At 66.5% G+C, this 57,671-nt stretch carries 47 protein-coding genes (2 of these 47 cut by a window edge); 23 read left to right on the forward strand and 24 right to left on the reverse strand.

The features are described 5' to 3' along the window. The 3 genes in view from AC1VV3_RS18390 to AC1VV3_RS18400 are tightly spaced (each overlapping or abutting the next) and all read right to left on the reverse strand, a layout consistent with a single transcriptional unit that may run on beyond the window. Nucleotides 1-320: the 5' portion of a DNA-3-methyladenine glycosylase I gene (locus AC1VV3_RS18390; RefSeq protein ID WP_132265861.1), read on the reverse strand. It extends 274 nt beyond the left edge of the window; 320 of the gene's 594 nt are visible here — the first part of the coding sequence; the start codon lies at nt 318-320; its stop codon lies beyond the left edge, outside the window. Further along, a complete protein-coding gene (gene alkB / locus AC1VV3_RS18395) occupies nt 302-958 on the reverse strand; it encodes a DNA oxidative demethylase AlkB (protein ID WP_482963140.1) in 657 nt (218 codons plus the stop codon). The genes AC1VV3_RS18390 and alkB overlap by 19 nt, the downstream gene beginning before the upstream one ends. Continuing rightward, nucleotides 948-1,661, reverse strand: coding sequence for a 2OG-Fe(II) oxygenase (locus tag AC1VV3_RS18400; RefSeq protein ID WP_431567651.1), 714 nt, complete (start codon nt 1,659-1,661; stop codon nt 948-950). The genes alkB and AC1VV3_RS18400 overlap by 11 nt, the downstream gene beginning before the upstream one ends. Before the next feature lie 186 nt (nt 1,662-1,847). On the opposite strand from AC1VV3_RS18400, the gene AC1VV3_RS18405 reads away from it, so the two are divergent. Both AC1VV3_RS18405 and AC1VV3_RS18410 read left to right on the forward strand, forming a co-directional pair. Beyond that, entirely contained in the window at nt 1,848-2,672 is an 825-nt protein-coding gene (locus tag AC1VV3_RS18405; RefSeq protein ID WP_431567652.1) for a DUF4198 domain-containing protein, read from the forward strand. Nucleotides 2,673-2,683: 11 nt separating this feature from the next. Then, nucleotides 2,684-3,145, forward strand: coding sequence for an EF-hand domain-containing protein (locus tag AC1VV3_RS18410; RefSeq protein WP_132265869.1), 462 nt, complete (start codon nt 2,684-2,686; stop codon nt 3,143-3,145). A gap of 137 nt (nt 3,146-3,282) precedes the next feature. On the opposite strand, the gene AC1VV3_RS18415 is transcribed toward AC1VV3_RS18410, so the two are convergent. Further along, nucleotides 3,283-5,556: a S9 family peptidase gene (locus AC1VV3_RS18415; RefSeq protein WP_482963141.1), complete on the reverse strand. Its 2,274-nt coding sequence runs from the start codon at nt 5,554-5,556 to the stop codon at nt 3,283-3,285. 285 nt (nt 5,557-5,841) lie between these two features. On the opposite strand from AC1VV3_RS18415, the gene fumC reads away from it, so the two are divergent. After that, complete coding sequence (gene fumC / locus AC1VV3_RS18420) at nt 5,842-7,221, forward strand: class II fumarate hydratase (RefSeq protein ID WP_431567654.1); 1,380 nt, start codon at nt 5,842-5,844, stop codon at nt 7,219-7,221. Nucleotides 7,222-7,278: 57 nt separating this feature from the next. Here fumC and AC1VV3_RS18425 read toward each other — a convergent pair whose 3' ends face one another. The 3 genes from AC1VV3_RS18425 to AC1VV3_RS18435 all read right to left on the reverse strand — a co-directional run bounded on the left by AC1VV3_RS18425 (nt 7,279) and on the right by AC1VV3_RS18435 (nt 12,658). Then, nucleotides 7,279-8,730: a PAS domain-containing protein gene (locus AC1VV3_RS18425; protein ID WP_243841176.1), complete on the reverse strand. Its 1,452-nt coding sequence runs from the start codon at nt 8,728-8,730 to the stop codon at nt 7,279-7,281. Between the two features lie 196 nt (nt 8,731-8,926). After that, nucleotides 8,927-11,182, reverse strand: a complete 2,256-nt coding sequence (locus tag AC1VV3_RS18430; RefSeq protein WP_465127055.1) for a TonB-dependent receptor — start codon at nt 11,180-11,182, stop codon at nt 8,927-8,929. Between the two features lie 363 nt (nt 11,183-11,545). Beyond that, nucleotides 11,546-12,658 carry an ROK family transcriptional regulator gene (locus AC1VV3_RS18435; protein ID WP_134095609.1) on the reverse strand — a complete coding sequence of 371 codons (1,113 nt, stop codon included), beginning with the start codon at nt 12,656-12,658 and terminating at the stop codon, nt 11,546-11,548. Between the two features lie 148 nt (nt 12,659-12,806). Here AC1VV3_RS18435 and AC1VV3_RS18440 point away from each other — a divergent pair, with 148 nt between their 5' ends. The 3 genes from AC1VV3_RS18440 to AC1VV3_RS18450 all read left to right on the forward strand — a co-directional run bounded on the left by AC1VV3_RS18440 (nt 12,807) and on the right by AC1VV3_RS18450 (nt 17,573). Then, the gene (locus AC1VV3_RS18440) at nt 12,807-15,299 is read left to right on the forward strand and encodes a TonB-dependent receptor (RefSeq protein WP_431567707.1); all 2,493 of its coding nucleotides are present in this window, start codon (nt 12,807-12,809) and stop codon (nt 15,297-15,299) included. Continuing rightward, nucleotides 15,299-16,477: a YdcF family protein gene (locus AC1VV3_RS18445; RefSeq protein WP_431567656.1), complete on the forward strand. Its 1,179-nt coding sequence runs from the start codon at nt 15,299-15,301 to the stop codon at nt 16,475-16,477. Before AC1VV3_RS18440 ends, AC1VV3_RS18445 begins: the two co-directional genes overlap by 1 nt. 88 nt (nt 16,478-16,565) lie before the next feature. Next, a complete protein-coding gene (locus AC1VV3_RS18450; protein ID WP_431567657.1) occupies nt 16,566-17,573 on the forward strand; it encodes a phospholipase C/P1 nuclease family protein in 1,008 nt (335 codons plus the stop codon). On the opposite strand, the gene AC1VV3_RS18455 is transcribed toward AC1VV3_RS18450, so the two are convergent. The 12 genes from AC1VV3_RS18455 to AC1VV3_RS18510 all read right to left on the reverse strand — a co-directional run bounded on the left by AC1VV3_RS18455 (nt 17,494) and on the right by AC1VV3_RS18510 (nt 30,884). Then, the gene (locus AC1VV3_RS18455) at nt 17,494-19,026 is read right to left on the reverse strand and encodes an MFS transporter (RefSeq protein WP_465127056.1); all 1,533 of its coding nucleotides are present in this window, start codon (nt 19,024-19,026) and stop codon (nt 17,494-17,496) included. The genes AC1VV3_RS18450 and AC1VV3_RS18455 overlap by 80 nt on opposite strands. 148 nt (nt 19,027-19,174) lie before the next feature. After that, nucleotides 19,175-20,965: an ABC transporter ATP-binding protein gene (locus AC1VV3_RS18460; protein ID WP_134095611.1), complete on the reverse strand. Its 1,791-nt coding sequence runs from the start codon at nt 20,963-20,965 to the stop codon at nt 19,175-19,177. A 268-nt stretch (nt 20,966-21,233) separates the two neighbouring features. Then, nucleotides 21,234-21,614 (reverse strand): hypothetical protein, encoded by a 381-nt coding sequence (locus AC1VV3_RS18465; RefSeq protein WP_431567659.1) that lies wholly within the window; start codon nt 21,612-21,614, stop codon nt 21,234-21,236. A gap of 142 nt (nt 21,615-21,756) precedes the next feature. Further along, the gene (locus AC1VV3_RS18470; RefSeq protein WP_431567660.1) at nt 21,757-22,824 is read right to left on the reverse strand and encodes a phosphotransferase; all 1,068 of its coding nucleotides are present in this window, start codon (nt 22,822-22,824) and stop codon (nt 21,757-21,759) included. Between the two features lie 2 nt (nt 22,825-22,826). After that, the gene (locus AC1VV3_RS18475) at nt 22,827-24,041 is read right to left on the reverse strand and encodes an acyl-CoA dehydrogenase family protein (RefSeq protein ID WP_431567661.1); all 1,215 of its coding nucleotides are present in this window, start codon (nt 24,039-24,041) and stop codon (nt 22,827-22,829) included. Then, entirely contained in the window at nt 24,038-24,583 is a 546-nt protein-coding gene (locus AC1VV3_RS18480) for a VOC family protein (protein WP_431567662.1), read from the reverse strand. Before AC1VV3_RS18480 ends, AC1VV3_RS18475 begins: the two co-directional genes overlap by 4 nt. Before the next feature lie 14 nt (nt 24,584-24,597). Then, nucleotides 24,598-26,034 carry a 2-oxo acid dehydrogenase subunit E2 gene (locus tag AC1VV3_RS18485; protein ID WP_431567663.1) on the reverse strand — a complete coding sequence of 479 codons (1,437 nt, stop codon included), beginning with the start codon at nt 26,032-26,034 and terminating at the stop codon, nt 24,598-24,600. A gap of 13 nt (nt 26,035-26,047) precedes the next feature. After that, a complete protein-coding gene (locus AC1VV3_RS18490; RefSeq protein WP_465127057.1) occupies nt 26,048-27,061 on the reverse strand; it encodes an alpha-ketoacid dehydrogenase subunit beta in 1,014 nt (337 codons plus the stop codon). Between the two features lie 16 nt (nt 27,062-27,077). Continuing rightward, entirely contained in the window at nt 27,078-28,067 is a 990-nt protein-coding gene (locus AC1VV3_RS18495) for a thiamine pyrophosphate-dependent dehydrogenase E1 component subunit alpha (RefSeq protein WP_431567665.1), read from the reverse strand. 47 nt (nt 28,068-28,114) lie between these two features. Then, on the reverse strand, nt 28,115-29,323 hold the full coding sequence (locus AC1VV3_RS18500; RefSeq protein WP_431567666.1) for an acyl-CoA dehydrogenase family protein: 1,209 nt from the start codon (nt 29,321-29,323) through the stop codon (nt 28,115-28,117). Between the two features lie 5 nt (nt 29,324-29,328). After that, nucleotides 29,329-30,489, reverse strand: coding sequence for a thiolase family protein (locus tag AC1VV3_RS18505; RefSeq protein WP_431567667.1), 1,161 nt, complete (start codon nt 30,487-30,489; stop codon nt 29,329-29,331). Further along, the gene (locus AC1VV3_RS18510; RefSeq protein ID WP_431567668.1) at nt 30,486-30,884 is read right to left on the reverse strand and encodes a Zn-ribbon domain-containing OB-fold protein; all 399 of its coding nucleotides are present in this window, start codon (nt 30,882-30,884) and stop codon (nt 30,486-30,488) included. Before AC1VV3_RS18510 ends, AC1VV3_RS18505 begins: the two co-directional genes overlap by 4 nt. A 139-nt stretch (nt 30,885-31,023) precedes the next feature. Between AC1VV3_RS18510 and AC1VV3_RS18515 the strand changes: the two genes are divergently transcribed. Beyond that, nucleotides 31,024-32,658: a GMC family oxidoreductase gene (locus AC1VV3_RS18515; protein WP_431567669.1), complete on the forward strand. Its 1,635-nt coding sequence runs from the start codon at nt 31,024-31,026 to the stop codon at nt 32,656-32,658. Between the two features lie 36 nt (nt 32,659-32,694). Here the strand turns inward: AC1VV3_RS18515 and AC1VV3_RS18520 are convergent, their stop codons facing one another. Next, on the reverse strand, nt 32,695-33,468 hold the full coding sequence (locus tag AC1VV3_RS18520; RefSeq protein WP_132265900.1) for a helix-turn-helix transcriptional regulator: 774 nt from the start codon (nt 33,466-33,468) through the stop codon (nt 32,695-32,697). A gap of 167 nt (nt 33,469-33,635) precedes the next feature. On the opposite strand from AC1VV3_RS18520, the gene AC1VV3_RS18525 reads away from it, so the two are divergent. From AC1VV3_RS18525 to AC1VV3_RS18540, 4 genes are all read left to right on the forward strand, one after another. Further along, nucleotides 33,636-34,751: an acyl-CoA dehydrogenase family protein gene (locus AC1VV3_RS18525; protein ID WP_431567670.1), complete on the forward strand. Its 1,116-nt coding sequence runs from the start codon at nt 33,636-33,638 to the stop codon at nt 34,749-34,751. A 169-nt stretch (nt 34,752-34,920) separates the two neighbouring features. Beyond that, nucleotides 34,921-36,171, forward strand: coding sequence for a putative DNA modification/repair radical SAM protein (locus tag AC1VV3_RS18530; RefSeq protein WP_465127059.1), 1,251 nt, complete (start codon nt 34,921-34,923; stop codon nt 36,169-36,171). 2 nt (nt 36,172-36,173) lie between these two features. Further along, nucleotides 36,174-37,613, forward strand: a complete 1,440-nt coding sequence (locus AC1VV3_RS18535) for a UdgX family uracil-DNA binding protein (RefSeq protein WP_482962102.1) — start codon at nt 36,174-36,176, stop codon at nt 37,611-37,613. Between the two features lie 150 nt (nt 37,614-37,763). Then, nucleotides 37,764-37,967: a hypothetical protein gene (locus AC1VV3_RS18540; RefSeq protein WP_132265906.1), complete on the forward strand. Its 204-nt coding sequence runs from the start codon at nt 37,764-37,766 to the stop codon at nt 37,965-37,967. Between the two features lie 56 nt (nt 37,968-38,023). On the opposite strand, the gene AC1VV3_RS18545 is transcribed toward AC1VV3_RS18540, so the two are convergent. Further along, a complete protein-coding gene (locus AC1VV3_RS18545) occupies nt 38,024-39,739 on the reverse strand; it encodes a methyl-accepting chemotaxis protein (RefSeq protein ID WP_431567673.1) in 1,716 nt (571 codons plus the stop codon). Between the two features lie 215 nt (nt 39,740-39,954). On the opposite strand from AC1VV3_RS18545, the gene AC1VV3_RS18550 reads away from it, so the two are divergent. The 7 genes from AC1VV3_RS18550 (at nt 39,955) to AC1VV3_RS18580 (ending at nt 46,952) form a co-directional block, all read left to right on the forward strand. Continuing rightward, on the forward strand, nt 39,955-40,506 hold the full coding sequence (locus AC1VV3_RS18550; protein WP_431567674.1) for a hypothetical protein: 552 nt from the start codon (nt 39,955-39,957) through the stop codon (nt 40,504-40,506). A gap of 432 nt (nt 40,507-40,938) precedes the next feature. Then, the gene (locus AC1VV3_RS18555; protein WP_165921394.1) at nt 40,939-41,481 is read left to right on the forward strand and encodes a Csu type fimbrial protein; all 543 of its coding nucleotides are present in this window, start codon (nt 40,939-40,941) and stop codon (nt 41,479-41,481) included. Nucleotides 41,482-41,501: 20 nt separating this feature from the next. Beyond that, the gene (locus AC1VV3_RS18560; RefSeq protein ID WP_431567675.1) at nt 41,502-42,092 is read left to right on the forward strand and encodes a Csu type fimbrial protein; all 591 of its coding nucleotides are present in this window, start codon (nt 41,502-41,504) and stop codon (nt 42,090-42,092) included. Between the two features lie 42 nt (nt 42,093-42,134). After that, on the forward strand, nt 42,135-42,902 hold the full coding sequence (locus tag AC1VV3_RS18565) for a fimbrial biogenesis chaperone (RefSeq protein ID WP_431567676.1): 768 nt from the start codon (nt 42,135-42,137) through the stop codon (nt 42,900-42,902). A 73-nt stretch (nt 42,903-42,975) separates the two neighbouring features. Continuing rightward, nucleotides 42,976-45,366 (forward strand): fimbria/pilus outer membrane usher protein, encoded by a 2,391-nt coding sequence (locus tag AC1VV3_RS18570; protein ID WP_482962103.1) that lies wholly within the window; start codon nt 42,976-42,978, stop codon nt 45,364-45,366. Beyond that, complete coding sequence (locus AC1VV3_RS18575) at nt 45,354-46,397, forward strand: Csu type fimbrial protein (RefSeq protein WP_431567678.1); 1,044 nt, start codon at nt 45,354-45,356, stop codon at nt 46,395-46,397. Before AC1VV3_RS18570 ends, AC1VV3_RS18575 begins: the two co-directional genes overlap by 13 nt. Before the next feature lie 78 nt (nt 46,398-46,475). Continuing rightward, nucleotides 46,476-46,952: a hypothetical protein gene (locus AC1VV3_RS18580; RefSeq protein ID WP_465127061.1), complete on the forward strand. Its 477-nt coding sequence runs from the start codon at nt 46,476-46,478 to the stop codon at nt 46,950-46,952. On the opposite strand, the gene AC1VV3_RS18585 is transcribed toward AC1VV3_RS18580, so the two are convergent. Further along, the gene (locus AC1VV3_RS18585; protein ID WP_465127062.1) at nt 46,878-47,993 is read right to left on the reverse strand and encodes an acyltransferase family protein; all 1,116 of its coding nucleotides are present in this window, start codon (nt 47,991-47,993) and stop codon (nt 46,878-46,880) included. The genes AC1VV3_RS18580 and AC1VV3_RS18585 overlap by 75 nt on opposite strands. Before the next feature lie 4 nt (nt 47,994-47,997). Then, complete coding sequence (locus AC1VV3_RS18590; protein WP_431567681.1) at nt 47,998-49,479, reverse strand: hypothetical protein; 1,482 nt, start codon at nt 49,477-49,479, stop codon at nt 47,998-48,000. A 169-nt stretch (nt 49,480-49,648) separates the two neighbouring features. Between AC1VV3_RS18590 and AC1VV3_RS18595 the strand changes: the two genes are divergently transcribed. From AC1VV3_RS18595 to AC1VV3_RS18610, 4 genes are all read left to right on the forward strand, one after another. Continuing rightward, nucleotides 49,649-50,614, forward strand: a complete 966-nt coding sequence (locus AC1VV3_RS18595) for a DUF4424 domain-containing protein (protein ID WP_431567682.1) — start codon at nt 49,649-49,651, stop codon at nt 50,612-50,614. 186 nt (nt 50,615-50,800) lie between these two features. Further along, nucleotides 50,801-54,547: a PAS domain S-box protein gene (locus AC1VV3_RS18600; RefSeq protein ID WP_431567683.1), complete on the forward strand. Its 3,747-nt coding sequence runs from the start codon at nt 50,801-50,803 to the stop codon at nt 54,545-54,547. A gap of 5 nt (nt 54,548-54,552) precedes the next feature. Further along, entirely contained in the window at nt 54,553-54,927 is a 375-nt protein-coding gene (locus tag AC1VV3_RS18605) for a response regulator (RefSeq protein ID WP_431567684.1), read from the forward strand. Between the two features lie 127 nt (nt 54,928-55,054). Continuing rightward, nucleotides 55,055-56,356, forward strand: coding sequence for an MFS transporter (locus AC1VV3_RS18610; RefSeq protein ID WP_431567685.1), 1,302 nt, complete (start codon nt 55,055-55,057; stop codon nt 56,354-56,356). 114 nt (nt 56,357-56,470) lie between these two features. Here the strand turns inward: AC1VV3_RS18610 and AC1VV3_RS18615 are convergent, their stop codons facing one another. Then, nucleotides 56,471-57,319 carry a LysR family transcriptional regulator gene (locus AC1VV3_RS18615; RefSeq protein WP_465127063.1) on the reverse strand — a complete coding sequence of 283 codons (849 nt, stop codon included), beginning with the start codon at nt 57,317-57,319 and terminating at the stop codon, nt 56,471-56,473. Nucleotides 57,320-57,401: 82 nt separating this feature from the next. On the opposite strand from AC1VV3_RS18615, the gene AC1VV3_RS18620 reads away from it, so the two are divergent. Then, nucleotides 57,402-57,671, forward strand: partial view of an amidohydrolase family protein gene (locus tag AC1VV3_RS18620; RefSeq protein WP_431567686.1) — the start only. It continues 1,206 nt past the right edge of the window; the window shows 270 of its 1,476 coding nt (coding positions 1-270); the start codon lies at nt 57,402-57,404; its stop codon lies off the right edge, out of view.

The raw sequence follows: 57,671 nt of genomic DNA on the forward strand, positions 1-57,671 counted from the left end.
TTGCGGATAGTCGCCTCGATCTTGGCGCGCGAGCGGACGATACCGGCATCGCCCATCAGCCGCTCGATCTCGGCAGGCCCATAGGCGGCGATGCGAAGGGGATCGAAGCCCTCGAAAGCGGCGCGGAAGGCATCGCGCTTGTGAAGGATCGTTCGCCACGACAGCCCCGCCTGAAACGTGTCCAGCACCAGTTTTTCCCAAAGCGCACGGGAATCACGGATGGGCACGCCCCACTCTTCGTCATGATAGGCCCGCATGCGGTCATCGCCCTCGGCCCAGCGGCAGCGGTGGATCGTTTCGGTCACGAGGTCTCTCGGCATCGGGCTTTCCGGAATGTTAGGTTGTAGCGCCAGGGTCCGGTCTCAGGATGGGGCCCCCGCTCCACGCTGTCCAGTCCGTGGAAAACCAGTCGCGAGGGCCCGCCCCAGACCACCACGTCACCATGGTGCACGCGGTGCCGCCGCACTTTGTCACCGCGCGCGAGGCCTCCCCAGAGAAAGCTGGCCGAAAGCCCCAGCGACACCGAAACGATCGGCGCCTCCCGGTCGCGCTCGTCCATGTCCTGGTGCAGCGAGAGGCGCGTCTCCGCATCGTACCGGTTGACGAGGCAGGCATCGGGCAGGAAGCCATCATATCCCGCCCTGGCTGCGGCACGCCCGGCCAGCGACAGGAAGGCCGGCGGCAAGGGCGGCCAGTTCAACCTCGTTTCCGGATCGAGCGGCTGATAGCGGTAGCCCTTGCGATCGCTGACCCACCCGGTCTCGCCGCAATTGAACATCCCGACCGACAGACGCCCGCCGCTGCGGGTCGTCATGTGCCGGAACGGTGAAATAGCCGCGAGGCGGGGAATCTCGGCAAGCAGCAGGGAAGCCTCGGCCAGTCCGAAACCGCCCAGCAGCACGGCGCCGGGGCCGAGCGGGATGGCTTCGCGGCTTTCGGCGAACAGGTCAGGCTGCATCGTGGAAGATGATCCCCAGAGTATGCCGCTTGCCGGAATGCAGCTTGGAAACGCCGTGCCGCATGGTCACGCGGTAGTCCCCGCGCGATCCGCGCTGCGGCCGATTGTTGACGGCGAAGACCACCGCATCGCCCTGAGCCAGCGGCACCACGATCGGCCGCGACTGCATACGCGGTCGCTGCTCGGTCAGGACGAATTCTCCGCCAGTGAAATCCCGGCCGGGCGCGGACAGCAGGACCGCTACCTGCAGCGGAAAGACATGTTCGCCGTAAAGGTCCTGGTGGAGGCAATTATAGTCGCCCGGCCCGTATTGCAGCAGCAGCGGCGTGGGACGGCGCTGGCCGGCCTCATGGCAGCGGGCGATGAAGCTCTCGTGGTCCGGCGGGAAGCAGGTGGTCAGGCCCATGCGCTCGTTCCAGCGGTTCGCAAGCGGCGCCAGGCGGGCGTAGAGCGCCTGGCGCAAGGCTTGCACCGGATCCGGCAAGGGATAAGCGAAATAGCGATATTCCCCCAGCCCGAAGCCATGCCGCGCCATGTGAATGTGGCTGCGAAACGGGCCGGAAACATCGTAAAGCGCCGCGATCCGCGCACATTCGGTTGGATCCAGGAGGCTAGGGAGCAAAGCCCATCCTTCGCTGTCGAGCTGGGTCTCGGCATTCGCCCAGGCGGCGGCGTCCTCGGAAAAGTACGTGCTTTCGATCATCGGGCAGCGCCTAAGCTCATAGCCCGGCGATAGCGATCCGATCCTTGCGGTCAAACTTCATTGCAGATGGCCGGGCGGGTGAGTTGCCTGCCGCTGCCGGGGATGCCGCAACCGCACGGCGATATTGCTCTCCGGATACAATTATCGCTATTGATTCGCATTAGATTATATGGCCAAGAGTTCGCCATGCCTATCATCGAGAAAGACCCGATGCCCTTCTCTCACCGCTTCAGCACGATCGCCCCTATCCTCGGCAGTCTCGCCGCCGTCACTCTTGTGGCTTCGCCGGCCCTTGCCCATTCGCCTTACCTGCTGCCCAACGGCTTCGCGCTCGACAAGGAGGATCACGTCACCGTGGAAGCCTCTTTCAGCGAGCACGTCTTCGTGCCGACCGTCGCCATGCAGTCCGATGACTTTCACCTGGTAGGACCGGACGGAAAGGCCGTGCCGCTGAAACCCGTGGCCCTGCGCGATCTCGTGATCCTGGAAGCCCCGCTGCCCGCTGACGGCACTTACCGCCTGACCAGCGGAGAGCGGCAGGGCCGCGTCGCCAAGGCCGCGCTGATCGACGGCACATGGGAATTCGTGGCGCCGAACCGGCCGCTTCCTGCCGGCGTCGTCCCGGTCGACATGCAGAGCGTGACCAAGGCCGAAGCCTATGTGACGCGCGGCAAGCCCGGAGATGCCGCACTCGCGCCTTCCGGCAAGGGCATCGAATATCGCGCGCTGACCCACCCGTCGCTCATTCGCGCGGGACAGCCCGCCGAATTCGAGCTGTTGTTCGACGGCAAGCCGCTCGCCAATGCCGATGTCGAAGTGGAAGAAGCCCGCGCCGGGCAGGTCGAGAACCGAAGGCTGCCGATCATCACCAGCGACGCCCGCGGACGCTTCACCATTACCGCGCCGGAACCTGGTCTCTACTTTGCGATGACCCGCCACCGCGTCGGGGTGATGGGCGCGCAGCCCGCGCGAAGCTACACTTACGCCCTGACTTATTCGGTTACCAACTGAGGATGAATACCATGAAGACGGCCATCTGCGCGGCCTCCCTGATCGCCGCGACCCTCGCCGGCAGCACGGCGGCCCATGCTGCCTCCCACGATCTCGCCACCTTCATCAAGGAGCAGGATCTCGACGGCGACGGCAAGGTCAGCAAGGAAGAGTTCCAGCGCGGCCGCGACGCCGAATTCGCCCGGATGGATCGCAACCGCGACGGCGTGCTCTCGCATGACGAATATGTCGGCGACTACCGGGAGCGCCTGGAGCGCGAACTGGCGCAGCGCCCCGAAAAGGACCGCGCCGAAGAGCGTACCCGCCAGCTCCGTCAGGCCGAAGTGCGCTTCGGCGTGCTCGACAGCGACAAGAGCGGCAGCATCTCCCCGGCGGAATTCGCCGCCACCGGCTGGGGCATGTTCCTGCGCCACGACACGAACCACGACGGCTTCGTCTCGGCCGACGACACGCCTGCCAAGGACGCCGACTGATCTGGCCGGCGAGGGGGCGCGATAGGGCGGCGTGGTGACCGCCCTATCGCCGCTCCGCTGAGGTACCGCGCCGAGCCTGAGGCGGTGTCCAGTCCGGGTCCATCATTCCGAGCGGAACGAAGCCAGCCAGTGCAGCTTCACTGCAGGCTGCGGATGAAGAACTCGGACAGGCGGCGCGTCACATAATCGATCGGGCCGGTCGACCGCCCGACGCTGTGCTCGCCGCCCGGCACCACCAGCAGGTCGAAGTCCTTGTCCGCCTTGATGAGGGCATCGGCGACCTGCATGGTCGAGGCGGGATCGACATTGCTGTCCTGCTCGCCCACGATCATGAACAGTTTGCCCTGGAGCCGAGCGGCATTGTCGACGCCGGAGGCATCCGCATAGCTCTTGTCCACCGGCCAGCCCAGCCACTGTTCGTTCCAACTGATCTTGTCCATGCGGTTGTCGTAGCAGCCCGCCATGGCGACGCCGGCCTTGTAGAAATCGCCATGGAACAGCAGCGCGTTGAGCGTGCTCTGCCCGCCCGCCGAAGCGCCGTAGATGCCGACGCGGCCGATGTCGTAGGCCGGGTCTTTCGCCGCGAGAGCCTTGTGCCAGAGGATGCGGTCGGGAAAGCCCGAATCCTGGAGGTTCTTCCATGCCACGTCCTGGAAAGCCTTGGACCGGTTGGCAGTGCCCATGCCGTCGATCTGCACGACGATGAAGCCCAGGTCGGCCAACGCCTGCATGCCGATCACCTTGTCGCCGCCGGAATGGTAACCGAAGGGCCAGAAGCTCTTGGGCACGAAGCTGTCGTGCGGGCCGGCGTAGATGTTCTCGATCACCGGATATTTCTTCGCCGGATCGTAATCGCGCGGCCGGACGACGAGCCCCCAGATGTCGGTCTTGCCGTCACGGCCCTTGGCGGTGAACACTTCGGGCGCGTGGAAGCCGGCGGCGGCGAGGCGGCTGATATCGCCCTTGGCCACTTCCATGATCGGCGCGCCGTCGCTCGTACGGTGAAGCACGCTGACATTGGGCAGGTCCGCCCGCGAGTAAGTATCGACGTAGAACTGCATGTCGGGAGAGAAGCTGACGGTGTGATCGGCGCGCTCGGGCGTGAGCGGGGTGAGGTTCCGGCCGTCGAAATCGATGCGATAATAGTGGCGGAAATAGGGGTCCTCGCCAGCGGTCATGCCGCTGGCGGCGAACCAGATCTGCCGCTTTTCGTCGTCCACCTTCACCACGTCGCGCACCACCCACTGGCCGGTGGTGATGCGGTTCTTCACTTTGCCGGTGCGGCCGTCGATCAGGTAGAGGTGGTTCCAGCCATCGCGCTCCGAAGCCCAGACGATCTCGGCGCCCAGCCCCTTCACGTCGTGCGAGAAACGGCGGTCGGCATAGACGAACGTCTTCGCATCCTCGGTGACGGCGGCATGGGCCGCGCCGCTGGCAGCGTCGACCGCGATGATCCGTGCCTGCCCGAAACCGCGGCGGACATAGTCGAATTCGGCGCTCTTGCCGTCGGCGCGCCAGCGCACCCCGGAAAGCTCGTAGGCATTGGGGAACAACGCCGGGTCGACCACGGTCTGCCGCTTCTCAGCAATGTCGAAAAGCACCGGCTGCTCCTCGTCGATGGCATCGCCGGGCTTGGGATAGAGCTGCGTCTGGAGGCCCGGCTGCGCCTTGTCCTTCGGTGCCGCTTCCACGCGCAGGACATGGCGCGCGAAACCGGGACGCACGCGATAAGCGATCAGGTGCCGGCTGTCGGGCGACCAGGCAATCGTCTCGGGATCATAGAAATTGCCGGACGAACCATCGCTGCTGAGGCGAACGACCTCCAATGTCCCCGCAGCGCGGACCACCAGGTTGTCATCCTGGACAAAGGCTTCCCACTTGCCGTCCGGCGAAAGGCGCGGATGATTGTCCGCCGGTACCGAGAGATCGCGCACCACGCCGAAACCCCGCGGACGGCGCGGGTCTTCCTGCTTTTGGCAGGTGTAGTCAGTCAGCTTGCAGCGCCAGCCCTCTTCGTCGAGCCAGAACTGTATGGTCTGCCGATCGCCTGCATAATCGAACTCGGCGAAAGGGAGCCGCAGCGGGGCGACCGCATGGCCCAGCGCTTCGGTCAGGCTCGCGGCCAGGCGCTGCTGGTCGAACGCGGCGCTGCGCTTCTGCGAAACGGCTTCGACAGTCTCGAAGGCGAAGCCGCCTTCCACGGTCTTGCGATAGGAAAAGGCCGTTCCGTCCGGCGTCCAGTGCGCGGGCCAGGACACGTCGCGGGTGAGATACTGCCAGCTTTCGCGCAATGCCAGCGACCGTTCCAGGTCTGCCCGCGTCGGCGCCGCAATCACCGCCCCGGAAACGAGCGCCGCGCAGCCCGCCAACATCAATCCGCAGATACGGGCACGACGAGCAGCAAGCGACATGGGATAGGACCTCGGCAAGGAATGGAAACCAGGATCGTATACGGTATTACACCGTCGGCGCAATATGCACACCTGACCCTGCCCGTCAGGACGAGAACCGGCTCATGCGGAAACCGCCGAACCTTAAGCGATAATTGCTAATGCTTCGCATATGCTTTTCCTCAAACAACGGCCATGGTCTCCCAGCGGTGCATTGATTCGCCGCCATTGAACCCCTCGGGGGGAGATCCTAGGTTCAACACGGGCCAGATAGCGCGGTCCGGCAACGAGGAGACGGTTACGGCCATGGATATTCGTCGCGAGTCCGACAGCATCGGTGAAATCGAAGTTCCTGCGGAGGCTTATTGGGGCGCCCAGACCCAGCGCAGCATCGAGAACTTTCCCTTTGCCGCCTCCGAACGCATGCCTTTGCCGATCGTGCGCGCCCTCGCCCGGGTGAAGCTGGCCGCCGCCCGTGCCAACCGCGCGCACGGCCTCGACGCCAAGCTGGCAGACGCCATCGAGACGGCCGCCGGTGAAATCGTTGCGGGCAAGCTGGACGCGCAATTCCCCCTCGTGATCTGGCAGACCGGCAGCGGCACCCAGAGCAACATGAACGTCAACGAAGTGATTGCCGGACGCGCCAACGAGATCCTCTCCGGCCAGCGCGGCGGCAAGAGCCCGGTCCATCCGAACGATCACGTTAACCGCGGCCAGTCCTCCAATGACAGCTTCCCCACCGCGCTGCATGTCGCGGCGGTCGTGTCGATCGAGGAGGAGCTGGTGCCCGCACTGGACCGGCTGACCGCGTCGCTCGATGCCAAGGCCAAGGCCTGGACGGATATCGTCAAGATCGGCCGCACCCATTTGCAGGATGCCACGCCGCTGACACTGGGCCAGGAGTTCTCCGGCTATGTCCAACAGCTCCGCGATGCCTACCAGCGGATCCGCGACGCCGAAAAGGGCGTGCTGCGTCTGGCGCAGGGCGGCACCGCCGTCGGCACCGGACTCAACGCGCCGGAAAACTTCGGCGAGGATATCGCCGCCAATCTGGCCGAGCAGACCGGCAAGGCCTTCGTCAGGGCACCGAACACGTTCGAAGCCCTCGCCAGCAACGACGCCCTGGTCCAGCTTTCCGGCACCTTGTCGACCCTGGCCGTCGCGCTGACGAAGATCGCCAACGACATCCGCCTGCTCGGCTCCGGCCCGCGATCCGGCCTGGGCGAACTCGATCTCCCGGCGAACGAGCCCGGCAGTTCGATCATGCCGGGCAAGGTCAATCCCACCCAGTGCGAGATGTTGACGATGGTCTCCGCTCAGGTGATCGGCAACCACCAGGCCGTAACAGTCGGCGGCCTTCAGGGCGCTTTCGAGCTGAACGTGTTCAAGCCGATGATCGGCGCGGCGGTGATCCGCTCTATCGAACTGCTCGCCACGGGCATGACCAGCTTCGCGGAACGCTGCGTGGACGGTATCGAGCCGAACCGCACCCGGATCTCCGAATTGCTGGAGCGCTCGCTGATGCTGGTGACCGCGCTGGCGCCCGAAATCGGCTATGACAATGCCGCCAAGATCGCCAAGCATGCCCATGCCGAAGGGCAGACCCTGCGCGAAGCCGCGCTGGAACTCGGCCTGGTAGACGGCGCCACTTTCGACCGTCTGGTGCGGCCGGAAACGATGGTCTGAACCCGGCCGCTTGAGCTCAGTCGACGGCGTTGCCTCAAGCGCCGCCGCCGACGCGGTTCAGCTTTCCTCGGCTTCGTCGGTCTTCGGCAGGACCAGCGATATCCGGCAATGGAGCCCGCCGGGGGCGAAATCGAGCACCGAAAGCCCCTTGTCCGCCACGAAGCTGCGTTCGACGAGCCGCGTGCCGAATCCCCGGCGCAGCGGCGGACCGACCGGCGGCCCGTCCCGCTCGGTCCATTCGATGACGAGCCGCTCTAGGTCCCCCTCCGCTTCGAGATGCCAGGCCAGGGCGATGCGCCCCTCCCCGTCCGAGAGCGCGCCATATTTCACGGCATTGGTCGCCAGTTCGTGCAGGGTCAGGGCCATGGACACCGAAGTGTGCGGCGCCAGCAGCACTTTTGGCCCGGAAATCGTGACGCGCTCGATCGCGCCGCCGACTGCCGCCGTCACCGTTGCGCGCGCGGTCGCGGCCAGTTCGGCAGGCTGCCAGCTTCGCTCGGTCAGGAGGTCATGCGCCAGGGCCAGGGCCCGCAGGCGCGCATCGAAGATCTGGCGCGCGTCGCCGGCCGTTTCGATGTCTCGGAACGACTGGGTGGCCAGGCTCTGGACGATCGCCAGGGTGTTCTTCACGCGGTGGTTCAGTTCGTCGATCAGCAATTGCTGCCGCTCCAGCGCGGCCACTTCCTCGCTGACATCCTGGCCCTGCACGAAGATCTGGCCGACCTTGCCTTCCTCGTCGAAGATCGGCTGGTAGATGAAGTCCAGGTAGCGATCCTCAAGCTGGCCGGTTTCCTCGCTGGCCAGCGCCACGCGCACATCGCGGCCGATATAGGGCTCCCCAGTGCGATAGACCTCGTCCAGCAGATCGACGAAGCCCTGGTCCACCACTTCGGGCAGGGACTCGGCCACCGTCTTGCCCACGATGTCGCGCTGGGCGATCAGGCGGCGGTAGGCATTGTTGGCGATGGTGAAGACGTGGCTGGGCCCTTCGACGATCGCCACGAAGCCCGGCGCCTGGTCGAACATCGTCCTGATCCTCTGGCTTTCGGCGGCGAGATCGCGGTTGCGCGCCTGCACCGCGCGCGCCTGGTCCATGACGTGCATCTCGTCCCGCAGCTTGCGCAGGCCGTGCAGCTCGGTCACGTCCACGGTGTGCTGCAGGATGAAGGCCACTTCGCCGTCCGGACCTGCCAGAGGGGTGTGGGTCGCGCTCCAGTAGCGGCGCTCCATCGTGCCGTCGTCGCCGCGAATGTCGTAGCGGATGAGGGCCAGTTCGTCCTTCTCGCCGGTCGCCAGGACGCGCGCGAAGGAGGCCTGCATCATCTCGTAGCTATCGCTGCCCGGTTCGCTGGGGAAAGCCTGGAACACGCCCTGCCCCATCAGTTCTTCCCGGCGGCGCATCGTGGCCTTCAGGTAAGCCTCGTTCATCCACGCGATCTTGAGATCGCGGTCGAGGACGATGTAGGGATTGGGTGAAAGTGAGAATAGCGCCTCTAGATCGATGGGCAAGCCTAGCTCCATGCCGGTACGGCGCCCGAAGCGCGTATGGCAGAGCACTGCGGCCCGGCGGCTCCGCTGTCAACCGGCCAGGCCGGCCAGGCATCCTCCTCGCCCTTCGACATGCGGAGCCTCGCTTCGGAAGGGGCAAGAGCGAAAGGGCCGCGCGGCAGTGTAGCCGGCGCGGCCCTCCCCCTGCGAAAGCCCGTCAGTAAGTGAAACGCAGCGTGGCGCCATATGTGCGCGGTGCCGCCCGCGCGGTGGTGGCGCCCAGCCCGGTGGAAATCTTCTGCTGGAAATACTTCGTGTCGGACAGGTTCTTCATCCAGAACTCCAGCCCCCAATGCTCGCTTGGCCGGTACTCCACCGAACCGTTGAGCAGCATGTATTCATCCTGCCGCAGCACGCCGTCCGTCTCGAAGGGGAAGCCGCTGTTGTAGCTGCCCATGACCGAGACCCGCAGTTCCTGGATTTCGTCGATCGGCACTGTCGCGCTCATGCCCAGGCTGGCCGAAAAGTCCGGCGCGGTGGGCGTCTGGAAGCCGGAGGCGTCTCCGAAACAGGTGCGGAAACCGCCCACCTGCGGCCCGGTGACCGTACCCGGAACGCTGGTGCCCGGCGCATTGCAGATCGCGGGATTGGGATAGATGAACGGCGCGCCCGCCAGTGTCTCGGTAGGGCCGAAGTAGTGGAAGCGGGAATTGAGCCAAGTGAAGCCGCCGAAAATGCGGATGCCCTGGGCAGGCGCCGCCTCGAAATCGACATCCAGCCCGTCGACTTTCACCGACGCGGCATTGAGCAGCGCTGCCGTGCCCAGCGTGCCCACCGCGGCGGAGCGGACCTGATAGTCCGAAATGTCGTAGTGGAAGATCGCCGCGTTGAGCCGCAGCGCGCGGCCGAACAGCTCCGACTTCACACCGGCCTCGTAAGCGTTGATATATTGCGGCAGCACTGGCGGAAGCTGCGGGTTCTGCAGCGAGTACGTCCCGGCCTTGAACCCGCGGTTGTAGGAGAGATAGACGCTGACGTCCTCCGTCAGTTCCTGCCGCAGGGCAGCGCGCCAGGTGAACTTGCCGTAGCTGATCTCGTCGTCGACCGGGATGAGCGTGCCCGCCACACCGTTCACCAGCGCGGCATAGCCGCCGCCCAATTGGCGCTTGTCCTTGGTATAGCGGACACCGCCCGTCAGCTTGGTGGTCGGCGTCAGCGCATATGTCACTTCGCCGAATGCGGCGTAGGAATCGGTGTCGAGGGTCGCGTCGATATATTGGCCGGTGTTGATCCCGCCCAGCGCCAGTCCCGCAAGCTGGGAGCGGTTGTAGACTTTGGAATGGAGATAGAACACGCCGATCTGCCAGCTGAGCGGATCGGTCTCGTTCGATGCCAGGCGCAGCTCCTGCTGGTATGCGCGCGAGCCCGATGTGAAGCCGATATGCAGGTAGGGGACCTGGGTGGCATCGACATCGAAGTCCGAACGATTGGTGCTGTCCCGCAGGGAACTGATGCTCGTCAGCCTGGCAAAGCCGAGATCGGCGTCCGCCGTCAGGCTCAGTCCCCAATTCTCCAGCTTGGTCAGCGAATAGCTGTTCGACGCGGTATCCATGCTGCCGATAGACCGGATGCCGCCGACGACGAGGTAGTCCTCATCCACGCTCCAGCCGATCGCCGTATTGTCGTTCGTCCGGTAGTAATCGCCGCCCAGCACGAATTTGACGGCATCGCTCGCCCGCATCACGATCTTGGAGCGGGCGCCCCAGTACCACATCTTCTTGATGTCCCGGTCCAGCGTGACGTTGCGCCCCCAGCCGTCCCGCTGGTCGTAGCCGGTAAGCGCCAGGTCCGCGCTGATGTTTTCCGAAACCGGGCCGCCGACGTAGGCCTGGCCCTGGATGGTGTCGTAGTTCGCATAGCCGGCCTGCGCCGTCGCTTCCAAGCGATCGCCGGGCTCCTTGGTGATGACGTGGATCAACCCGCCGAAGGCATTGCGCCCGAAGAGCGTACCTTGCGGCCCCTTCAGCACTTCCACCCGGTCTATGTTGTTGAACTGCATGACCGTGCTGGAAAGGTCCGGCATGTAGACGCCGTCGACGTAGAAGGCGTTCGAGCCCTCATCGCCGATGGAGGCATTGGTCGTGCCCACGCCGCGCACGAAGAACAGGCCGCTCGCACCCGAGCGCGAAAACTGCACCGCCGGTATCGCCTGGGTCAGGGTATTCGTTTCCGCGATTCCCGCGGAGCCGAGCGCCGCCGAGGTCACGGCGGTGATCGCGATTGGCACGTCCTGAAGATTTTCAGCGCGGCGCTGGGCCGTGACGATGATTTCCTGCAGGCCATGCGATGAATCTTGCGGGGCGGTCGCGGGATCGGGGGAGGCTTGCGTTCCCGTCGGTGCTGCAGCCTGGGCCAGGGCGGCGGGCGCGGCACAGGCCGCTGCCATGGCCAGCGCGCCCGCGCTTCGTCGCAAGGCCGGTCGCTTCGTCGATGATCGCATAACAGGCATGGCACACCCTCCTCCATCGCGCAGGGACGCCGCCGATCCGGGGGTGAGCCCCGCCACCGTCGCCGGTCAGGCCAGAGCCTTCCCCGATACGCTTTTCGATTTCGGGCCGAGCTTTCGGTCCCGTCCCCAAGCCGTGGGGAGGAGCGCGGCGGGGGTCAATCGATCGCCCCGCAATTCCTTGCGTTACTTCGCCGAGAGACAGGACACATTGCCGCAAGCGACCAGACCGAAGCCATGCCCGGTCCCTTGGCCTTGCGCGAAGGCGCAAAGAGCACAGGCAAATTCACGAGATTTCCGGGAGTTGCTCCGCCGGTCCGAAGCCTGCCCTCATTCCTGCGCCGCGAAAGCATGGATCGGCAGAAGCGCCGCTCCCAGCGTGATCGGCGATCCGCCCACGCCGGAGACGCGCACCGGCGGCCGGCGACTTTCCACGGTCTGGACCAGCGGCGCCTGCCTGAGGCGGTCCTGCAGGCCATTCAGGATGACGGAGGGCAAAGGTCCGGCCAGCACGATCGCGCCCGGATCGATCCAGGCGAAGGCGGTATTGCACACCACTTCGAGCTGGGCCGCCGCCCGGTCCATCCAGCTCTCGATGGTGCTGCGCTGTTCCGGCGCGGCGGGATCGATCTCGGACACCGACGTGATTGCGCAGCCATCCGCCCGCAGGCAGGCGAGCAGATCGAGAGGGCTCGGCCGGGGGCGATCCATCGGGAAGAGGCATCCCACTTCGCCCGCCACGCCGTATTGCCCCCGCACCAGCCGCCCGTCGACGATGACCCCGGCGCCTATGCCATAACCGAGCAGCAGGACGACGACCGTCGAAAAGTCCCGGAGCAGGCCGCCAAGGTAGAATTCCGCCAGCGCCGCGGCATTGGCATCGTTCTCCAGCCAGAGCGGCCAGCCCAGCTCGCTCGACAGGATCTGGCGCAGCGGTGAACCGCGCCAGCCGGGCAAGGCATCCACGACGCTCCACTTGTCTCCGGTAGTCGAGAGCGCCGGGCCGGGAACGGCCACGCCCATGCCCAGCATGCGGCGGCCCAGCAGATTGTGACGGCTGACGAGATCATGCGTCACTTCGCGCACCTTGCGGGCGAACTGGCGGGGATCGATGGGCTCGATCGTTTCGTGATGCGTAGCGATGGTGCCGCCTGCAAAATCGACCAGCGCGATGTCCAGCATGCCCTTGTGCGCCGTGGCGCCCACGGCATAGCCGCCCCCCGAGGCGAGTTTCAGCGGCACGGCAGGACGTCCGCGCGCGGCATGGGCGGGGTCGTCCAGTTCCTCGACCACGCCCATAGACAGGAGCGTCCGCGACAGTTTGGTAAGCGCCGCCGGGCTTATCTCCAGCCGGCTGGCCAGGGCGGAGCGAGACAAGGCCCCGGCCTTGCGCAATTCCTGGACGATCCTTCGCTGATCCTTTTCCAGGGCAGGCAAATGCATGGCGATCGGCTCCAGGCTTCGGGCACTGCCGCGAAACTGTCATAATTAATTATTTCACGAATAATAATTAAAAGCGTCATCTTCAGCCGTCAAGGGGCTTGCGCGTCGCCTCTAGAAAGGCGGCATCAACGAAATGAGGGTCCTTCCAATGCTCAAGAGCATTCTCGCTTCCGGCACGGCGCTGGCCGCCGTCTGCACCGTATTCATTGCTCCGGCCGCCGCCCAGACGGCTGCCGCGTCCACCGCTCCGGCTCAGGCCGACGACCAGTCCTCCTCGTCCGACGACATCATCGTCACCGGCTCGACCCGCGCCCAGCGCCGCTTCGACGTGTCCTACGCGATCAACACCGTTTCGCAGGAAGACATCCAGAAGATCGCGCCCGTGAACTTCGCGGACCTGATCGGCCAGCTGCCCGGCTTCCAGACCGAGATCACCGGCGGCGAAGTGCAGAACATCTATCGCATCCGCGGCCTGCCCAACGACGGCGGCTTCGTCAGCTTCCAGCAGGACGGCCTGCCGCTGTTCCACGAGAACGACGGCGTGTTCTTCCGCGGCGACGCGATCCTGAAACAGGACCTCATGACCGACCGCGTCGAAGTGGTCCGCGGCGGCCCGGCCCCCGTCTACGCTAGCTACTCGGGCGCGATCATCAACGCCATCACCGTGACCGGCAGCGACGTGGCGCGCGGCAAGGCGCAAGTGACGCTGGGCGATACCGGCCTCTACCGCCTCGACGCCTATCAGGCCGGCCCGCTGGGCGAGAAGACCTACTACGCGATCGGCGGCTTCATGCGCTATCATGACGGCTACCGCGACAACGGCTTCCCCAACGACAAGGGCGGCCAGATCCGCGCCAATATCAAGCATGAAATGGACAACGGCTTCATCAAGCTGAACGTCAACTACGTCAACGATCACAACGTCTTCTACCTGCCGATCCCGACCAACAACCCGCTGACCGGCGAATCGCTGAACCAGTACATCGACTATTTCGACGGCACGATGAACTCGCCGGCGTTCCGCCACGTCAACCTGAAGTACCGCGACGGCAACGGTGTCGTGCAGAGCCGCAACAGCGACCTGTCGGATGGTCGCCACATGCAGATGCTGAACTTCGGCGTTCACTACGAAGGCGATTTCGACGGCTGGCTGGTCACGGCCGCGGCGGGCTATACCCAGGGCAAGAACGACTTCACCGCGTTCTATTCGACCACCAACCCGGTCGACGCCAATGCTTTCGCCAACACTTATCTCAACCGCTCCGGCGGCGCTGCCTTCGGCGCCACGCGCTTCGGCTATGTGCTGGCCGGAACCAGCACCGTCTACGATCCCTATGCGGCCTCGGGCCTGGTCATGCAGGGCCAGTACCGCGACATCCACTCGAAGTTCTACTCGGGCCAGGCCAATCTCTCGGTCGCCAAGCAGTTCGAGACGGGCATCGGCAGCCATGACATCAAGCTGGGCCTTTACGGCAGCCTCTATGGCGAAGACAGCCGCACGCTTTATCAGAACTACCTGATCGAAGTGGCGGGCGAACCGCGCACCCTGGACCTCGTCGGCTACAACGCTGCCGGCGCCGTTGTGGGCCGCGTTACCGACAACGGCGTGCTCAACTACGCCGCCACGCTCAACCAGGGCGATTCCGACGCCAAGATGTTCGCGGTCTATGCCAACGACACCTGGGAAATCGTGCCGGGCCTGCGCATCGATGCCGGCATCCGCCACGAACGCTACAGCTACAAGGGCTGGGCCGCACTCACCACCCAGATCAACCTGGGCGATGCGACCACCCTGGCCGACGACACGACCCGCGCCTTCACCGGCGTGATCCTGAACCAGAAGCTGAAGCCCAACGTCACCAACTGGACGGTCGGCGCCAACTACGACTTCACCAGCAATATCGGCGTCTACGGCCGCGCCTCGCACCTGGAGACGCCGCCGAACGTCCAGACCGTGATGAGCATCAACCCGACGATCATCACCACCGTGGCCGACCAGTTCGAAGCCGGCCTCAAGTTCGCCTCGGGCCGTTCGTACCTTTACGTGACCGGGTTCTACACCAACTTCGACCCGCTCAACGCCTCGTTCCTCGCGTTCGATCCGACCACGGGCCGCAATGACGTGAACGTACCCTTCATCGGCGAAGCGCAAGTCAAGGGTATCGAATTCGACGGCGCCTGGTCGGTCACCCCGTGGTTCACGCTGAACGGCGCTCTCACGGTCAGCGATCCGAAGTACAAGAACTTCCAGAGCGCCACCGGCGCCGATCCGGAGCAGGCCGAAGGCAACCAGATCGTCCGCCAGCCGAAGGTCTACGGCAACATCCGTCCGAGCTTCAACTTCTCTACCGACGACACCGACATCTCGGTCTATGGACGCTACACCTACATGGGCAAGCGCTTCGTGGACCTCTACAACAACACCGCGCTGCCGGCCTATGGCACGATCGGCGCGGGCTTCACGGTCTCGCACGGTACCTGGCAGCTTCAGGTGGTGGGCGACAACCTGTTCAACGCCCATGGCCTGACCGAAGGCAATACCCGCACCGACTCGCTGGCCGGCCAGGGCAGCGCGGAAGCGATCTACGGCCGCCCGATCTTCGGCCGCAACTTCCGCCTGGTCGTGAGCAAGTCCTGGTAATGCGCGTAAAAGCGTACCGGATGGCGGCGCCGCTCGTCGCTGCCGCCATGCTCTCGCTCGCTTCCGTCCCGGCTTCGGCCGGGGCGGTTCGCGACGTCCAGGCAGAAGCCCTGTCCAACCGGCTGTTCCCCCTGCTCGGGGCTCTCGGCCAGGACACTTCGGCGATGGCCGCGCTCATGGCCAGGCCCGAGGTCGCCGCGATGCTGCGCGCCCGCCAGGAACGCCGCGAAGCCTGCGCGGCAGACCTCGGCTGCCTGGCCCAGGCCATGATCTGGACGCCGGCCGAAAGCGCCGCGCTCTCCGGCGCGGCGGTCCAGCCGGCCAACCTCGGCAGAGCGGATGACGGCACCGCGGCCCAGGCCGCGCGCGAGATCGCCGGCGTCAACGCCATCGTGCGAACGTTCGGTCTCGGTCAGGTACCCGCCTATCCGCAGATCGACGGTGCAGGCACGATCGACCCGCAGGAAGCCCGCGCCCGGCTCCAGGCCGCGGCATGGCTGGCCCAGACCCCGCGCGCATCTTCGGTCCAGGCGCTGGACCCCAGCATCGAGTTCGCGCTCGCCCTGCTCGACGGCAGCGACCGGACGGACGCCATCGGCTTCGAACCGCTCATGGGCGGCCTCAACGCCCCGGCCATGAAGCGTGCCAAAAGTCTCGACTGGAAACGCTACCGCTACAGCGCGATGATCGTCACCGGCGTGGGTCCGGAAGTGGACGACATGGCGGTCAGCCCCTTCGGGAAGTACCACTTGCGCCTTGCCGCCAGCCGTTTCGCGGCCGGCGACGTGCCGTTCATCATCGTCACCGGCGGCCGCGCCCATCCCCGCGCCACCCGCTTCGTGGAGGCGGAGCAGATGCGCAAGGCGCTGATCGAGCGCTACGGCGTGCCGGCTGAGGCCATCGTCATCGAGCCTTACGCCCGCCACACCACCACCAACTTGCGCAATGCCACGCGCCTGCTGATGGCCATTGGCGCGCCGCTCGACAAGGATACGGTGATCGTCTGCAACCCCGGCCAGAGCGCCTCGATCGAAAGCCCCGCTTTCGTCCAGCGCAATCTTGCCGAACTGGGCTACCAGCCCGGCCAAGTCGGACGACGCGTCTCGCCGACCGAGCTGGAATTCCGCCCATCGTCGCAGTCGGCCCGGATCGATCCGCGCGACCCGCTCGATCCCTGATTTTCCGCCTTCTCGACCCCTGCCTTCTCAACCCCTGCCTTCTCGATCCCCGCCTTCTCGACCCCCGCTTTCTCGACCGGAGCCCGACATGCGCCCCTTCGTTCTCGCCGCGCTAGCCGCCGCCGTTTTCCCCGCTGCGCTTCACCCGAATGCGGCTCTCGCCTGGGGTGGGACCGCCCATGCCGTGATCGACCGCGCGGCCATCGAGGCGATCCCGGACGATGGCCCCGTCTTCCTGCGCAAACAGGTGGACTATATCGCCGGCTCCGCCTCCCTTCCGGACGGCTGGCGCGGGGATAGCGAGCCGTTCTCCAAGATCGAGGAAGATCCGAACCACGGCTGGTTCAAGGAACAGTTCGCTTTCCTCAAGCCGATCCCGCGGTCGCGCTATGCTTTCGTGATCGCGCTCTACAAGCATTACGAGGCGATCAAGGACAAGGATCCGCTGACCGCCCAGCGCACCAATGTCCGCTGGACCGGGACGCTTCCCTATGCCGCGATGGAATCGTATGAACGTCTGATCGCCTGCATGCGCCAGATCCGTGCCTTGCGCGCCGAGGGCAAGGCGACCGCCTTTGCCGAACAGCACTGCGCCTTCCAGGTGATCCGCCTCGGCCACTATATTGGCGACGGCGCGCAGCCGCTGCACGATTCGGTCAACAGCGACGGCTGGCGGGGTGACAATCCCAAGGGCTACACGCGTGACCGCACGATCCACGGCCGGTTCGAAAGCGAGTTCGTGGACGGCATGGCCCTGACCACCGGGGACATCGCCCCCCGCATCGGCGCCGCCGGCCACCGGGAGGGCGACATGTTCGACGCCGTCCTCGCCTATCTCGACGAGGCGGCCAGTCACATGGAACAGGTCTATGTCCTGGAAAAGCGCGACCGCTTCGCGAACTTCAAGGACAAGGACGTGCGCGAACTCGTCTACGCACGCACGGCCAAGGGCGCGGCGATGCTGCGCGACATGATCTGCCGTGCCTGGGCCGAAAGCGCGGTGAAGCCCGTCCCGCTCAAGCCTTCGCCGCTCGATCCGGCCAACCCGGCCTACGACCCGGAAACCGGCTCGGCACCGGCGCAAGCGGGCGCCTGACCGGAACGACCGGGCATCCCCTCTGCTGTCCAGGCTCTCTCGCGCCGGTCCGCCCGGCCGACAGGGCGGAAAGCAGGCGGGCGTGGCGGGCATGACCGATATCGAAGCGGCGGAGCAGCAGAACCGCGGCCAGGCTTCCGGCAATGGGCACGCCCAGGCCCAGCGTCAGGATACCGGCGCGCACCAGTGCCGATTGCTCCGCCCCCGGCGTGTAGCCAAGGCTGCCGAGACACCATCCGATGGCCCCGTTCGCGGCCGCGCCGCCTGCCTTCACGATCACCAGATAGAAGGCGAAGAGCCCGGTCTCGTAGCGGCGCCCCCGCTTCCAGGCCACGAAATCCACCGTATCGGCCAGCAGTCCCCAGGGCAGCATGAAGACGCATGTGAAGGCGATGCCGATCAGCACGCCGCAAGCCAGTAGCGCGGGCGGCCAGGCCATGCAGAGACCGAAGCACGCCAGGCTTGCGGCGCAAAGCAGATGCCCCGTCCCCAGCAACCGGCTCTTGTCGTAGCGGCCGGTCAGCGGGGTCCAGAGCAGTACGCCCAGGAACTGTCCCAGCGTCACGGAGATCAGGAGCGTGCTGACCATCTCCGGCCGGTGAAAGACGTATGTGCCCATGTAAAGCAGCATCCGCTCGAACGTCGGCACGGCAAAGCCGGTGATGAGCGCGAGCACGCCCATGCCGGCGACCATCCCTTCCCGCAGAGGCACGGCGATACCGTCGCCGTCGCTCTGGCGCCCCTGGTCATGCTCCCCCGCGTCGTGCCCGCCTTCGGCGCTTGTGTCGTTCCCCGAGGCGCAGGCCGAAAAGGCGATGGTCATGGCGAACAGCAGGCCCGCCAGGCAGCCGGTCATGGCCAGAAGATCCAGCGTGCGCGTCGCCACCGCCTGCTGGACGGTCGGCATCAGCAGCGAGGCGACCGTCAGGGAGGAGGTCGTGCTGAAGAACAGGCGATATCCCGACACCCTGCCGCGCGCGCGGCTGTCCACCGTCATGCGCGCCATCAGCGCATTGTGCGGTACATCGATCACGGCATAGGCACCGCGAAACAGCAGGAGCGCCGCGGCGACCATCCAGACCCGCTCCGCACCCAGCGCCGGCAGCGCATAGAGCAGCGCGAAACCCGTGCCTCCCGGTATCGCGCCCGCCAGAATGAGCCAGCGGTAGCCCTTGCCCGCGCGGCGCAGGCGAATGACCAGCAGCGCTGCCAGCAGGTCGAAAACAAGATCGCCCGCCAGCGCAACCAGCATGAGCAGGCCCGCCACCGAGCCCGGCAGCCCGAAAAGGTCGGTCAGCAGGTAAAGAAATGTGACGTCGGCCCCGGCGAAGACCAGATTCTTGCCGAAATTGCCGCTGGCATAGCCCAGCAACCGCGCCTCACGCCCGAAGCCCGGGTTCGCCGTAACCGAATGTGTCGCTGCCCGGCGCGGGGCGGACCTGATGGATGGCACCTGCATGTCACGTCGCTGAAACGGCGCACGACCGCACGCCCTGCGCGGCCTCTAGTCGCCTGGCATTTCAGTTTTGCGACGGGCCGCGATCTTCGCTCGCCGATGAGCCTCCATGGCGAGCCGGAGCGGCCGGATATCCGCCTGCGGATCAGTGAATTTCCGCCTCCGCCGTTCCGGCCTGCCGTTCGAACAACCGGCGATATTGCCCTTGCTGCGACTTGAGCAGCGCATCGTGCGTGCCGTCCTCGACGATTTCTCCGCGATGGAAGACCAGGATGCGGTCCAGCGCGCGTACCGTGGACAGGCGGTGCGCGATGACGATGGCCGTGCGGCCGACCATCAGCCGCTCCATGGCATCCTGAATGGCCGCCTCGGATTCGGAATCGAGGCTGGAAGTCGCCTCGTCCAGGATCAGGATCGGCGCATCGGCCAGGAACGCGCGGGCTATCGCGATACGCTGGCGCTCGCCGCCCGAAAGCTTCACGCCGCGCTCGCCCACCAGCGTGCGGTAGCCTTTGGGAAGCCGCATGATGAATTCATGCGCATTGGCGAGGCGCGCAGCCTGTTCGATATCCGCGATCGTCGCGTCCGGGCGGCCATAACCGATGTTCTCGGCCAAGGTGCGGTGAAACAGGACCGGCTCCTGCGGAACGATGGCCACCTGCCGCCGCAGCGAGTTCTGGGTGGCATGGGCGACGTCCTGCCCATCGATCGTCACGCGGCCCTGCGCGACGTCGTAGAGCCGCTGGATCAGTTTGACGAAGCTGGTCTTGCCCGAACCGGAGGGCCCCACCAGCCCCACGCGTTGCCCAGCGGGGATCGTCACGTCCAGGTCCCGGAACAGCGGCTTGTCCTGCCCGGCATAGTGGAAAGTCACGGTGTCGAAGCGGATCGCGCCATCGGCGATGCGGATCGGACCGGCATCCGCGCGGTCGGCCACACCCAGCGGTTCGTCGTGGAGCTGGACCAGTTCCTCCATCTCGTTCACCGAGCGCTGCAGCATGTGAACGTGCTGCCCGATGTCGCGCAGATAGCCGTTGAGCACGAGGTAGCTCGTGATGACGTAAGCGACGTCGCCCGGGCTGGCCTCGCCCCGCATCCACAGCCACAGCGCGGCAGCCGTCACCGCCGCGCGCACCAGCCAGAGCAGGCTGGTCTGCCCGCTGCCCGCCCAGGTGAAGGCCATCCAGGTCCGCCGCGTCCGCTGCCGCCACTTGGCGACCGTGCGGCCGAGCAATTCCTCCTCGCGTTCCTCGCCGCCGAACGCCTTGACCACGGCGTTGGTGCCGATCGCGTCGGCCAGGATGCCGCCGATCCGCGTGTCCCACTGGTTGGAAAGCCGCGCGATCGGCGCCAGCACCCGCATCGCCAGCCCCACGGTCAGCGCGATATAGGCGAAAGCGCCGATCGCCATGACCAGCCCGAGCACCGGCCAGTGCAGGGCCAGCAGAATCACGGTAGCCGCCAGGACCGTCAGCGAAGGCAGGAGGGAGAGCAGCAGCACGTCGTTCAACGTGTCGAGCGCCCACATTCCACGGGTGATGCGCCGCACGGTGGAGCCGGAAAAGGCATTGGCGTGCCAATCGGTGGAAAGGCGCTGCACGCGGGCGAAGGCCTCCTGCGTCACATCGCGCATCATGTTCAGCGTCAGCGGCGTGATCGCCCACCAGCCGAGGAAACGAAAGACCACAAGGCCCAGCCCCAGCACGGTAATCGCGGCAAAAGCACGCCATGCCTCGGCCGAGGCGCCTCCGCCGACCGCGTCGATCATCCGCCCGGCATAGACCGGGACGAACACCTCGGTGACGGTCGCCACCATCATCGCGCTGCCGCAGGCCGCGGCCAGCACCGGCGCGCGCCGCCAATGGCGGAACGTGAAAGACAGCACCTTGCGCAGGACCGCGGCGCGCGGGAACAGGTCTTCGTCGGTATCAGTCATGAGGTTTTTCCGCGCGGCCTTGCGCGGTCCCGGTTCGGCAATTGTCAGGAGCGACCCGGCGATACCGGATCTAAGTCGGGAGGCGGCCGCCCGAGCCTGAGCATCGGGACGCCGGGTTCGGGACTCTTGCCGTCAGTTCGGCGCGCGGAAGGGACTGTACGGATAGTTCATCTTCGCCCTCCCTCGTCACGGCAGGCGCCCATGCCCTGCTGGTCCGGCAGTCCTTAGCAGAAACGGGATGCAAGGACCAGACGGAGCAGCGCCTGTTTCAGCCCGAAGGCAAACCGGCACTATCGGGTGCCTGCTGGCGCAGCGCCTTGCCACGGCGCACGCGCGCTTTTTCGGGCAGAGGGGCGAGACGGCCCACGACTTCCTCCATCGGCGTCCCCGGCGGCACGAGATGAACCGTAGAGGGCCCGCTCGCCTGGACGAGACAGACCGCGTTCTTCGGACAGATATCGAGGCAGGAGACCGGAACCACCTTGTAGCGCCCCTGAGACTTCAGCGCCGACTTGAGCGCTTTCTCCAGGCGCTTGTCGCCGTCCTTGCCGAAACCGCCGTGGACCTTCCTGCTGCACTTGCGGCACACCAGCAGGACTTCGTCCCACTTGGCCGAAACATTGCGTAAAGGGCGGTGCTGGCTCGACATGCTGGTTTCCTGTTTTCGCGCGCCGGGCGCGAGGCTTCGGGACGATGCTGACAGGATCACAGCGCGCCGGCGAACGGGAAGTTTCGCTTTCTGATGACGGAAACGACGATCAGGCCGCTCGTTCCGGCCACCGTCGCGAGCTTCAGCCCACGGCTTCCAGGCTTTCACGCGCCATGCGGGCCAGGACGGGAAAGCTCTCGGCCCGGTTCGCCGCCTGGGCATTGGCGGCATTGCCGCGCAGGACGCGGCCCTTGATGCCGTGGAAGATCGCCGCGAGGCGGAAGAGGTTGAAGGCGACGTAGAACTCGTAGTTCGCGATGCCGTCCCGCCCCGTCCGCGCGCAATAGGCGGCTACGTAGTCCTCTTCGGGAGGGATGTTGAGCGCCCCGAGGTCCGCGCCGATGAGGCCGGGCACGATCTCCGGCGGCATCCGGTACATCAGCGTGTGATAGGCGAAATCCGCCAGCGGATGGCCCAGCGTGGAAAGCTCCCAGTCCAGCACCGCCAGCACCCGCGGCTCGGTGGGGTGGAAGATCATGTTGTCGCAGCGGCAGTCGCCGTGGATCACCGAAGTCTCGTCACCCGGCGGGATCAGGCCGGGCAGCGCTTCCACCAACGCATCCATATCGGCATTGCGACCGGCGAGTTCGTCCGCCTGGTACTGTTTCGTCCAGCGGCCGATCTGGCGTGCGAAGTAATTGCCCGGCTTGCCATAGTCGCCCAGCCCCGCCCTTACCGGGTCTATGGCATGAAGCGCGGCCATCGTCGCATTCATCGCGTCGAAGTAGGCCGGCCGTTCCTCGCGCGAGACTTGCGGGAAGGTCGCATCCCAGAAGATCCGGCCCTCCACCATGTCCATCACGTAGAACCAGGTGCCGATCACGGCATCGTCAGTGCAGAGCCCATGGATGCGCGCCACCGGAAAGCCGGCCGCGCCCAGCGCCATCTGCACCCGTGCCTCGCGGTCCACCGCGTGCGCGCCGGGTAGCAGATCGCCCGGCGGCTTGCGGCGCAGGACATAGCTGCGCGCGGGGGTGCAGAGCCGGTAAGTCGGGTTGGACTGTCCGCCCTTGAACTGCTCCACCCTGAGCGGCCCCGCGAAACCCTCGACATGCGCCGCCATCCAGCGCGCCAGCGCCGCTTCGTCGAAGCGATAGCCTTCGCGGACGGGCACGGTACCCGCGTTGTCGGCGGCAAGGTCGACGGCCATGGCTACGCCGCCTGCTCGGCGCGGGTCGCTTCCTGCGCCTGCTTCCACTCGCGCTTGATCTTCTTGGCGAGCGACCATTTGTGCACTTCGGTCGGCCCGTCATAGATGCGGAAGGCGCGGATTTCGCGGAACACCTGCTCCACGATCGTGCGGTCGGTTACGCCGATGCCGCCCATCACCTGCACGCAGTTGTCGGCAATCTTCATCAGTGCCTCGCTGACCGAGACTTTGGCCATCGAGCTTTCGACCGTGCCCAGCGATCCGCCGTCCAGCACGCCCGCGCACCAGTCTATCATCAGCCGGCACTGCTGGATGAGGATACGGTTCTCCGCCAGCATGAAGCCCACGCCTTCGTGATCGATCAGCGTCTTGCCGAAGGCCTCGCGGCGGCAGGCATAGTCCACCGCGATTTCGTGCGCGCGCATGCAGGATCCCAGCCAGCGCATGCAATGCGACAGGCGCGCCGGGCTCAGGCGCACCTGCGCATACTTGAAGCCCTCTCCCGGCTCGCCGAGCATATGCGCGGCGGGAACCCGAAGTTCCCGGATCGTCACCGTGGAATGACCGCCCGGCATTGAAGTGTCGATGGTGTTCGGCACTTCATCGATCACGATGGCGGGATCGGGCAGGTCGACCAGGAACATGCAGGCTCCGCCCTTGCTCGCCTCGTCCACCGAAGCGGCCATGACGATGCCGACCATCGCCCCCTTGGCGCCGGTGATGAAGGTCTTGCGCCCGTCGATCACCCAGTCCCCGCCATCGCGGCGGCAGGTGGTCTTCATCATCGACGGGTCGGACCCCGCGCCGCCCCAGTCGGCCGGCTCGGTCATGAAGAAGGCGGAGCGGCCCCTGCCCTCCACCAGCGGCGTCAGGAACCTGTCCTTCAGCGCGGGCGAGCCGACATGGCCGATCAGGTACATGTTGCCCTCATCGGGCGCCATGGTGTTGCAGGCCAGCGGGCCGAGCGGCGAAAGGCCGGAGCGGATCAGCACTTCGGCCGTCTCGCGCTGGGTCAGGTGGCTGCCGTCATCGCGGATATGCGGCGTGAGCACGCCCGCCGCGCGCGCCTTGCCGCGCAGGTCCATGACCAGTTCGTCGGTCGGCGCGCCGTGATGGTCGCGGCGCGGATCCTGCTCGTAAGGCAACACGATTTCGCGGACGAAGCTCTCCACGCGGTCGGCCATGGCCATGGCCTGGGCGGAAATCGGCGCGGTCATTGCAGCACCCGCACGGGATCGCTGCCATCCCAGTCGCGCGCGGCCTCTTTCATCATTTCGAATAGACCTTCTGATCCAGCCATGGGCTGGAGATATTCGATCACGAAGCCCGGACCCTGGCCGGGATCGACGTAAATCACCTCGCCGTCGTCCCCCACTTTGCCCTCCACGATCACGTCCGCACCCACTTCCGCGCAGGCACGGCGCGCCTCGGCAATGTCCTTCACGAAGACGCAGACGTGGTGCAGCCTATCGCGCACGGCATATTCGCCGGTGTAGAGCGAGGGCTCTTCACTCTCGGTGCGGATCAGCTCGATCTGGATATCGCCCCAATAGCCGATCGCCATGGAGAACGTCGCGTCGGTAGGCTGGCCCTTGTACTTCATCTCGCCGAGCCGCACGTCGTTGAGCACGAAGAACGGCCCGACGCCCACGGTTTCGATCCAGTACTTCAGCGCCGCGTCGAAATCGGTGGGAAAATAGGCAAGCTGGATCACCTCGCCCAAGGCTTTGAGAGGTCCCGGTCTGGCGGAACTGGTCATGGGGTGTCCTTCAATCAGGCGAAGAGGCCTTGGGGTTCTTCGATCAGGGTCTTGAGCGTCTGGAGGAACTGCGCGCCGGCAGCCCCGTCGATCGCGCGGTGGTCTACCGAGAGCGTGAAAGCGATCCGCGTCTCGAACGCCACGCCGCCGCCCGCCGTCTCCACCGGCTGGCGCTGCGCCGCGCCGACGGCCAGGATCGCGCCCTGCGGCGGGTTGATGATCGCATCGAAGTTCTCCACCCCGAACATGCCGAGGTTGGAGACAGAGAACGTACCACCCTCCATGTCCTCCATGCCCAGTCCGCGACCTTGCGCCTTGTCGATCAGGCGGCGGGTTTCGGCAGCAAGCTGGTCGATCCGCATGCGGTCGGCCTGCCGCACGACCGGGGTCACGAGGCCCTTCGGCCCTGCAACCGCGATCGAGACGTCGGCATGGGGGAAGCGGTAGATGTCGGTGCCGTGGACCTGTACGTTGACCTCGGGATGACGGACCAGCGCGATGGCGCAGGCCTTGACCACCCAGTCGTTCACCGAGGCCTTGCAGCCGAGCACGAGATTTGCGCTCTTGCGCAGTTCCAGCAGGGCATCGGCGCGGGCGGACAAGCGCAAGTAGAAGTGCGGAATTTCCTGCTTCGCCTGCGTCAGCCGCTGGGCGACGACCTTGCGGATGCGATCGAAGGGAACGATTTCGGGCCGGTTCTGCCCCGCGACGAACTCAGGTGCAGCGAGCGAACCGGAACTTGCCGGTGCCGGGACAAGTGCCAGCACATCCGCCTTGGAAATACGCCCGCGCGGGCCGGTGCCCTTCATGCCCGCCAGCGCAAGCCCATGGAGCGCGGCGAGGCGGCGAGCGAGCGGGGAGGCGAAGATTTTCCCATCCTCCTCGAGCTGGGCCAGCGCACCTTTCAGTACCGGGCTAGCCGGGCCGCGCATCGCCTTGACCACGTCCTGATGGGTGATCCTGCCCTGACGGCCGGAACCCTCGATATCCGAGATATCGACGCCCTCCTCCTCGGCCAGACGCAGTGCCTCGGGGCTGATCGGGCGGTTAGTATCGATCGGGACGCGCACCCGTTCCGGCGCGCCGACAGCGGCGCCCACCGGCTCGGGCACGGCCGCCTTGGCCTTCGATGCGCCTTGCGCCACGCCGCCCTCGGCGGGGGTGAAGGCGGCAATGAAGGCCTCGATCTCGTCCTCGGAATGGGCCCCCTCGTCGAACACCGCCAGCAGCGCGCCCACCGGCTCTGCCTCGCTACCACCGGAGATCAGCACGCGGCGCACGGTGGCGTCGTATTCGGCCTCCACCTCGTTGGTGATCTTGGCGGTTTCGATCAGGCACAGCGTCTGGCCGCGCGTGAACGCATCCCCTTCCTTGACCATCCATTCGGCCACGGTGCCTTCGGTCATCTCGATGCCCCACTTGGGCATCGTGAAAGCGCGGATTCTGCTCATGACAGCGCCCCCCTCACCGGTATGCCAGCGTCTTGCGGACGGCGGCGGCCACTTTCGCGGGGCTCGGCAGATAGGCGCCTTCCAACTCGCGGGCGAAGGGCACCGGGGTATGCGGCGCGGTGACCATCTCGATCGGCGCCTTCAGGCTGGCGAATGCCTTGCTGGCCACCAGCGCGGCAATGTCGGTGGCCAGACTGCACCGCGGCGGAGCCTCGTCCACGATCACCAGTCGCCCGGTTGCTTCCACGGAATCAAGGATCGCTTCCTCATCGAGCGGGGAAGTCGTGCGGAGGTCGATCACGTCGCAGCCGATACCGTCCTGCGCCAGATCGTCGGCCGCCGTCTCGGCATAGCCGACCATCATGCCGGAGGCGACCACGGTAACGTCCTCGCCCGCCCGCGCCAGTCGCGCGTGGCCGAAGGGGATCACGAAGTCCGGATCGTCTGGCACTTCGCCCGTCATGGCGTAGAGGAACTTATGTTCGAGGAAGACCACCGGATCGTCGTCGCGGATCGCCTGCCGCAGCAAACCGCAGGCATCGGCCGGAGTGGCCGGCATAACGACCTTCAGGCCAGGCATGGAGGTGACGAACTGGCTGATCATCTGGCTGTGCTGCGCGGCGGCGTTGTAACCCGCGCCGCAGGGCATGCGGATCACCGCAGGACAGACCGACTTGCCGCCGAACATGTAGCGGAACTTGGCGATCTGGTTCCACAGCTGGTCCATGCAGACGCCGATGAAGTCCGCGAACATGATCTCCGCCACCGGCCGCTTGCCCGCCAGCGCCAATCCGCCCGCCGCACCCATGATCGCGCTTTCGCTGATCGGGGTGTCGATCACCCGGTCCGGCCCGAAGGCGTCGTAGAACCCGGTGGAGGTGGACCAGATCCCGCCGATCGCCTCCGGCCCGCCCGCCGTGCCCATGCCGCCGACCACGTCCTCGCCTAGCACGACGACGCGCGGATCGCGCTGCATTTCCTGGAATATCGTGCCGCGTATGGCGTCGCGGTACATCATCTTTGCCATGTGCTTCGCTCCGCCGTCAGTAACTGATGTAAACGTTTTCGAGGACGTTCTCGGGCTGCGGCCGCGCCGCCGCGCGCGATGCCGTGACGGCATCCTCAATGGCCTGCAGGGCGTCCGCATCCACCGCGTCGAGGTCCTCGCCCGTCAGCAGCTTCGCGCCGGTCACCCGCTCGCGGAAGTGACGAAGACAGTCGCGGGTGGCGCGCAGGCGATCCAGTTCGCCCTCGCCGCGATAGCGCTGGGGATCGCCCTCGAAGTGGCCGAAGAAGCGTTCGGTATCGAACTCCACCGCTGCCGGGCCATTGCCGGGGGTGCGGACGAATTCCAGGACCTCGCCAAAGGTGTCGAAGACCGAGAAGAAGTCCGTCCCGTCCGCGCGCCAAACCTTCATGCCGAAGGCCTCGGCGCGGCTGGCGATGTCCTGCGCGGTGCCCACGGCATAGGCATCGCCGGTATGCTCCGAATAGTGGTTGTTCTCGAAGACGAAGATCGCCGGCGCCTTGGTGACGACGGCCAGGTTCATCGCCTCGAACGTGGTGCCCTGGTTGCAGGCGCCGTCGCCCGAGAAGGCGATGGAGACGGCCAGCTTGCCGTTCTCGTCCGGGCCGTCGATCTTGTTCGAAAGCGCCGCGCCCACCGCGATCGGCGCGCCCGCGCCGACGATGCCATTGGCGCCCAGCATGCCCTTGTCGATATCGGCGATGTGCATGGAGCCGCCCTTGCCGTTGCAAAGGCCCTCCTGGCTGCCCCAGATCTCCTTCATCATGCCGGTCACGTCGCAGCCCTTGGCCAGGCAGTGACCGTGGCCGCGATGGGTGGAGACGATCTTGTCCCGCTCCGAAAGATGCTCGCAGACGCCCACCGCCACGGCTTCCTGCCCGCAGTAGAGGTGGGTGAAGCCGGCGATCTCGCCAGTCTGGATCTCTTCGTGAAGGCGTTCCTCGAATTCGCGGATCAGCTTCATCTGCCGATAGGCGCGGGTCAGCGCCTCGCGGTTCAGTTGCATGCCAGCTTCCTCTCCCGTTGTCGTCCGCATCGCTTCACGGTTCCTTTTCAAAGACCAAGCACGGACTTGGCGATGATGGTGCTCTGCACCTCGTTTGTCCCGCCGAAAATCGTCCAGGCCCGGCTGTTGAGATAGCGCGCGGCGGCAACTTGCGCGGCGCGAGAATGGACCGGCTCCGGCGCGTTGTCGCCATAGAGCGGGCGTGAGGTTTCCAGCTGGAGCCCGGCGATGCCGAACAGGTCCACGGCCAGAAGGTCGATCTCCTGCCGCAAGTTGGATGCCAGCAGTTTGGTCAGCGAGGTCTGCGGCCCCGGCTTGCGGCCCTTGGCGATCTCCGAGATGATCTTCAGTTCGATCATCTCCAGCGCCTCCACGCCGAGCCGCGCTTTCGCCATCCGGCGCCGCCAGTCGGTGCTGTCGGCCAGCGCCCCGCCGCGCCCGTCGCTTTCATCTTTCGCGGCCGCCTCGATCTGGGCGAGATCATAGCCCAGTTTGGGCGCATGGCACGATCCGCCGCGCTCGTTTTCGAGCAGGAACTTGGCGATGGTCCAGCCCTCGCCCTCGGCGCCGACGAGGTTCTCGACCGGCACGCGCACGTCTTCCAGGAAGACCTGGTTGACCTCATGATCGCCCGCCGTCGTCAGGATCGGCCGCACCGAGACGCCGGGGCTGGCCAGGTCGATCAGCAGGAACGAGATGCCCGCCTGCTTCTTCACCTCGGGATCGGTGCGCACCAGCGTGAACATGCCGTTGGCGTGATGGGCATGGGTGGTCCAGATCTTCGATCCGTTGACGATGTAGTGCTCGCCATCCCGTACCGCGCGGGTCTTCAGGCTGGCAAGGTCGGACCCTGCACCGGGCTCGGAAAAGCCCTGACACCAGTAATCCTCGCCCGAAAGGATGCGCGGCAGGTAGCGCGCCTTCTGCGCCGCATTGCCGAACGTCCAGAGCACCGGGGCCAAGAGCTTCAAGCCCAGCACGGTGAGGTTGGGCGCTCCGGCGGCGGCGCATTCCTTTTCGAAAAGGTAGCGCTGAAGCGGCGTCCAGCCGGTGCCGCCATGCTCGACCGGCCACTGGTAGCCAAGCCAGCCCTTGGCATCGAGCACTGCATTCCAGGCCTGCCCGATATCCGGCTCCACGAAGACCGATGGCGTGGCGGCGGCGCCCGCTTTCACCGCATCGGGCAGGTTCTCGCGCAGAAACGCACGTACGTCCTGGCGGAAGGCTTCGTCGGCGGGGGAGAGTTCGATGTCCATGCGTTCTATCGTTCCAGTATCGTCACTGCCGATACGCCCGGCGCCCCGTAGACGTGGCTGTAGGCGGTCTTCGGCTGATGAGGCACCTGACGGCCGCCACCGTCTCCGCGCAGTTGCACCACATTTTCGTAGACCTGCCGCAGCCCCGAAGCGCCGATCGGCTCTCCGCAGGCAAGACAGCCGCCATCGGTGTTGACCGGCAGCGCGCCGCCGATCTCGGTGCGGCCCTCGGAGAGCCAGCGTTCCTGATCGCCATCGGCGCAGAAGCCGTTTTCCGCCATGTGCATGATCTCCGCGCCCGCTTCGGTGTCCTGAAGCTGAGCCACGTCGATATCGACGGGTCCGATGCCCGCGAGGCGGAAGGCGTCGGCGGAGGCAATGCGCGTGGCGGTGCCGCGCGGGCCACTATCGTCCTCCACCACATCCACGCTGGGCGCGAAGACCTCGAAGCTGTGCGGCGGGCGGGTGCGCATGGTCGCCGCTTTCAGGCGGACCAGCGGCTTGCCCAGTTCGCGCGCCTTCTTCTCGCTGGCGAGCACGAGCGCGACGCCGCCCTCGGCAGGCGAGCAGAACATATACTTGGTATAGGGGTCCGAAACGAGCGGCGCGGCCAGGATTTCCTCGATCGGCACCGGCTGGCGGCGCCAGGCATGCGGCGCATGGGCACCGTTGCGGAAGGCTTTTTCGGACACCCGCGCCAGCGTTTCGGTGGAGATGCCGAACATGTGCATGTAGCGCATGATCTTCGCCGCGAAGAACTGAGTGGTGACCATGTAGCCCGCCTCCCCGTACCAGTCCGGCAGGTTGTATTCGCTGGGCAGCGCATTGAAGGCGCCGCGCGGATGCTTGTCGAACCCGACCGCAAGGCCAAGCTCGAACTCGCCCGACTTGATCGCCATCTGCGCCGAGAACAGCGCCGATCCGCCAGCCGCGCAGCCGTTGCGCACATTGATGAACTGAACGCCGGTGAGGCCCAGCCGATCGACCATCGTGTCCGGGTTTCCGGCGGCATCCGAACTGCCATAAGCGAACTGGATCTGCGGCCAGTCCACCCCGGCATCGGCCAGCGCCTGCCGCACGGCGAAGACGCCCTGGTCAAGCCCGGACAGGCCTTCGGTGCGCCCGAACGGATGGATGCCGATGCCGACGATGCAGACGTCGCTCATGCGCGGGTTCCTTCCATCGGCGCAAAGGCAGGAATGGCCAGCGGCTCGGCCGCCTCGGGATCGAGCGCCAGCGGCACGAGCCGTACCGGCATGCCGATCCGCACCGCGCCGAAATCCCCGCCCACCAGCCGTGCCTCCACGATCACTTCGCCCGGCAGTTCGACATAGGCGACGATCCACGGCGCAAAGGCTTCCGGCCCGGTATATGGCGGAGTCTTGGGGCGATAGCGCTGCACGGTGTAGGACCAGAGCCTGCCCTCCCGCGCCAGCGGCACCGGATCGCAGCTATCCCCGGCGGGACAGGGAAACACCACCCGCCCCGTCGCCCGTTCGCGGCCGCCCAGCAGCCGGGGCGGCGTCTCGTCGGTAAACAGGCCTTCGGCAATGGCGCGCATCGTTCTCCCCATCTCTCGGCTTTCGAGTCCGTTGATGTGAATGGTTTAAGCGCGCCCGCTCCCCCTTTGTGACTCATCAAAACGCTAGGGTAGCCAATGTGCCAGTTCGTGCGACGCATTGAGGCGGGAGAACGAACAGATGGCAAAGGCCTGGGACTACATCATCGTCGGCGCCGGTTCGGCCGGCTGCGTCATGGCGGAACGGCTGAGCGCCGACGGCCGGTCGCAAGTGCTGCTGCTGGAAGCGGGCGGTAGCAATGACAGTTTCTGGGTCACCTTGCCCAAGGGCGTGGCCAAGCTGGTCAAGAAGCCCGAGCACATGTGGGCCTATCCCGTCACCCAGCCGCGCGAGGAAGGCGCGAACGAGGACAGCGGCGGCGAGGTGTGGATTCGAGGCAAGGGCCTTGGCGGCTCTTCCTCGATCAACGGCATGATCTGGAGCCGCGGCGAGCCGGCGGATTACGACGCCTGGGAAAGCGAGGCCGGTGCCGTGGGCTGGAACGGCGCAAGCATGACCGAGGCTTTCCTGGAACTGGAAGACCATGCCGCAGGCGCCTCCGCAATGCGCGGCAGCGGGGGTTTGGTCCATGTCGATCCGGCTTGCTACACATATCCGCTGGCAGAGCGCATGATCGAATCCGGCGAGGCGCTGGGACTCACGCGGGTGGACGACCTCAACGCAAAAACCGGCCCGCGCGTCGGCTATTACAGCCATAACATCCGAAACGGACGCCGCGAATCCTCTGCCCGCACGTATCTGGCAGCGGCGCGCGGACGGCCGAACCTGACCGTGGTGACAGGCGCGCTGGCGGAGCGGATCGTGTTCGACGGCACCCGCGCGGTGGGCCTCGACGCCGTCGTAAACGGCCGCCCCCAGCGCTTCGATTGTGCCGGTGAGATCGTGGTGAGCGCGGGGGCCATGGAAAGCCCGCTGCTGCTGCAGCGATCGGGCATCGGCGACACCGAGCGGCTGCGGGCGGCGGGCATCGCCCCGCTCGTCCATTCACCCGACGTGGGCGAGCGGATGATCGAGCACTTGTCGATTTCGATCCCGTTCCGGCTTGAGCACGGACGCGGCACCAACCGCAGCTTCTTCGGGGTGGGCGCGGGGCTGGCCATGCTACGCTATCTGCTGCGCCATGACGGCGTGCTGGCGACCGGCCCCTTCGAAGTCGGCGCCTTCTGCAATGTCGCTCATCCCGACGGGCGCACCGACGCGCAGTTCTACCTTGGCGGCTACACTTTCAAGGTCGGCGACGACAAGGATCCGGTCCCGCTCGACAAGATCGACCCGCTCCCCGGCGTCACCATCTACGGCCAGCTGCTGCGCCTCACCAGCGAGAGCGCGGTGCGGGCTTCGGGGCCGAACTCCGCTGATCCGGCCGATATCCGCCACAACTTCCTGACGACCGAGCACGATCGCCGCTCCGCCGTCGCGCTGGTACGCAAGATGCGCGCCTTCATCGCCGAAGCGCCGCTGGGGCAGATGGTCGGACCCGAACTGGTGCCCGGCGCGGAAGTGGAGAGCGACGGAGAGATCCTGGCTGCCTTCCGCCGCCTGTCCAGCTGCGGGCTCCATGCGATCCGCTCCTGCCGCATGGGCGACGACCCTGACGCCGTGGTCGATGCCCGCCTGCGGGTGAAAGGCGTGCGCGGCGTGCGGGTAGCGGACTGCTCGGTGATGCCCGGCCATGTCACGGGGAACACCAATGCCCCCGCCATGGCGCTGGGCCTGCGCGGCGCGAAGCTGATGCTGGAAGACAGGCTGCGGTAAAGCCCGTCGCCATGCGGGACGACACGCCTTGCAACCTCAGTTGTGCAGCGAAATATACCCGAGCTGGGCGGCCTTGAAGACCGTCTGGCTGCGGTTCACCGCATTCAGCTTGGTCGCCGCATTATGGATGTGGAACCGCACCGTCGCGCGGCTGCGCGACATGATCATGCTGATCTCCAGATCGGTCTTGCCGATCGCCGCCCAGCGCAGACACTCCACCTCGCGCTTGGAAAGGCGCGAACCGGGCGGCAGAGCCTGGGTCGAACCCATCACCTGGACGTAAGTGGCGATGAACGTGCGCGCATAAAGGCCGAGCGCGTCGGACAGCCGCAGGAAATCTTCGGAAAGATCGGTCCGGTCGCGGTCCAGCGGGTTGAAGCTCACTGCGCCGATCTGCCCGAACGGCAAGTGCACCGGCACCGCGATGCAGGCCCGCGTCATGGCGCGCTGCTCGAAATTGGCGATGTCGATGGACTGGAGGTAGGCGTTGGGCTCGCGCGTGCGGAAACCTTCGGCATTGGCCCAGAACGGCTGGCTTTCGAAGCGGCAGGCGGTGGTGAGCGGGGAATCGAGCGCGATGCGCGAATTGCGCCACCAGACCCTTTCATCGTCCGCCCAGCCGAACACCTCGATGGCCAGAACCTTGCCCTCGGCATCGACCGGCGTGCGCTTGTCGGCAATGTCGTGCGCGGGGGCGGCCCTGAAACCCAGGTCCATGGCGATGCGATGGAAGGCCTCCGCCGCCGGGCGGATCTCCGCCGGCGACGAGACGCGCACGGCGTCTATGTTTTCCTGTGACAACAGCGACATGTTTTTCCTCTCTTGCCGTGGAGCTTAACGCGCCCCGGCAGGGTGCACAATTGCTCGAAAGCCCAAATCCGGCCCGTTCGGGCCTAGTCTTTTGCACACTAGTCTTTTGCCTAGCGGAGATGCTCCCACGGCTGGTGCTACATCCGTGTGACAGACGGGAGAGCCACGTGAATTTCGATCTCAGCGAAGACGAGGAAATGCTCAAGGCGCTCACCGAGCGCTTCGTCACCAATACGTACGACCATACTAGCCGTCGCACCTTCCTGGCCGAGCCGGGCGGCTTTTCCGGCAAGAACTGGGCATTGCTGGGCGAACTGGGCCTGATCGCCGCGCCCTTCCCCGAGGAACTGGGCGGGCTCAGCCTCGACGCCACCGGCATAGCCACGATTTTCGAGGCGCTGGGACGCGGCATGGTGGTGGAGCCGCTGGCCGAGGCTTCGGTGCTGGCAGGACGCCTCTTTGCCCTGACCGCGCGCGAGGACCTGCGCGACGCATGGCTCGGCGACTTGCTCACCGGCAGCAGGCGCCTCGCCCTCGCCCATGCCGAAACCGGCATGCGGGGCGGAAGCGGCGCGATCGCGACCACGGCCACCCCGGAACAGGGCGGATACCGGCTGGACGGTGCCAAGCCCTATTCCATCGCCGGCGGCGGCGCGGACGGCTACATCGTCTCGGCGCGCCTTTCCGGCCAGGCCGGCGAACAGGCCGAAGCCATGTTCCTCATCCCCGCCGACACGCCCGGCCTCCGCCGCCGCGATTGGCCATTGGCGGACGGCTCCATCGCCTCCTCGCTGGCGCTTGAGAGTGTGCACATACCGGAAAGCCACCGCCTCCAGGGCGGCACCGCGCAGATCGAAGAGGTCCAGCAACTCGCGGATCTCGCTCGCTGCGCCGAGGCGCTCGGCATCATGGAGCGCATTTTCCACGATACCCTCGACTATGTCCGCACCCGCGACCAGTTCGGGGCCGCACTGGGCTCTTTCCAGGCGATCCAGCACCGCATGGTGGCGCAATATGCTGCCATCGAGCAAAGCCGCGCCCTGCTGAACCTCGCGCTCGTGACCTGGGAGGGCGATCGCTTCGCCGAGGCGGTAAGCGGCGCGCGCGCGTTCATCTGCGAGGCAGCGCTCACTCTGGCGCATGAGATGGTGCAGTTCCATGGCGGCATGGGCGTGACCGACGAACTGGCGATTGGGGCAGGACACAAGCGGCTGCTGGTGCTCTCCCGGTGGCCGGAAGGGCCGCAAGCGGCGCTCGATCGTTACGCCCGCCTGCTGAACTGAGCGGGGTGGCACGCTCCAGGCGCGCAGATCCTTCCTATCTCCCCTTCCTGCAATCGATCGCGCGATCGGAACGTATAGAGAACATTTTCATTGCATCCGCGGGAGCGATGAGCCAGTTTGCACCTTCACCGCCGCGCTGCCGATGGCGCGGAAAGCAAGGTCCCGCGAAATGCCCGCGCTCGAAATCGCCGAAAAGCTCACGATCCTGGCCGATGCCGCCAAGTACGATGCCTCGTGCTCCTCCTCCGGCGTCAAGAAGCGGGATTCGCGTGATGGGAAGGGGATTGGCTCGACGCTGGGCGGCGGCGGCATATGCCACGCCTATGCGCCGGACGGGCGCTGCATCAGCCTGCTCAAGGTGCTGCTGACCAACAGCTGCATTTTCGATTGCCACTACTGCATCAACCGCAAGTCCTCCAACGTGCGGCGGGCGCGGTTCACCGCCAAGGAAGTGGTCGACCTCACGCTCGACTTCTATCGCCGCAATTACATCGAAGGGCTGTTCCTGTCCTCGGGCATCATCCGCACGCCTGACTATACGATGGAGCAGATCGTCGAAGTGGCGCGATCCCTGCGCGAAGATCACGATTTTCGCGGCTATATCCACTTGAAGACGATCCCGGACGCTGATCCGATGTTGGTCGAAGCGGCGGGGCGCCATGCCGACCGGGTGTCCATCAATGTCGAATTGCCCACGGCCAGCGGGTTGCTGCGGCTGGCGCCCGAAAAATCGCAGGCCCGCATTGAAGGCGCCATGGGCACGATGCGCTCGGCCATCGAAGACGGCGCCGATGCCCGCAAGCGCTTCCGCTCCGCACCCGCTTTCGCGCCCGCCGGGCAATCGACCCAGATGATCGTCGGCGCCGATGCCGCCACCGATCGTGACATCGTGACGCGCGCGGCCTCGCTCTACGACCAGTTCGACCTGAAACGCGTCTATTATTCGGCCTTCAGCCCGATCCCGGATGCCAGCACCGTCCTGCCGCTGCGCCGTCCGCCGCTCATGCGCGAGCACCGGCTCTACCAGTCGGACTGGCTGATCCGATACTATCAATATTCCCCGCAGGAAGTGAGCGCGGCCGCCGATCCCGCCACCGGCATGCTGCCGCTCGACATCGACCCCAAGCTCGCCTGGGCGCTGCAATTTCGCGATCGGTTCCCGATCGACGTGAACCGCGCGCCGCGCGAGATGCTGCTGCGCATTCCCGGCCTGGGCATCAAGGCGGTTGAGGCCATCCTGGCCGCAAGGCGCTGGCGCACGCTGCGGCTGGACGACGTGGCGCGCATGACCGTTTCGGTAAAGAAGCTGCGTCCCTTCATCGTCACCGCCGACTGGCGCCCGACCGGCCTGCTGGACCGTGCCGACTTGCGCCCGCTGGTCACGCCCCGGGCGACCCAACTGGAACTGTTCGCGGCCTGACCATGCGCGTCGCCCGCCTGGAAAGCGAAGACGATTTCGAGGGCTGGCGCCTTGCCGCCCGTGCCTTCGCCAGCGAGGGCGTGGCGCCGTCGGACATCGTCTGGCAGGTCGGAGACGGCGCCGTGGACCTTTTCGCCGGTGAGGCTGCAGGCGTAGCGGGCGGCCATGCCCGCATCGCGCCCTTGCGGGTTACGCGGGAGTTCCTCGATCTCGCGCGCGATGCCGCGCTGCATAGCGAGCCGGAACGGTTTTCGCTGCTCTACACTCTCCTGCTCCGCTTACTGGCCCAACCCCAGGCGCTTCAGGACCGCGCCGACCCGCTGGTGCGCCGGATCGAAGGTCTGGCGCGCAACGTCCGCCGCGATAGCCACAAGATGCATGCCTTCGTGCGGTTCCGCGAACTGGCGGACCAGGACGGGCCACGCTTCATTGCCTGGTTCGAGCCCGAACATCACATCCTGCGTGCCAATGCCGGCTTCTTCGTCGATCGCTTCACCAATATGCGCTGGTCGATCCTGACCCCGCGCGGATCGCTGCACTGGGACGGCATGGCCTTGGCCGAAGGTCCGCCCGCCACGCGCGCCGACGCCCCCGGAGACGACCCGGTAGAGAGCGTGTGGAAGGCCTATTACAGCGCCATCTTCAACCCCGCACGGGTCATGCCGCAGGCGATGCTGAAGGAAATGCCGCGCAAATACTGGAAGAACATGCCGGAAACGGCCCTGGTGCCGCAGCTCATCGCCGGTGCCCGCAAGCGCGAGCTGGAAATGATCGAACAGGCCCGCAGCGCGCCCGAGCGCGGTAAAGGCTCCGGGCGCGGTCAGATACGCGGTCAGGTAGGGGGGCCGGAAGCGTTGGTGCTGCTGGCCGGGGAAGCGGAAGGCTGTCAGCGCTGCCCCTTGTGGAAGCCGGCCACGCAGACGGTCTTCGGCGAAGGGCCGCACGATGCCGAGATCATGTTCGTGGGCGAACAGCCCGGCGACCAGGAAGATCTGGCCGGTCGGCCGTTCGTCGGTCCTGCAGGCGCCGTGTTCGACCGCGCCATGGCGCAAGTCGGTGTCGACCGGACCCGGGCTTACATCACCAATGCCGTCAAGCACTTCAAGTTCGAGCCGCGCGGCAAGCGGCGCATCCATGCCCGTCCCAACACCGGAGAGATCGAGGCCTGCCGCTGGTGGATCGACCAAGAACGCGCCATCGTCCGCCCGCGCCTCGTCATCGCCATGGGCGCCACGGCGGCGCGCTCGCTGACCGGCCGCACGGTGACGGTCGGGCAGGAACGCGGACGCCCGGTGGCTTTGCCTGACGGAACGCCCTGCTGGATCACGGTACACCCCAGCTACCTGCTGCGCCTGCCACCGGACGCGGATGCGGAAGCGGAGTTTGCCCGCTATGTCGCCGATATCCGCAGCGCCGTCGAAAGCCTGGCCGAAGCCGCCTGAAGCGCCGAAATGCCTTCCACCCGCCGCCAACCGCACGGCTTTTCGGAGCAACGATTTGACGCAAATCACTCCGGAATGGTGCGAAATGGGTTAGCCGTTCTTCCGCAAGTGCGAATACCGAACACGGCGGCGCACCGCTGGAGGACTCATATGAATATCTACACCCTGAGGTTTTTCGAGGATGAGCACGGTCTGGCCAAGCGGCTGGAGTTCAAGGCCCCGGACATTGCCGGAGCCCTGATCATCGCCCACCGCGAAGCGGCCAAGCGCAGCGCCGAACTGTGGGACGGCGCCCTGAAGCTCTGCACGATCCGCCGTTCCCGCACCGAAATGACCGTCCTCGTCACGGCCTAGAAGGCTTCTGCCCAGCGGTTCGTCGTTTGAGGATCAGGGCCTGATTCGCCCTCGGCTCAGGCGACCCTGAACGCCGATGCCTGCGCTGCAAGGCGGTTCACTTCCTCGGTCAGTCCCCGCGCGGCAGCGGAAGCCTGCTCTACCATGGCGGCATTCTGCTGCGTCGCAATGTTCATCGCGCCGATGGCCGCGGTGATCTCGCTGACCGACGTGGCGGAGGCGCGATTGCTGCGCGCCATGCCGCCCAGCAGGACATGGACTTGCGCCACGTCTCCGGCGATTCCTTCGAAAGCCCCGTCCACCCGCTCCACCGCGCCCAGGGCCGCGACGATTTCGGACTGCGTGACGGTCAGCTGCGCGCGGGCGCTGCGGGCTTCCTCTTCCGATCGTTTGGCCAATGCCGAGACGAGATCGGCCACGACCGCGAAGCCACGTCCTGCCTCGCCAGCGCGTCCTGCCTCGACGGCCGCATTCATGGCAAGCACGCGGGTCTGGAACGCGATCTTGTCCAGCCCCTCGATCACACCGTCGATATTGGTGGCGCTGTCGGAAACGCGGCGCATGGCGCCTACTGCCTCGGCCGCCACCGCGCGCCCACCGCTGACCGTGGCAATCGCCTCGTCGGCGCGGGTCACCGTTTCGGTTGCGGCCGTGGCGCCCGATCGCAGGCCATTGTCGATCTCCAGCAGCGCCGCCGAACTCTGTTCGAGGCTGGCCGCGCTCGCTTCGGTGCGGCGGGCCAGGTCTTCGGAGGCCTGGGCGATCTCGAAAGAGCTGCCGCGGATAGCCGAAGTGCTGTCCCCGGTGGCGCCGATCATGCCGCGCAGCCCCGAAAGCGCCGAATTGTAATTCGTCCGCAGCGCTTCGTAAGTTTCCGGGAAGACCTGATCGATCTGCGCCGTGAGGTCGCCGGAAGACAAGTGCGCCAGGCTTTCGGCCAGACGCTCCACCACCTGCCGTTGCTCGCGGTCCGCGGCTTCCTTGGCCACCGCCGCCTCGCGGAACACCAGCAGGGCGCGCGCGATCCCGCCGATTTCGTCGGGTCGCTCGGTATCGACGATCTCGGTCTCGTTGTCGCCCTTGGCAAGGCGCATCATCGTGGCACTCGCGGTTTCCAGCGGTGCGAACAGTTTCCGGGCGCCGCGCATGCAGAGCGCCGCCGCAATGGCCGTGACGACGACGGCCAGCAGCAGGATGTGCCAGCCGAGACTGTCGACATTGCGGTAGAAGTCCTCTGCCGAGACGCCGACGAAAAGGATGCCGATCACTTTGCCGTTGGCATCCTTGATGGGATCGTAGGCCGCGAAATAGCGGGTTCCCAGGATCTCGGTCTCGCCGCGATAAGGTTCACCCTTGCCGAGTACCGCGTCCTTCACCGGTCCGGCCGCGAGCCGCGTGCCCAGGGCCCGTGTTCCGTCCGGGTTCTGGACATTGGTTGCCACCCGCTGGTCGCCCATGAAGATCGTGGCGGTGCCGCCAACGAGTTCCTTCATCCGGTCTACCGCCGCATTGTTGGCGTTGAGCGGCGTCTCGCCGGCATAGAGCGTGTCGCCGCGCAGAGAATAGTTGAGACCGCTCCACTCGATCACCGACCAGGCCACGCGCATGTTCGTGTCCAGTCGCTCCTCTCCCTGGGTCCGCGCGTCGTCGACGAGAAGAACGCGGGTGCCGATGAAGAACACGGCGGATAGCAGGATGAGCGCACCCACGGTCATGAGGGTGACTTTGGTCGAGAGATGCTGGCGTTTCAGAAAGGCACGGATGGCGGTCATGGCGGTTCTCTGTTGGGGGGAGACGAGAGAAAGGCACCGCGCAGCACGAGCCGGGAGATGATCTCCCGGACCGGACGCGGCTGCAATCGTTATAGGACGATGATGCGGCCCCGCGCCGAAACCGGGCGAATTTTCATGATTTGCAACAAAGCTGCTGAACGACGCCGCGGGAACCATGCCGCAAAAAATGCGCTGATCCCGTCGGAGATGTCGTGATGGCCGCCAAGCTCAAGGTATTCCGCACCCCTATCGGATTCCACGATGCCTATGTGGCCGCGCCGAGCCAGAAGGCGGCTCTGGCGGCGTGGGGCGCGGAAGCCGACCTCTTTGCGCGGGGGCAGGCGGAGAAAGTGACGGACCCCGAACTGGCCAGGGCGGCCCTGGCAGATCCGGGAAAAGTCGTCCGCGTGCCGCGCGGCAGCACGGATCAGCATCTTGCCGAAGCCGCCAGGACGCAGCCTCGCAAGTCGCGGCGAAAGGCCGTGGAAGCCCTCGGTTCTTCCGGCAAACCTGCTCCGAAAAAGCGCCAGGCTCCGCCGCCGAAGCCCAGTCGCGCCCAGCTTGATGCCGCCGAGGACGAAAGAGATCGGCAGGCGCGGGCGTTCGAGGCAGCGCTGCAGGATCTGGAAACGGAGCGCACTCGGATCGCGGCGGAGATCACGGAATTGCGACGTTCCCACGCCCGGCGACAGGACGCGCTGGACGCGCGTGTCGCGAAGGCCCGCCAGGCCTACGATACCGCCATGGAGAAATGGCGAGACGCATGACCATGGCCCGATTCACGGCTGTGTATCCGCTAATGCTCTAAATCTATGGCAAAAAATTTGCTCATGAGGATCTTCGAGCCGCGAACACTGTTCGATCCGGCGGTAAATTCGCGTTTGGTTAATTTACAATTAGCATTGCGAAAAACCGCAGTCTGGCCGGATTTTTCTACAGTTATCGATGAACCGAATTAAGTACCCCTCCCCAAGAAATAACCGATGCGGCGGTTTTTCATTCCAATATGGTCGGAACTTCACCCATTGTGGGTTGATTACGATTTCACGCACTGCGCCGCCGCATCCAGCCATTTCATTCGATTGCTGGAGCAGGACACCCGGCCAGCGGCTCTGGTCAGGTCGAAGCGGGATCGCGGCCGGGCTTTTGCCAACGCATTGCTTCCCACCGGGAGCGAGAGAGGAAAGAGAGGTGCCATCGTGTTGAGGACTGTCATTGCCGCAAGCGGTCTTTCGCTGGGCATGCTGGCCGCCGTGCCGGCGCACGCCGACATCAACGGGACGATCAACGCCACGATCACGCTGACCGCAGGGTGCATCATCAACGGCCAGAACTACGACGACGGTTCGGCCAATGTGAATTTCGGAACGCTCGCCTTCGGATCGCAGAACACCCTGTTCACGCAAGTCGACGCCCAGGTGCTGAGCGGCGCCGCCGGCTTCACTGTCCAGTGCAGCAACGGCGTGACCCCCACGCTCTCCTTCAATGCCGGACAGAACGACGGATCGGGCGCCGGGGTGGGCGTTCACGCCATGGTCAACCAGGCCGCGCCCGGCCAGTTCGTTACCTACAACCTCTATAGCGACGCGGCGCGCAATGCCGTGATACCCGTGGGCGGGGACATCGTCCTGCCCAGCGACGGCTCCGTGCAGACCGTGAATGTCTACGGCCGCGCCTTCGGGGAGCCGGGCCTGACGCCGGGCTCTTATGCGGACATCGTCACGGTCGTCCTGGAACTCTAGGGAAGCGTCCCGAAATCGTCATGCCCTCCGACCGCCCTGCCGCGGCGGGAAGGCGTTCTGCGCCTGCCTTTCCCGCCTCCAGCCTCGCTCTTGCTGCCGGCGTCCTCGCGGCCTGGGCCACGTTTGGCGCCGCCGGCGCAAGGGCGGCCACGACGGCGACATTCGACGTCACCGCCACGGTCACGCCGGGTTGCCTGGTCGACGGGCTTGGCTCCAGCGGCAATGCGGGACGGGTCGGCACGCTGGACTTCGGCACGGTCTCCACCTTTTCCACCCAGCAAAGGACGGCCACCACCACCACCGGCCAGGCCATCCGGCTGCGCTGCACGCCGGGCGTAAACCTCATCATGACCATCGACGGCGGCACCCATGCCGCCTCGGGCCAGCGCAACCTTCAGCGCACCGGCGCGACCACCGCGCGCATTCCCTATGCGCTCTGCCGCGATGCGGCCTGCACCCTGCCGATCGTGGCCGGCACGGCCTACGGCAACAGCATCGGTTCGACCAACAGCGAGGACGTGCGCCTTCCCATCTTTGCCGCGCTGACACCCTCCGGAACCATGCCGCCCGGAACCTATACCGACACCCTGATCGTCACGTTGACATGGTGACCAGCGCCCCCTTTTCGCCCCGCCACCTCCGAGGAGCCACCGATGAAGGCCGCCGTTCTGTCGCTTAAACTCGCCCTCGGTGCCGCGATTGCCTCCAGCGCCCTGGTGCCGGTTGCCGGACCGGCGCTGGCCCAGTCGGCCGGCTCGCTGCTGCTCTGGCCGGTCAGCCCGGTGATCGAGGGCGACCAGCCTGCGGCCGCACTCTGGCTCGAAAATCCGGGCAAGGCGCCCATTACGCTGCAAGTCCGCGTCTATGCCTGGGCCCAGAAGAACGGTGAGAACGTCTATGCGGCCCAGAACGATATCCTGGGCACTCCGCCGATCCTCACCATAGCGGCGGGGGAGCGACAACTGGTGCGCCTCACCCGCCTCGTGCCGCCGCCGGGCGTGCCCGAAAAGCCTTACCGCGTCGTGGTGGACCAGATCCCCACGGCCGATGCGCAGACCACGCCGGGCGCGGCGGTCACATTCCGCATGCGCTATTCGTTGCCGCTGTTTTCCTATGCCAGGCCCGAGGATGCCCGCAAGAAGGCGCCGGCTCCGCCGCCCCGCCTGGCCTGGCGCCCGGTATCCGAGGCGGGCGGCCGGTTCCTAGAGATCCGCAACAGCGGCGGCGGCCATGCCCGCCTGAGCGGCGTGGCCTTTTCGGGTAACGGCAAGCGCTCGAGCCTCAACGAGGGGCTGTTCGGCTACGTCCTGCCCGGCGCGACGATGCGCTGGCCGCTGCCCGAAGGCGTCGACGCCGCCGGAGACCTGGAGGCGACCCTCAACGGCAAGGCGATGGCCCGCATCGAACGGCTGCCGGAATGACCGGCACATGACGACAGGACCGGAATGAGCCGGAATGCCGGGAGCCTTACCGGATCGATCGCGCCCGGCCTGGATGTCGCGGACCGGCGGCATTCCCGCGATCACCGCGCTGGCGGGGCTCGTCCTGGCGCCGGAGTGCCTGGCTGCCCCCGCCCCGGCGATCGCCAGCGCGGCGCCCGGTCTTGACGTCTTCACCGAGCTTCCCCCGCCGCCCGAGCGGGTCGACTTCGACGCCGAGCAAAGGCTGGAATTGGAACTGCTGGTCAACGGCATGGACAGCGGCGTGGTGGCCTCGCTCATCAAGGCAGGGCCGCGTTTCCTGGTGCGGGCGGAAGACCTGTGCCGGGCCGGAATGGTGCTGCCCGTCACCGAGGAACGGCTCTACCTCGACAGTCTCGATGGCGTTGTTGCGGACTATGACGCGGGGCGCCAGCAGCTTCATCTCACCGTCCTGCCGAAGTACCTGCCGGCCCAGCGGATCGGCACGGAGCAAAGCGGCTTTCGCCCGGCCATGCGCGACATGGGCGCCCTGCTCAACTACGACGCTTATGCCACCGGCGGCGGCGGCATCGGTTTCCAGGCCTCGCTGTGGCACGAGGCGCGGATATTCGGACCCGCCGGCATCTTCTCCAGCACGGGTGCCCTGCGCGTCGGCGGCGGGCCAGCCGCGCAAAGCCCCTACATGCGCTACGACACATATTGGCGCTGGTCGGACGAGCGCAGCATGACCACCGTGGAAGCGGGCGACGTTATCACCCGATCGCTGTCCTGGGCGCCCGCGGTTCGGCTCGGCGGCGCGCAAGTGTCCCGCGACTTCTCGGTCCGGCCCGACATCATCACCTATCCGCTGCCTGAGTTCGCGGGCAATGCCGCCTTGCCCTCGACCGTGGACCTGGTGGTCAACGGCCAGCGGATCGCCGGCAGCCGCGTCAATCCCGGACCTTTCGCGCTCGACACCCTGCCACCGATCTCCGGCAGCGGGCTGGCCAACCTGATCGTCACCGACGTTCATGGCCGCAGCGTGGTGACCTCCGTTCCGTTCTACGTCAGCAGCACCCTGCTGCGCGCCGGCTTCACCGACTATTCCATCGCTGCCGGAGCCTTTCGGCGCAATTACGGCCTGCGCAGCTTCGACTATGGCGCACTGGCCGGCAGCGCCTATGCCCGCCACGGCCTGACAAGCGGACTGACGCTGGAAATGCGCGCCGAGACGACGCGGGACATGCATGTGCTCGGTGCCGGGGGCGTGGCGCGGATCGGCAATCTCGGCATCGTCAGCGCCTCCTACAGCCGCAGCTTCGGCGCACGCGCGGGCGGGGAACTGGCAGTCGGCTATGAATATCAGGCGCGGACGTTCTCACTCGGGCTGCGCCATACCCGGCATGACCGCGGCTACACCGATCTGGGCCGCCTGGAACGCGAGGACGAAGGCTGGGAACGCCAGACGGCGGCCACGGCCAGCCTCGCCCTGGGCAGCACCGGCACCCTGGGCGTGGGCGTCTTCGACTTGCGCCAGGAGAATGCCCGCAATGCCCGCTTCGCCAACCTCTCCTGGACGCTTCCGCTCTGGGGTCAGAGCCGCATCTACGCCACGGTCTCACGAGAATTCTCGGGCGGAGACGGCGAGCGGCGGAGCTGGTCGGGCGCATTGACCCTGACAGTGCCGCTCGGCACCGGCTCCGTCAGCGGCGGCCTGACGCGGGACGATCGCGGCAGGACCGGGCTGCGGGCGGACTACACGCGGCCGGTGCCCACGGACGGTGGGTTCGGCTGGAACGCCAGCGCCTACCGCGACTCCGGCGACAGCCCTTATCTGCGCGGCGACGCGGCCTGGCGCACGCAGCCCATCCAGCTTCGCGCGGGCGCTTATGGACAGCCGCACGGCGGCGCGGGGGGCATGACCGGGTGGTTCGGCGCCAGTGGCGCGCTCGTCTTCATGGACGGCGGCCTGTTCGCCGCGAACCGCGTGACCGACGCTTTCGCCCTCGTTTCCACCAATGGCGAGGCCGGCATCCCCGTCCGCTACGAAAACCAGGTCATCGGCGAGACCGACCGCAACGGGCAACTCCTCGTTCCCGCCGCAAGCGCCTGGTATCCGGCGCATTATGACATCGACACGCTCGCCCTGCCCCCCAGCGTCCAGGCCGACCGGGTGAGCCAGCGCGTGGCGGTGGCGGCGGGCAGCGGCTACGTGGTGCGCTTCCCGGTGGCGCGCGTCGCCGCCGCGCGCGCGGTGATCGTCGATGCAGCGGGGCAGCCGCTTCCCGCAGGAACGCCGGTCACGCTGAACCATGCGGCCAGAACCTACGTCGGGTGGGACGGCATGCTCTATCTCGAGAACGTCGCCCCGGAAAACGCGCTGGAAGTTGCCCTTCCCGAAGACGCGAGCTGCCGCGTCCAGTTCAGCGCCGGTCCGCCCCGCGATGACATCCTCGACCTGGGAACCCTGACATGTCGGCCCTGATAGCACGCCTGCTCCCTGACCCTCTTGGCCGCCGACCTGCGAGCCGGTTCCTGGCCGCGCTCGCGCTGTTCCTCGCGCTCGCTCTCACACCGCAGCGGGCCGCCGCCTGCACCGTATCCGCCGCCAGCACCAACCTCGGCAGCGTCAGTTCCTACAGCGTGGCCAGCACTGCCCAGCAGGGGAGCGGTTCGTCCGGACTGCAATGCGATGTCGCGCTGGCCCTGCTGGCGACCCACTACGTCGCCTTGCGCGTCGACGCCTCGACATTCCTGTTGACCGGGCCGAGCGGCCAGACGATCCCCTTCGTCGCCTCATTGGCGCAGAACGGCACGCCGCTGACCATCGGCAACTTGCAGAACCTGTCTTCGACAACGCTGCTCAGCCTCTTCAGCGGGACCAACAATTCGATCCCGATCTACTTCCGCACCACCGCGACATCCGCGCTCAGGGCCGGAACCTACACGGGGTTCCTCGATGTGCGCTGGTTCTATTCGGTCTGCACGCTGGGGGTGGCGGTCTGTCTGGCCTACGATTCCAGCCCCGGTTTCGTGCGGCCGCTACTCGGCACGCCCACGAATTGGGGGACGGGCACGGCCGTGCGGATTTCCATCACCCTGGTCGTTCAGAACGACTGCATCATCACCGCGCCCACTGCCGCTTTCGGCTCGGCGCCGCTGGTGGGGAGCTTCAATCCCATCACGCGGACGATCCTGATCCGCTGCAGTGCCGGCACGGCCTACACGGTCGGCCTGGACGATGGCAGCAACGCGGCCAGCGGCCTACGCCGCATGCGTGCGGGCACCACCGCCAACTACCTCCAGTACGAAATCTACAAGACCGCCAGTTCCACCGACCGCTGGGGCGCGACCGGCTCCGCTCGCCGCAGCAGCGCCTCGGCAGACAGCAATGCCGGGACTTACGATTCGCTGACCTCGCAAGGCTATACCTACCGCGCGGCCCTCCTGCCGGGCCAGGTCACGCCGCCTGCCGGAGCCTATAGCGACACGATCCGCATCGATGTGGCCTTCTAATCGTCCGGGTCGGCGACTTGGCTTTTCCGTCGCGATACGATATAGTTGCATCAGGCATTCTTGGGAGAGGAGCCTTTCATGACGATCCTGACCATTCTTGGGCAAGCGATCCTGGAAATCACCGTCAGCGCCCTGCTCGTGACGGCGGCTACGGTGCTCTGCGTCAAGGCCGCGCTGCGCATGCATCACCCGATGGCGGCCGGACTGGGCCTCTCGGCGCTACTGGTCGCCGTGCTGGTACTGGGCGTGGGCAGAGGGAGCCTCTGGGCCACCATACTGACCTTCGGATGTGTCGCAGTGGCGGGCCTGCTGTTCTGGGCCACGAGCGGAACTGCCCGCGCCGAAAGCGTGAAGACGCGGCCCGTCGGTCAGGCGAAGTGGCACTATCCCGCGCTGGTCGCCCGCATCGGCGAGGAACGGGATCCCACGCCTGCAGAACTGCGTGCACTGCTGCAAAGGGTCCGGTCGGAAGCCGAGCCCTCAGCGCGCGGGCGGCGGAGCGGATACCGCCGGATCAAGCGCATCGCGCGGCTGGCCACGCGCAAGCCCGGCTGAGCGCCGCGACCGCAGATATTGCAGCAAGGGCTTCTCTATGCCGTAATGGCATGCAAGACCGCACGCGGTGGCTCCAGCCAGCAGGAACAGGTAGCAGGCCGCGAGGTTCTCGGCGGGATCCGGTCCGGCGCGAAGCCATATCTGCCAGGCCACCCCGATCCCCAGAAGGTGGAAGAGGTAAAGGCTGTAGGAGGCGTCGCCCAGCGCCGTGAGCACCCCCGGAACGCTTACAGGCTTGGCCGCCTGCCCTTCCCAGCCCGCCAGCCCGGCAATCAGCAGGGCCGAGGGAACGCCGTAGGCTAGGCGGGCCAAACTGCCATAGCCGTCCATCCGCCCGGTTGCTTCCAGCATCCCGACCACCACCAGGAGCAGGGCCGAAACCGCCGCGAGGCGGCGGCCATGGCTGAGGCGGCCGGAGGCGACGGCAGCAGCGGCCATCATGCCGAACAGGAACTGCAGATTGAACACGCTGGTCAGGCGCGGAACGTCCAGTCCGCTCGGAACGAGCCCGCAGAACTGACTTATCCCCCAGCCCAGCCAGAGCGCCAGACAGCACAGGCCGAGCCGCCGATTGAGGATCAGCAACGCGAAGGCGCCGTAGAACAGCATCTCGTGCTGAAGCGTCCAGGCAACGCCCAGCAAGGGGTCTTGAACCGTCGGCAGGAGACTGGCCGAAAGCGCCACGCCTGCCGCGGTCACTTCGTCCGCATGACGGGGAAGCATGAGCGCGATGGTCGCTGCCAGCGCCACCCAATAGATCGGCATGAGCCGGGCAAAGCGCTGCCAGACATAGCGTCGCAGGGCCTGCGGACGCCCGATGTCCGCCCGGTGAACGTGGAGGATGATGAAGCCGGAGAGCACGAAGAACAGGTCCACCCCGGCATGGCCCGGCTGGGTCAGGCGCGTGATCGCGGACGCGTCCACGGCCTTACCGAGATGGCGCGCGGCATGGTAGGCCACGACCGCAAGGGCCGCCAACCCGCGCAGCGCCTGGATGCTCCAGAGCTTGCGGGGCGCCTGGCCGGCAGGAGAACCCGTCATGCGGTCACCGCGGGTTACGCGGCGGGATCACGGCGATCCAGCCATCGCCAAGCCGCCGGAAGTCCATGCCTTCCACCGCGAAGCCGGACTGGCGCAAATGCGCCGCCACCGCGCCCGCATCGAACTGACGCTTGCTGTCATGCTCGCCCCAGAACACGGTCGGGCATTCCTGCCCCATCGTTCGCGATCCAGCAGGCGCCAGCGCGAAACCGAAGGACTGCGCTATATAGCGATAGGCGAACGGCACGACTTGCGCGTTGTCGCGCGGCTTCATCGCCATGACTTCGGCATTCCAGAACGGGTCGGTATGCACGACGGTGCCGGGGCAGAGCGCGACCTCGCGCGCTATCGCCCGCCCGGTATTCAGCCAGCTGATCCGCTCCACCGCCAGCGGCACGTTCTGGAACAGGGCCCAGACCGTCGCCGCCAGTCCCGAGACGAGCGCCAGCGAACGCCAGTGCGGCGCAAGCCCTTCCAGTAACCTCCCGCCCGCCAGCCCCATGCCCACGCAAAGGGCCGCAACCAGCGCCATGAGATATTTCTCGACCAGGATCGGCCGCAGGAGGTGGAGGACCACCAGGCCGCCAGCGGCCAGAACCACCCCTGCCGCGAGGAGCGCCAGCGCGCCCGCCTCGCTGCGCGGTCTCTTCAGGACCAGCACGTCCCGGGCGAGCAATCCGGCCCCGGCAAGCGCGCCGACCAGCACCAACGGGTTCGCTTCCAGTGTCCGCAGCAACGCCCATTCGACCGACCAGCGGGCGGAATCGAACCCCGGCTCGATCCAGAACACCGCCGTATTGGCAAGCCAGACCGGCAGCTGGACCGCGGTCACGACTGCAAAGACCAGCCCTCCCGCCACGACCGGCGCGCCGACCGCGCGCACTTCAGCCCCCTTGCGCCGCAGCGCGGCCACGAAAAGGAACGGCAGGGCGATCGCGGCGCAGGCCAGCGAGGTGATGATATGGGTGTTGAACGCCAGCAGCGCGGCGGCCCAGAATGCCGTCTGGCGACCCTTCCCGCCCGCCGCGCCGGTCAACCGGATCGCGCAGAGGCCCAGGGCGAACACGGTCCCCGCGCAAAGCGAGAGGAAGTAGGAGCGCAGCTCGCTGCCCGCGATCAATGCCCAGGGATTGGCAGCGAGCGCCAGCGTCGTCACCGTGGCGGCCGGTGCGAGCCGGGGAACATCGCGCACGATGACGGCTGCCCCTGCCAGAGCCAGCGCGCCGAGCGCGACGTTGAGCAGGCGGTGCTGCGCAATCGACCCCAGCCACGATGTCGCCCGGGCCAGGATGTAGTAAAGCGGCGGATGATTGTCCGCCATCCAGCTCTCGCGCAGCGCGGTGATCCAGGACAGGCCGGGACGCGTCACGAACTGGGTGTAGAACTCGTCGTACCACGGCCCGCGTTGCAGGCAGGTCCAGACGAGCGCAAGGCCCAGCAGCAGCACCGCGGCGAATACCACTATCCGGTCAGACCAACGCGCCAAGAAACAAGCTCCGCAAAGTCGCGTCCCGACAAGGTCGCTGCAACGGCGTGTAGCGCGGCTTGGCGAATGAAGCGTTAACTCTGCCCGCCGCGCCCACGGAACGGTCCTGGCATGGCAGCGGCATCGCAAGCGATTGAAACCAGGGCACTGGGCGGGTTAGGACCGGTTCATGTGGAGAACGTCCTATGCCGCCGTCGCGGCCCTCTTTTCCGTCCTTCCGGGCGCGGCGCTGGCCAACGATTCCTCTGCGCAGCTTGCTGCCGGCGGGCTGGTCCTGACCAAAAGCGATGCCATCGAGATGCGCACCGAGGACCTGGAAATCTCGCGGTCGGCCGTCAAGGTGCGCTACACGTTCGTCAATACCAGCGGCAAGGACGTGGTCAGCCGCGTGGCTTTCCCCCTGCCGGCCGTGGGCGGCCGCGCCTTCTTCGAGGTGGACATCGCGATCCCGGTGGACTCGCCCGACAACTTCCTGGGCTTCCGGACAAAGGTGGACGGCAAGCCGGTGGCCATGGAGATCGAACAGAAGGCCATGGTCGGCAAGGTCGACCGCGCCGCCTGGCTGCGCGCCCATGCGGTGCCGCTGGCGCCTCATCTTGGCCCCGCGCAGGAGGCAGTGGACCGCCTTGCCCCCTCCGCACGCGCGGAAGCCGAGCGGCTTGGCCTTGTCGATGCCGACGGCTATCCCGCCTGGACGCTGGAAACGACCTACCACTGGATGCAGCGCTTTCCCGCCGGCGTGCCCGTCGTCGTCGAGCATCGCTACCAGCCCTCGGTGGGCGGTACGGTCGGCACCTTGCTCGGCAGCGATCCAGAGCCGCAGGCCTTGCGGAACTATTGCATAGAGCCAGCGCTGCTCGCCACCTTGCGCCGGGCGGAGGCGGCGAAAATCATCTACTCGGAGGCCTGGCTGGAATACATCCTGGTGACGGCCGGGAACTGGAAGAAACCGATCGGCCGCTTTCGCCTGGTGGTCGACAAGGAGCGCCCCGAGGATCTCGTCAGCTTCTGCGGAGCAGGCGTGCGCAAGATCGGTGCGACCCGTTTCGAGATGACGAAGACGGACTGGCGGCCGGAACGCGACCTCTCGATCCTTTTCCTGCAACGCCGCACCGGCGATCAGGCTTCGGAGTAAGACGCTAAAAAGGCGAAAAACGTCGCCTCTTGCGCCCCTTGCGGGAACCGGCAACATTTCCGGGAGTTCTGCATTTCGCCGTGTCCCGACTGCGGATAGGCTAAAGCCTTGGCGGGGCCGGGCGCACTCGGGGTCGCGCGCCTATGGGTGGGGCACGGGCGGGTGGGCGCACAGGAGGTGGGGTCGATGAAACACGGCGAGTACGAGGCCGAAGGGTTCCTGTCCCACGGCGGAGATCTCGCACGCCGTATCGCCGCGCATGACTGGAGCGCGACGGCGCTTGGCCCGATCGCCGGCTGGCAAGCCAGCCTGAAGCAGACCGTGGGCTTCATGCTGCCTTCCCCCGTGCCGCTGGTCCTGCTCTGGGGCGAGAGCGGCGTCATGATCTACAACGATGCCTATTCCCACTTCGCCGGCGCGCGGGACAGCCGCCTGCTCGGTTCGAACGTGCGTGACGGCTGGGAGGAAGTGGCGGACTTCAACGACAACGTCATGAAAGTGGGCCTCTCCGGCGGCACGCTCAGCTATCGCGACCATGTGCTGACCCTGCACCGCCACGGGCGCCCGGAGGAGGTCTGGCTCAACCTCGACTATTCCCCCGTCCCCGGCGACGACGGCGTCCCGGCGGGCGTGATCGCGGTCGTGGTGGAAACGACCGAGGCCCATGCCGCACGCCAGGCCTTGCAGCAGAGCGAGACCCGCTTGCGCTTCCTCGACGATCTGGGCCGGGCCGTGCGCGACAGCCGCGATGCCGACCAGATCCTGGCGACCACGACACGCATGACCGCCCAGCATCTGGGGCTGTCCAACTGCGCCTATGCCGACATGGACCGCGACGGCGACGGCTTCACCATTCGCGGCGACTGGCACGCGGCCGGTTCGCCATCCATCGTCGGCCACTACAGCCTTGCCGATTTCGGCGTGCGCGCGGTGCAGGACCTCAATGCCGGGCGGCCGCTCATCATCGCCGACAACCGCCGCGAACTCGCGCCCGAGGAAGCGGAGACATTCGAGAATATCGGCATTGCCGCCACGGTCTGCATGCCGCTGGTGAAACAGGGCCACCTGATCGCGCTAATGGCGATCCACGACCGCAAGCCGCACGACTGGAGCGACTACGAACTCGGCGTCATTCGCGAAGTGACCGAAAGGTCGTGGGCGCACGTCCAGCGCGTGGGCGCGGAGGGGCAACTGCGCGAACGGGAAGTGTTCAACCGCCAGATCCTGGACAGCGCGATAGACTACGGCATCGTTGCCACCGATCCCGATGGCCGCATCACCCTGTGGAACGCGGGCGCTGCCGCCATGCTCGGCTGGAGCGAGCAGGAAATGCTGGGCCAACCGATGGCCACGTTCTTCACCCCCGAGGACCGCGCACTCGGCCGTCCCGCAGCGAAGCGCAAGGAAGCGCTGGAGACCGGCCGCGCCCATGATGCACGCTGGCACTTGCGCAAATCGGGAGAGCGGTTCTGGGGCCTCAGCGAAATGACCCCGCTGCGCGGCCCCGCCGACGAGGCGATCGGCTTCGTCAAGCTCATGCGCGACCGGACGCCCGAACACCGTGCCCGCCAGGCGCTGGAGGAGAGCGAAGAACGGCTCCGCCGCGCGCAGCGCGCGGGCGGGGTGGGTCTCTTCGCCATCGACATCGCGGCCAACAAGATCGACGGCACCGAGGAATTCTGGCGCATCTTCGGTATCGATCCCAGCACCCAGCCGGGCGGATCGCCGCCGACCGAGCTGATCGAGGGCCTGGTCGTCCCGGAAGACCGGTACCTCGTATCCACCTGGATCCGGCGCCAGCAGGGAGCGACCCAGCTCGACGTGGAATACCGGGTCCACCGCGCCGACACCGACGAAGAGCGGGTGATCGCCCGCAAGGCCGAGTTCGAGTTCGACAGCGAGGGCCGCCCTGCCCGCATGATCGGCGTGGTGCAGGACGTCACCGACCGCCGCCGCATCCAGCGCGCGCTCGAAAAGAGCGAGGCGCAGTTCAGCACGCTGGCGCAGAACATGCCCAACCAGGTCTGGACCGCGCGGGCGGACGGCCAGATCGACTGGTTCAACGAGCGTGTCTACGCCTATACCGGACGTACCCGCGAAAGCCTGGGCAACGATGGCTGGAACGCGGTGCTCCACCCTGACGACCGGGAGGATGCCCGGACGAAATGGGCCCACTCGGTAAAGACCGGCGAAGTTTTCGAGACCGAGTTCCGGCTGCTCGACGCGCAGGAAGGCTATCGCTGGCACCTATCCCGCGCGCTGCCGCTCGTCGATGCCCAGGGCGAGACCACGGCCTGGATCGGCACCAATACCGAGATCGAGGCCCAGAAGCAGGCCGAGGCCGCCTTTGCGCAGGATCGCGACCGGCTCTGGTCGATCAGCCGCGACCTCATGCTGGTCTGCGACCATGCCGGCCTGATCACGGCGGTCAACCCTTCCGCCGAGAGGCTGCTGGGCTGGCATGAGGGCGAGATGCTGGGCCGCCGGATCGCCGCTTTCGTCCATCCCGACGACCGCGCCGTCACCGCCTCGGCTCTGACGCGGCTGGCCAGCAGTTCGGGCCTGTTCAATCCGGACCCTGATGAAGGGGAAGCGGACCAGGGAGGACCGGGCGCGGGCGAAGCTGGCGGATCGGACCGGGCCTCCGCCGGGATGCTCGCTTTCGAAAACCGTCATCGCACCCGCGGCGGCGACTACCGCCTGATTGCCTGGACCGCCGTGCCGGACGGCGGCCGCATTCACGCCGTGGGCCGCGATGTCACCGAACAGCGCGCCATGGAAGATGCGCTTCGCCAGAGCCAGAAGATGGAGGCGGTCGGCCAGTTGACCGGGGGCATTGCCCATGATTTCAACAACCTGCTCCAGGGCATCACCGGCAGCCTGGACATGATGCACAACCGCCTGGCGCAAGGGCGTACCGGCGATCTCGAACGCTGGCTGCAAGGCGCCAAGGCCTCCGCCGAGCGCGCCGCCTCGCTGACGCACCGTCTTCTCGCGTTCTCGCGCCGCCAGCCGTTGGACCCGCGCCCGGTCCGCGCGAACCCGCTGATCGCCTCGATGGAGGACATGCTGCGGCGGACGCTGGGAGAGCACATCAAGCTGGAGTTCGGGCTTTCCGAAGGGCTCTGGCAGACCCGCTGCGATCCCAACCAGCTCGAAAGCGCGATCCTCAACCTGGTCATCAATGCCCGCGATGCCATGCCGGACGGCGGCAAGCTGACCATCGAGACGTGCAACGCCCATTTCGACGACCAATCCGTCGTCCAGCAGCGCGACCTGCGGCCCGGGCAATATGTCTGCATCGCCATCAGCGATACCGGCGTGGGCATGACGCGCGAAGTGAGCGACCGGGCCTTCGAACCGTTCTTCACCACCAAGCCGATGGGACAGGGAACCGGGCTCGGCCTCTCGATGATCTACGGCTTTGCACGGCAGTCCGAAGGCTATGCCCGGATCTATTCCGAGGAAGGCATGGGCACCAGCGTCAAGCTCTTCCTGCCACGCCATCGCGGCGTCGAAGAAGCGGACGAGCATGCCGGGCATGCGGGCCACCTGCCCGCAGCGGTCGAAGGCGAAGTCGTGCTGGTGGTCGAGGACGAGGCCGTGGTGCGCGGCCTCATCATAGAAGTGCTGGACGAACTCGGCTACAAGGCCATCGAGGCGGCGGACGGGCCCTCCGGCCTGGAAATACTGCAATCCGACCAGCGCATCGACCTGCTCATCACCGACATCGGCCTGCCCGGCCTGAATGGCCGCCAGGTCGCCGATGGCGGCCGCTCCGCGCGGCCCGGCCTGAAAGTGCTGTTCATGACCGGCTATGCCGAGAACGCCGCGCTTGCCGCCGGATTTCTGGAACCGGGCATGGCCATGATAACAAAGCCCTTCGCCATGGATGCACTGGCGAAGCGGATACGCGAAAGCATCGAGGATTGACGCAAATGATCGAGGGGAACCCCGAAGTGGAAGGGCTGCGCGTTCTGGTGGCCGAAGACGAAATTCTGGTGGCGATGCTGCTGGAGGAAATGCTCGACGACCTGGGCTGCCACGTGGTCGGTCCTTACGCCACCCTCGCCTCGGCACTGGAAGCGGGGCGCGACGAAGAGTTCGACGTGGCCGTCATCGACATGAACCTGGCCGGCGAGCGCGCCGATCCCATCATCGCCGAACTGGGTGCCCGCGCGGTGCCCTTCGCCATCGCCAGTGGCGGCGGCAATTGGGACCTGCCCCATCCGCCGGCCTTCATGCTGAACAAGCCCTACACTTTCGCGCAGCTGACCGAAGCCGTGAAAGCGCTGGAGCAGGCCCGGGGCTGAACCGGGGTTTTCCTCCCGGCGCCCTCGACCTCGACCTGCTTTCTGGACCTTGCCAGCCAATTCCCATAACCGTCCGCTCGTTCCGCCCGTTGCTGCGGCAGGACGATCAGCAAGAGGGCGCATCCCGATGTCGACAACCCCGCCACCCGTCGCCCCCGACCGCCGCCAGCGGCTGAAGGCCATTGTCGCGGGCTCCACCGGCAATCTGGTCGAGTGGTACGATTGGTACGCCTATTCGGCCTTCACGCTCTACTTCGCGCCGCACTTCTTCCCGGACGAGGACCGGACCGCCCAGCTTCTGAGCGCGGCGGCGATCTTCGCGGTAGGGTTTCTGATGCGCCCGGTCGGCGCCTGGTTGATGGGCATCTATGCCGACCGCAAGGGCCGCAAGAGCGGGCTCACGCTATCGGTGGCGCTGATGTGCGCGGGGTCGCTGCTGATCGCGGTGACGCCGTCCTACCAGTCCATCGGCATCGGCGCGCCGCTGCTGCTGGTGCTGGCGCGGCTGATGCAGGGCCTTTCCGTCGGCGGCGAATATGGCGCCAGCGCCACCTACCTCTCCGAGATGGCTGGACGCGACCGGCGCGGGTTCTTTTCCAGCTTCCAGTACGTCACGCTGATTGCCGGGCAGCTCGTGGCGATCTGCGTCCTGCTGGTGCTCCAGGCGCTGCTGACCGAGGCCCAGCTCGATGCCTGGGGCTGGCGCATTCCCTTCGTGATCGGCGGCGCCCTGGCGGTTCTGGTGTTCCGCCTGCGCCGGGGCATGGCCGAGACGCACAGCTTCGAGAAAGCCCGCGCCGAGGGGGCACCGCAGTCCGGCTTCCTCGAACTGATCCGCCATCACCCGCGAGAAACCCTGACGGTCATGCTGCTGACGGCGGGCGGCACGATCGCGTTCTACGCCTATTCGATCTACATGCAGAAGTTCCTGGTCAACACCAGCGGCCTCAGCCGCGAGACCGCTTCCGAGATCAACGGCGTGACGCTCTTCGTGTTCATGCTGCTCCAGCCGCTGGCCGGCGCCCTGTCCGACCGGGTGGGCCGCAAGCCGCTGATGATCGGCTTCGGGGTATTCGGCGTGCTCTGCACATACCCGATCTTCGCCACGCTTGCGGAAACCCGCAATCCCCTGGTCGCCGGGCTGCTGGTGATGGCCGGGCTGGTGATCGTCACCGGCTATACCTCGATCAATGCCGTGGTGAAGGCCGAGCTGTTCCCCGCCCATATCCGGGCGCTGGGCGTTGCCCTGCCCTATGCCCTGGCCAACACCATGTTCGGCGGCACGGCCGAATTCGTGGCCCTGTGGTTCAAGCAGGCAGGCATGGAGCAGGCCTTCTACATCTACGTCTCGGTCATGATCGCCATCTCGCTGGTGGTCTATGTGCGGATGCGCGAGACGCGGCATCACGGGCTCATCCTCGAAGACTAGAGCGTTCCGATCGCGCGCGGCCCGACTTGCGCTTCACCTCGGCCGCCCGGCGCGAGGACGCCGGTAGCCGCCCGAAGGCGCAGCCACCCTCTGCCCCATTGCCGGGGCGGAGGGTCACCGGTTCTCCAACACTTTCGAGGTCAGCGCCACCAGATCGCCGATCGGCTCCTGGTCCTCGCGCGCATAGAGCGAGACGACCATGGGCGTCGCCTCGCCCAGGCCGTCGACCCGGCGCAGCCCCTGCCCCTGCGTCACCGAAATCGGCAGCAGCGAAATCCCCATGCCCGCAGAGACTGCCGCAAGCACGCTCTGCAGGCTGCTGCCGGAAAAGGCGACGTACCAGCGGCGGCCGATGGCCTCCAGTTCGCGGAACATCGTGTCGCGGTAGAGGCCGCCGTTGGGAAACGTCACCAAGGGCAGAGGATCGCGCGCCTCTACCGCGTGGCCGGGGCCGGCAAACCAGCCCAGCGGCTCCGGAAAGCTGGCGCGGCAATCCGCGGCGGGCTGGTCTTCCTTGACGACGACGATGTCGAATTCCCCCTGCCGGTACCGCCCGGCCAGATCGCGGCTCAGCCCGGTGACCACGTCCAGCCTGATCCGGCTGTTGCGGGCAGCGAAACGCGCCAGACCCTGCGCCATGGCAAGCGTCGCCAGGTCTTCCGGCATGCCGATGGAGATCGCCGCCGTGCCCGCCGGATCGCGCAGCAGGCTCTGTGCTTCCTCGTCGAGCTGCAGGATGCGGCGGGCGTGGCCCAGCAGGCGTTCGCCCATCGGCGTCGGACGCACCGGCCGCGCGGCGCGATCGATCAGGGCATGGCCCGCCATGTCTTCCAATCGTCCGAGTTGCTGGCTTATTGTCGACTGCGTCATGCCCAGTCGCTCTGCCGCGCGCGTGAAATGGCCGGTATCGGCAATGGCGACGAAACTGCGCAGGAGACGGGGATCGAGCATAAGTTCATTCATAGAGCGAATGATGGACATGCCAATATCTAATTTGTGAATGATAACGCGGCGGCGTAGATTTGCGGAAAAGGAGCCTTCCGCCATGAAGTTCGTCGCCCCGCTGATCGTCGCCCTCCTCGCCTCCACGACCTCCGCCCTCGCCGCCGGCGCACCGGTCACCGACAGCGCTGACATGATGATCCGCCACGTCACGGTCATAGACGTCGAACACGGGCGCGCCATAGGCGAACAGGCGGTCGTGCTGCGCGGCAACGATGTCGTGGCAGTCGGCAAGGACGGCGAGATCGCCCGGGCCTGGCATGCGCAGAGCGTGGTCGAGGGCAAGGGGCGCTTCCTGATCCCCGGCCTCTGG

This window comes from Novosphingobium sp. BL-S-34 (assembly GCF_056857015.1).

Bases quoted from the DNA above. Each gene is read 5' to 3' on its own strand.
- alkB (WP_482963140.1), bottom strand. From the start codon at position 958: ATGCAGCCTGACCTGTTCGCCGAAAGCCGCGAAGCCATCCCGCTCGGC.
- AC1VV3_RS18400 (WP_431567651.1), bottom strand. From the start codon at position 1,661: ATGATCGAAAGCACGTACTTTTCCGAGGACGCCGCCGCCTGGGCGAAT.
- AC1VV3_RS18405 (WP_431567652.1), top strand. From the start codon at position 1,848: ATGCCTATCATCGAGAAAGACCCGATGCCCTTCTCTCACCGCTTCAGC.
- AC1VV3_RS18410 (WP_132265869.1), top strand. From the start codon at position 2,684: ATGAAGACGGCCATCTGCGCGGCCTCCCTGATCGCCGCGACCCTCGCC.
- AC1VV3_RS18415 (WP_482963141.1), bottom strand. From the start codon at position 5,556: ATGTCGCTTGCTGCTCGTCGTGCCCGTATCTGCGGATTGATGTTGGCG.
- fumC (WP_431567654.1), top strand. From the start codon at position 5,842: ATGGATATTCGTCGCGAGTCCGACAGCATCGGTGAAATCGAAGTTCCT.
- AC1VV3_RS18435 (WP_134095609.1), bottom strand. From the start codon at position 12,658: ATGCATTTGCCTGCCCTGGAAAAGGATCAGCGAAGGATCGTCCAGGAA.
- AC1VV3_RS18440 (WP_431567707.1), top strand. From the start codon at position 12,807: ATGCTCAAGAGCATTCTCGCTTCCGGCACGGCGCTGGCCGCCGTCTGC.
- AC1VV3_RS18445 (WP_431567656.1), top strand. From the start codon at position 15,299: ATGCGCGTAAAAGCGTACCGGATGGCGGCGCCGCTCGTCGCTGCCGCC.
- AC1VV3_RS18450 (WP_431567657.1), top strand. From the start codon at position 16,566: ATGCGCCCCTTCGTTCTCGCCGCGCTAGCCGCCGCCGTTTTCCCCGCT.
- AC1VV3_RS18460 (WP_134095611.1), bottom strand. From the start codon at position 20,965: ATGACTGATACCGACGAAGACCTGTTCCCGCGCGCCGCGGTCCTGCGC.
- AC1VV3_RS18465 (WP_431567659.1), bottom strand. From the start codon at position 21,614: ATGTCGAGCCAGCACCGCCCTTTACGCAATGTTTCGGCCAAGTGGGAC.
- AC1VV3_RS18470 (WP_431567660.1), bottom strand. From the start codon at position 22,824: ATGGCCGTCGACCTTGCCGCCGACAACGCGGGTACCGTGCCCGTCCGC.
- AC1VV3_RS18475 (WP_431567661.1), bottom strand. From the start codon at position 24,041: ATGACCGCGCCGATTTCCGCCCAGGCCATGGCCATGGCCGACCGCGTG.
- AC1VV3_RS18480 (WP_431567662.1), bottom strand. From the start codon at position 24,583: ATGACCAGTTCCGCCAGACCGGGACCTCTCAAAGCCTTGGGCGAGGTG.
- AC1VV3_RS18485 (WP_431567663.1), bottom strand. From the start codon at position 26,034: ATGAGCAGAATCCGCGCTTTCACGATGCCCAAGTGGGGCATCGAGATG.
- AC1VV3_RS18490 (WP_465127057.1), bottom strand. From the start codon at position 27,061: ATGGCAAAGATGATGTACCGCGACGCCATACGCGGCACGATATTCCAG.
- AC1VV3_RS18495 (WP_431567665.1), bottom strand. From the start codon at position 28,067: ATGCAACTGAACCGCGAGGCGCTGACCCGCGCCTATCGGCAGATGAAG.
- AC1VV3_RS18500 (WP_431567666.1), bottom strand. From the start codon at position 29,323: ATGGACATCGAACTCTCCCCCGCCGACGAAGCCTTCCGCCAGGACGTA.
- AC1VV3_RS18505 (WP_431567667.1), bottom strand. From the start codon at position 30,489: ATGAGCGACGTCTGCATCGTCGGCATCGGCATCCATCCGTTCGGGCGC.
- AC1VV3_RS18510 (WP_431567668.1), bottom strand. From the start codon at position 30,884: ATGCGCGCCATTGCCGAAGGCCTGTTTACCGACGAGACGCCGCCCCGG.
- AC1VV3_RS18515 (WP_431567669.1), top strand. From the start codon at position 31,024: ATGGCAAAGGCCTGGGACTACATCATCGTCGGCGCCGGTTCGGCCGGC.
- AC1VV3_RS18520 (WP_132265900.1), bottom strand. From the start codon at position 33,468: ATGTCGCTGTTGTCACAGGAAAACATAGACGCCGTGCGCGTCTCGTCG.
- AC1VV3_RS18530 (WP_465127059.1), top strand. From the start codon at position 34,921: ATGCCCGCGCTCGAAATCGCCGAAAAGCTCACGATCCTGGCCGATGCC.
- AC1VV3_RS18535 (WP_482962102.1), top strand. From the start codon at position 36,174: ATGCGCGTCGCCCGCCTGGAAAGCGAAGACGATTTCGAGGGCTGGCGC.
- AC1VV3_RS18540 (WP_132265906.1), top strand. From the start codon at position 37,764: ATGAATATCTACACCCTGAGGTTTTTCGAGGATGAGCACGGTCTGGCC.
- AC1VV3_RS18545 (WP_431567673.1), bottom strand. From the start codon at position 39,739: ATGACCGCCATCCGTGCCTTTCTGAAACGCCAGCATCTCTCGACCAAA.
- AC1VV3_RS18550 (WP_431567674.1), top strand. From the start codon at position 39,955: ATGGCCGCCAAGCTCAAGGTATTCCGCACCCCTATCGGATTCCACGAT.
- AC1VV3_RS18560 (WP_431567675.1), top strand. From the start codon at position 41,502: ATGCCCTCCGACCGCCCTGCCGCGGCGGGAAGGCGTTCTGCGCCTGCC.
- AC1VV3_RS18565 (WP_431567676.1), top strand. From the start codon at position 42,135: ATGAAGGCCGCCGTTCTGTCGCTTAAACTCGCCCTCGGTGCCGCGATT.
- AC1VV3_RS18570 (WP_482962103.1), top strand. From the start codon at position 42,976: ATGTCGCGGACCGGCGGCATTCCCGCGATCACCGCGCTGGCGGGGCTC.
- AC1VV3_RS18575 (WP_431567678.1), top strand. From the start codon at position 45,354: ATGTCGGCCCTGATAGCACGCCTGCTCCCTGACCCTCTTGGCCGCCGA.
- AC1VV3_RS18580 (WP_465127061.1), top strand. From the start codon at position 46,476: ATGACGATCCTGACCATTCTTGGGCAAGCGATCCTGGAAATCACCGTC.
- AC1VV3_RS18585 (WP_465127062.1), bottom strand. From the start codon at position 47,993: ATGACGGGTTCTCCTGCCGGCCAGGCGCCCCGCAAGCTCTGGAGCATC.
- AC1VV3_RS18595 (WP_431567682.1), top strand. From the start codon at position 49,649: ATGTGGAGAACGTCCTATGCCGCCGTCGCGGCCCTCTTTTCCGTCCTT.
- AC1VV3_RS18600 (WP_431567683.1), top strand. From the start codon at position 50,801: ATGAAACACGGCGAGTACGAGGCCGAAGGGTTCCTGTCCCACGGCGGA.
- AC1VV3_RS18605 (WP_431567684.1), top strand. From the start codon at position 54,553: ATGATCGAGGGGAACCCCGAAGTGGAAGGGCTGCGCGTTCTGGTGGCC.
- AC1VV3_RS18610 (WP_431567685.1), top strand. From the start codon at position 55,055: ATGTCGACAACCCCGCCACCCGTCGCCCCCGACCGCCGCCAGCGGCTG.
- AC1VV3_RS18615 (WP_465127063.1), bottom strand. From the start codon at position 57,319: ATGAATGAACTTATGCTCGATCCCCGTCTCCTGCGCAGTTTCGTCGCC.